The 54,385-nt window shown below is 37.1% G+C and carries 52 protein-coding genes and 3 rRNA genes; 53 read left to right on the top strand and 2 right to left on the bottom strand.

Annotation, left to right across the window (positions count from 1 at the left end; genetic code table 11):
• From BJ095_RS13820 to rsmI, 13 genes are all read left to right on the top strand, one after another.
• Positions 1 to 94, top strand: a 23S ribosomal RNA gene (locus BJ095_RS13820); the annotation flags it as partial.
• A gap of 128 nt (positions 95 to 222) precedes the next feature.
• A 5S ribosomal RNA gene (gene rrf / locus BJ095_RS13825) occupies positions 223 to 338 on the top strand.
• 1,073 nt (positions 339 to 1,411) lie between these two features.
• Positions 1,412 to 2,161, top strand: coding sequence for a phosphorylase family protein (locus BJ095_RS13830; RefSeq protein ID WP_107936262.1), 750 nt, complete (start codon positions 1,412 to 1,414; stop codon positions 2,159 to 2,161).
• A 130-nt stretch (positions 2,162 to 2,291) separates the two neighbouring features.
• Complete coding sequence (locus BJ095_RS13835) at positions 2,292 to 3,713, top strand: aminotransferase class I/II-fold pyridoxal phosphate-dependent enzyme (protein ID WP_107936264.1); 1,422 nt, start codon at positions 2,292 to 2,294, stop codon at positions 3,711 to 3,713.
• A 19-nt stretch (positions 3,714 to 3,732) separates the two neighbouring features.
• On the top strand, positions 3,733 to 4,368 hold the full coding sequence (gene tmk, locus BJ095_RS13840) for a dTMP kinase (protein WP_107936266.1): 636 nt from the start codon (positions 3,733 to 3,735) through the stop codon (positions 4,366 to 4,368).
• A 64-nt stretch (positions 4,369 to 4,432) separates the two neighbouring features.
• On the top strand, positions 4,433 to 4,762 hold the full coding sequence (locus tag BJ095_RS13845; RefSeq protein WP_107936268.1) for a cyclic-di-AMP receptor: 330 nt from the start codon (positions 4,433 to 4,435) through the stop codon (positions 4,760 to 4,762).
• 174 nt (positions 4,763 to 4,936) lie between these two features.
• On the top strand, positions 4,937 to 5,377 hold the full coding sequence (locus BJ095_RS13850) for a YaaR family protein (RefSeq protein WP_107936270.1): 441 nt from the start codon (positions 4,937 to 4,939) through the stop codon (positions 5,375 to 5,377).
• Between the two features lie 86 nt (positions 5,378 to 5,463).
• Entirely contained in the window at positions 5,464 to 6,498 is a 1,035-nt protein-coding gene (gene holB, locus BJ095_RS13855) for a DNA polymerase III subunit delta' (RefSeq protein WP_285842591.1), read from the top strand.
• Positions 6,491 to 7,306, top strand: a complete 816-nt coding sequence (locus BJ095_RS13860; protein ID WP_107936272.1) for a PSP1 domain-containing protein — start codon at positions 6,491 to 6,493, stop codon at positions 7,304 to 7,306. The genes holB and BJ095_RS13860 overlap by 8 nt, the downstream gene beginning before the upstream one ends.
• A 23-nt stretch (positions 7,307 to 7,329) precedes the next feature.
• The gene (yabA, locus tag BJ095_RS13865; protein ID WP_107936274.1) at positions 7,330 to 7,686 is read left to right on the top strand and encodes a DNA replication initiation control protein YabA; all 357 of its coding nucleotides are present in this window, start codon (positions 7,330 to 7,332) and stop codon (positions 7,684 to 7,686) included.
• A 93-nt stretch (positions 7,687 to 7,779) separates the two neighbouring features.
• The gene (locus tag BJ095_RS13870) at positions 7,780 to 8,529 is read left to right on the top strand and encodes a tRNA1(Val) (adenine(37)-N6)-methyltransferase (protein ID WP_107936276.1); all 750 of its coding nucleotides are present in this window, start codon (positions 7,780 to 7,782) and stop codon (positions 8,527 to 8,529) included.
• Entirely contained in the window at positions 8,513 to 8,776 is a 264-nt protein-coding gene (locus tag BJ095_RS13875; protein WP_107936278.1) for a GIY-YIG nuclease family protein, read from the top strand. Before BJ095_RS13870 ends, BJ095_RS13875 begins: the two co-directional genes overlap by 17 nt.
• A complete protein-coding gene (gene rsmI, locus BJ095_RS13880; RefSeq protein ID WP_107936280.1) occupies positions 8,773 to 9,645 on the top strand; it encodes a 16S rRNA (cytidine(1402)-2'-O)-methyltransferase in 873 nt (290 codons plus the stop codon). The genes BJ095_RS13875 and rsmI overlap by 4 nt, the downstream gene beginning before the upstream one ends.
• Positions 9,646 to 9,809: 164 nt before the next feature.
• Here the strand turns inward: rsmI and BJ095_RS13885 are convergent, their stop codons facing one another.
• A complete protein-coding gene (locus BJ095_RS13885) occupies positions 9,810 to 10,088 on the bottom strand; it encodes an AbrB/MazE/SpoVT family DNA-binding domain-containing protein (RefSeq protein WP_107936282.1) in 279 nt (92 codons plus the stop codon).
• A 369-nt stretch (positions 10,089 to 10,457) separates the two neighbouring features.
• Between BJ095_RS13885 and metG the strand changes: the two genes are divergently transcribed.
• The 38 genes from metG (at position 10,458) to dusB (ending at position 51,258) form a co-directional block, all read left to right on the top strand.
• Positions 10,458 to 12,422, top strand: coding sequence for a methionine--tRNA ligase (gene metG / locus BJ095_RS13890; protein ID WP_107936284.1), 1,965 nt, complete (start codon positions 10,458 to 10,460; stop codon positions 12,420 to 12,422).
• 252 nt (positions 12,423 to 12,674) lie between these two features.
• Positions 12,675 to 13,445, top strand: coding sequence for a TatD family hydrolase (locus BJ095_RS13895; RefSeq protein WP_107936286.1), 771 nt, complete (start codon positions 12,675 to 12,677; stop codon positions 13,443 to 13,445).
• Positions 13,446 to 13,578: 133 nt separating this feature from the next.
• Positions 13,579 to 14,784 (top strand): G5 and 3D domain-containing protein, encoded by a 1,206-nt coding sequence (locus tag BJ095_RS13900; RefSeq protein ID WP_107936288.1) that lies wholly within the window; start codon positions 13,579 to 13,581, stop codon positions 14,782 to 14,784.
• An 898-nt stretch (positions 14,785 to 15,682) separates the two neighbouring features.
• Positions 15,683 to 16,249 (top strand): ribonuclease M5, encoded by a 567-nt coding sequence (gene rnmV / locus BJ095_RS13905; RefSeq protein WP_107936290.1) that lies wholly within the window; start codon positions 15,683 to 15,685, stop codon positions 16,247 to 16,249.
• On the top strand, positions 16,242 to 17,129 hold the full coding sequence (gene rsmA, locus BJ095_RS13910; protein WP_107936292.1) for a 16S rRNA (adenine(1518)-N(6)/adenine(1519)-N(6))-dimethyltransferase RsmA: 888 nt from the start codon (positions 16,242 to 16,244) through the stop codon (positions 17,127 to 17,129). The genes rnmV and rsmA overlap by 8 nt, the downstream gene beginning before the upstream one ends.
• 148 nt (positions 17,130 to 17,277) lie before the next feature.
• Positions 17,278 to 17,538: a biofilm formation stimulator Veg gene (gene veg / locus BJ095_RS13915; protein ID WP_036197871.1), complete on the top strand. Its 261-nt coding sequence runs from the start codon at positions 17,278 to 17,280 to the stop codon at positions 17,536 to 17,538.
• Between the two features lie 104 nt (positions 17,539 to 17,642).
• Entirely contained in the window at positions 17,643 to 17,837 is a 195-nt protein-coding gene (locus tag BJ095_RS13920; protein ID WP_107936294.1) for a small, acid-soluble spore protein, alpha/beta type, read from the top strand.
• A gap of 189 nt (positions 17,838 to 18,026) precedes the next feature.
• Entirely contained in the window at positions 18,027 to 18,893 is an 867-nt protein-coding gene (gene ispE, locus BJ095_RS13925) for a 4-(cytidine 5'-diphospho)-2-C-methyl-D-erythritol kinase (protein ID WP_107936296.1), read from the top strand.
• Positions 18,894 to 19,032: 139 nt separating this feature from the next.
• Entirely contained in the window at positions 19,033 to 19,860 is an 828-nt protein-coding gene (purR, locus tag BJ095_RS13930) for a pur operon repressor (RefSeq protein WP_107936298.1), read from the top strand.
• A 1-nt stretch (position 19,861) separates the two neighbouring features.
• Positions 19,862 to 20,236, top strand: coding sequence for a RidA family protein (locus BJ095_RS13935; protein ID WP_107936300.1), 375 nt, complete (start codon positions 19,862 to 19,864; stop codon positions 20,234 to 20,236).
• A gap of 153 nt (positions 20,237 to 20,389) precedes the next feature.
• The gene (gene spoVG / locus BJ095_RS13940) at positions 20,390 to 20,680 is read left to right on the top strand and encodes a septation regulator SpoVG (protein WP_107936302.1); all 291 of its coding nucleotides are present in this window, start codon (positions 20,390 to 20,392) and stop codon (positions 20,678 to 20,680) included.
• 271 nt (positions 20,681 to 20,951) lie between these two features.
• The gene (gene glmU / locus BJ095_RS13945) at positions 20,952 to 22,316 is read left to right on the top strand and encodes a bifunctional UDP-N-acetylglucosamine diphosphorylase/glucosamine-1-phosphate N-acetyltransferase GlmU (RefSeq protein WP_107936304.1); all 1,365 of its coding nucleotides are present in this window, start codon (positions 20,952 to 20,954) and stop codon (positions 22,314 to 22,316) included.
• Between the two features lie 25 nt (positions 22,317 to 22,341).
• Positions 22,342 to 23,301, top strand: coding sequence for a ribose-phosphate diphosphokinase (locus BJ095_RS13950; protein ID WP_107936306.1), 960 nt, complete (start codon positions 22,342 to 22,344; stop codon positions 23,299 to 23,301).
• Between the two features lie 266 nt (positions 23,302 to 23,567).
• A complete protein-coding gene (locus tag BJ095_RS13955; protein ID WP_193768066.1) occupies positions 23,568 to 24,818 on the top strand; it encodes a sensor histidine kinase in 1,251 nt (416 codons plus the stop codon).
• A gap of 171 nt (positions 24,819 to 24,989) precedes the next feature.
• On the top strand, positions 24,990 to 25,619 hold the full coding sequence (locus BJ095_RS13960) for a 50S ribosomal protein L25/general stress protein Ctc (protein ID WP_107936310.1): 630 nt from the start codon (positions 24,990 to 24,992) through the stop codon (positions 25,617 to 25,619).
• A gap of 247 nt (positions 25,620 to 25,866) precedes the next feature.
• Entirely contained in the window at positions 25,867 to 26,430 is a 564-nt protein-coding gene (gene pth, locus BJ095_RS13965) for an aminoacyl-tRNA hydrolase (protein WP_107936312.1), read from the top strand.
• A 74-nt stretch (positions 26,431 to 26,504) separates the two neighbouring features.
• Positions 26,505 to 26,732 carry an anti-sigma-F factor Fin gene (locus BJ095_RS13970; RefSeq protein ID WP_107936314.1) on the top strand — a complete coding sequence of 76 codons (228 nt, stop codon included), beginning with the start codon at positions 26,505 to 26,507 and terminating at the stop codon, positions 26,730 to 26,732.
• A gap of 187 nt (positions 26,733 to 26,919) precedes the next feature.
• Complete coding sequence (mfd, locus tag BJ095_RS13975) at positions 26,920 to 30,432, top strand: transcription-repair coupling factor (protein WP_107936316.1); 3,513 nt, start codon at positions 26,920 to 26,922, stop codon at positions 30,430 to 30,432.
• Between the two features lie 157 nt (positions 30,433 to 30,589).
• Entirely contained in the window at positions 30,590 to 31,126 is a 537-nt protein-coding gene (gene spoVT / locus BJ095_RS13980) for a stage V sporulation protein T (RefSeq protein WP_107936318.1), read from the top strand.
• Between the two features lie 239 nt (positions 31,127 to 31,365).
• The gene (locus BJ095_RS13985) at positions 31,366 to 32,970 is read left to right on the top strand and encodes a putative polysaccharide biosynthesis protein (RefSeq protein WP_107936361.1); all 1,605 of its coding nucleotides are present in this window, start codon (positions 31,366 to 31,368) and stop codon (positions 32,968 to 32,970) included.
• An 8-nt stretch (positions 32,971 to 32,978) separates the two neighbouring features.
• Positions 32,979 to 34,451: a bifunctional methyltransferase/pyrophosphohydrolase YabN gene (gene yabN / locus BJ095_RS13990; RefSeq protein ID WP_107936320.1), complete on the top strand. Its 1,473-nt coding sequence runs from the start codon at positions 32,979 to 32,981 to the stop codon at positions 34,449 to 34,451.
• Positions 34,452 to 34,454: 3 nt separating this feature from the next.
• The gene (locus BJ095_RS13995; protein WP_107936322.1) at positions 34,455 to 34,745 is read left to right on the top strand and encodes an RNA-binding S4 domain-containing protein; all 291 of its coding nucleotides are present in this window, start codon (positions 34,455 to 34,457) and stop codon (positions 34,743 to 34,745) included.
• A gap of 144 nt (positions 34,746 to 34,889) precedes the next feature.
• Positions 34,890 to 35,189, top strand: a complete 300-nt coding sequence (yabP, locus tag BJ095_RS14000; protein WP_036197841.1) for a sporulation protein YabP — start codon at positions 34,890 to 34,892, stop codon at positions 35,187 to 35,189.
• Entirely contained in the window at positions 35,186 to 35,683 is a 498-nt protein-coding gene (gene yabQ, locus BJ095_RS14005; protein ID WP_107936325.1) for a spore cortex biosynthesis protein YabQ, read from the top strand. Before yabP ends, yabQ begins: the two co-directional genes overlap by 4 nt.
• 44 nt (positions 35,684 to 35,727) lie before the next feature.
• A complete protein-coding gene (locus BJ095_RS14010; protein WP_107936328.1) occupies positions 35,728 to 36,144 on the top strand; it encodes an FtsB family cell division protein in 417 nt (138 codons plus the stop codon).
• Between the two features lie 198 nt (positions 36,145 to 36,342).
• Entirely contained in the window at positions 36,343 to 36,774 is a 432-nt protein-coding gene (locus BJ095_RS14015) for a S1 domain-containing RNA-binding protein (protein ID WP_107936330.1), read from the top strand.
• A 665-nt stretch (positions 36,775 to 37,439) separates the two neighbouring features.
• On the top strand, positions 37,440 to 39,824 hold the full coding sequence (locus BJ095_RS14020) for a SpoIIE family protein phosphatase (RefSeq protein ID WP_107936332.1): 2,385 nt from the start codon (positions 37,440 to 37,442) through the stop codon (positions 39,822 to 39,824).
• 48 nt (positions 39,825 to 39,872) lie between these two features.
• A complete protein-coding gene (gene tilS / locus BJ095_RS14025; RefSeq protein WP_107936334.1) occupies positions 39,873 to 41,300 on the top strand; it encodes a tRNA lysidine(34) synthetase TilS in 1,428 nt (475 codons plus the stop codon).
• Between the two features lie 193 nt (positions 41,301 to 41,493).
• On the top strand, positions 41,494 to 42,036 hold the full coding sequence (gene hpt / locus BJ095_RS14030; RefSeq protein ID WP_107936336.1) for a hypoxanthine phosphoribosyltransferase: 543 nt from the start codon (positions 41,494 to 41,496) through the stop codon (positions 42,034 to 42,036).
• 135 nt (positions 42,037 to 42,171) lie between these two features.
• Complete coding sequence (ftsH, locus tag BJ095_RS14035) at positions 42,172 to 44,226, top strand: ATP-dependent zinc metalloprotease FtsH (RefSeq protein ID WP_107936339.1); 2,055 nt, start codon at positions 42,172 to 42,174, stop codon at positions 44,224 to 44,226.
• 221 nt (positions 44,227 to 44,447) lie between these two features.
• The gene (locus BJ095_RS14040) at positions 44,448 to 45,218 is read left to right on the top strand and encodes a type III pantothenate kinase (RefSeq protein WP_107936341.1); all 771 of its coding nucleotides are present in this window, start codon (positions 44,448 to 44,450) and stop codon (positions 45,216 to 45,218) included.
• A gap of 16 nt (positions 45,219 to 45,234) precedes the next feature.
• The gene (hslO, locus tag BJ095_RS14045) at positions 45,235 to 46,119 is read left to right on the top strand and encodes an Hsp33 family molecular chaperone HslO (RefSeq protein WP_107936343.1); all 885 of its coding nucleotides are present in this window, start codon (positions 45,235 to 45,237) and stop codon (positions 46,117 to 46,119) included.
• Positions 46,100 to 47,050, top strand: coding sequence for a peptidyl-prolyl cis-trans isomerase (locus tag BJ095_RS14050; RefSeq protein ID WP_107936345.1), 951 nt, complete (start codon positions 46,100 to 46,102; stop codon positions 47,048 to 47,050). The genes hslO and BJ095_RS14050 overlap by 20 nt, the downstream gene beginning before the upstream one ends.
• 127 nt (positions 47,051 to 47,177) lie before the next feature.
• On the top strand, positions 47,178 to 48,107 hold the full coding sequence (gene cysK, locus BJ095_RS14055; protein WP_107936347.1) for a cysteine synthase A: 930 nt from the start codon (positions 47,178 to 47,180) through the stop codon (positions 48,105 to 48,107).
• Between the two features lie 279 nt (positions 48,108 to 48,386).
• Positions 48,387 to 49,250 (top strand): dihydropteroate synthase, encoded by an 864-nt coding sequence (gene folP / locus BJ095_RS14060; protein WP_107936349.1) that lies wholly within the window; start codon positions 48,387 to 48,389, stop codon positions 49,248 to 49,250.
• 19 nt (positions 49,251 to 49,269) lie between these two features.
• Complete coding sequence (gene folB, locus BJ095_RS14065; RefSeq protein ID WP_107936351.1) at positions 49,270 to 49,641, top strand: dihydroneopterin aldolase; 372 nt, start codon at positions 49,270 to 49,272, stop codon at positions 49,639 to 49,641.
• Positions 49,634 to 50,143 (top strand): 2-amino-4-hydroxy-6-hydroxymethyldihydropteridine diphosphokinase, encoded by a 510-nt coding sequence (gene folK, locus BJ095_RS14070; RefSeq protein WP_107936353.1) that lies wholly within the window; start codon positions 49,634 to 49,636, stop codon positions 50,141 to 50,143. The genes folB and folK overlap by 8 nt, the downstream gene beginning before the upstream one ends.
• 95 nt (positions 50,144 to 50,238) lie before the next feature.
• Positions 50,239 to 51,258 carry a tRNA dihydrouridine synthase DusB gene (gene dusB, locus BJ095_RS14075; protein ID WP_268968901.1) on the top strand — a complete coding sequence of 340 codons (1,020 nt, stop codon included), beginning with the start codon at positions 50,239 to 50,241 and terminating at the stop codon, positions 51,256 to 51,258.
• Positions 51,259 to 51,313: 55 nt separating this feature from the next.
• Here the strand turns inward: dusB and BJ095_RS14080 are convergent, their stop codons facing one another.
• Entirely contained in the window at positions 51,314 to 51,793 is a 480-nt protein-coding gene (locus BJ095_RS14080) for a DinB family protein (protein ID WP_107936355.1), read from the bottom strand.
• A 338-nt stretch (positions 51,794 to 52,131) separates the two neighbouring features.
• On the opposite strand from BJ095_RS14080, the gene lysS reads away from it, so the two are divergent.
• Positions 52,132 to 53,631, top strand: coding sequence for a lysine--tRNA ligase (gene lysS, locus BJ095_RS14085; RefSeq protein ID WP_181418076.1), 1,500 nt, complete (start codon positions 52,132 to 52,134; stop codon positions 53,629 to 53,631).
• A 663-nt stretch (positions 53,632 to 54,294) separates the two neighbouring features.
• Positions 54,295 to 54,385: ribosomal RNA gene (locus tag BJ095_RS14090) — 16S ribosomal RNA — on the top strand; the annotation flags it as partial.

Raw genomic sequence — 54,385 nt, forward strand, 5'->3', positions numbered from 1 at the left:
AGATCCCTCAAAGACGATGAGGTAGATAGGTTCGAGGTGGAAGTGTGGTGACACATGGAGCTGACGAATACTAATCGATCGAGGACTTAACCAAATCTTGAAAGCAATCAATGTCTTTATCCAGTTTTGAGAGAACAAGCTTCTTTCAGAAACAAATAGGAACTTCGCCTAAGAGCGCAACGTCCATGTTGCAACGGCGAAGCCAGCACATTCATGTGCAAGTCTAGTGATGATGGCAAAGAGGTCACACCCGTTCCCATACCGAACACGGAAGTTAAGCTCTTTAGCGCCGATGGTAGTTGGGGGCTTCCCCCTGTGAGAGTAGGACGTCGCTAGGCAACTAAACCACTGAGTATTCAGAGGTTTTTTATATGCAGAAAAAGTCCAACTATTATTAAAACCGATGGTTGATCGGTACTTATAAGAAAAAGAAATATATCCAGAAGTACAAAGCACAGTATAATTTTTACATGAGCCTTGGCTCGAAGCTAGACTCCGAAATTAGCCGCCGTATCATCATACTTCGCAGATTAGCGTCATCCTCTGTGAAAGTAGGGCGTCGCTAGGTATTTGAAACCCGCTGAGTATTCAGCGGGTTTTTTATTATTGTTGTGTTGTCCTATTTATAAAAGCTTGAACATACACCACAAACAATAGAGTAGATATATTAGCATCGAATAGAGGCATCCTATTCAGAGTGACTAGTAACTACCCCATTAAAGTATTCAGTGAGGTTTTATTTAATTTAGGGAAGACTGCTAATAAATAATGAAAGAAAGTTGTGAAAGGTGATATTTTTTTACAGCATATCTTTTTAGAAAACTATATTTGCTAATTGAAGATATATAACGAAATGTTTTGAGCAATAATCAAACTAATGAAGGTTTTATAGACTCTGTGAAGAATTTAAAGAATATGAATGGTAACAGCTTCTTATTTTGTACCCAATGAATAAAATTTATAAAGAAGTGACATAAACCTTTTTTCGGGAAGTGAAGATGAGCTTACTGAAATGGAATATAATCAGAATGACAATCAGTTGGAGAGTTTTATAGACTTCTTTGAAAGAATGAAGAAACGTTAGTTATACATGAGTATAGGGATTTTACTGATTGGTTTATTCAATCTTGGTAAAGATAGGTGGAAATGCATTCTAATTGCAATCACATTTATCTTTTAACAACAATTACGAATTGAATGATTTAAAGATGAATCAATGAGTTGATGAAGGAGAAAAGTTGTCCTAAATAAAACGGAATGTAGGTTCATTTTACATAGTAGGCCTTTATATAAAGGATACAAAAAGCGACCTATCAAAGTCGCTAGGCAAACTGTATTAAGAATATAATTTACCCCTAACAGATACTTTCGAAAAAATATATTATCCTGTATTGGTGAAGGGAGAGGGAAGATGAAGCTTTATGGTGATTTTATCAAGGGAGATTGGTTAGAGGCTTTAGGTGTAGATGAAGAACAAATCCCATTATCTTTTATCATCCACGGGGAATGGAACCATGAGGATAATCTAGTTTTGTGGAAAAATATCCTCAAGGAGGAAATGTGGTTGCCCAAATGGAATGCTATTATTGGAAAGTATAAAGGATACAATATGGGATTCGCCAATGTATATGGTAGCCCTATGGCGACGATGATTACACATCAATTTGCATCAGCAGGAACCAATCAATTTATTCAGACTGGATATTTTGGAGGTTTAACTTTTGATATAAAGTATGGAGATATTCTGATTGTTTCAGAAGCTGAGATGCAAGATGGAGCATCTCATTGGTATCTTCCTAATACTAAAATAGTTAAATCTGATCAAAAGTTATTAAATGCAGCTATAGATTATTGTGAAAAAAGAGATTACTCCTATGTGGTTGGAAGTGTGCTCTCAACTAGTGCAATGTTTCTTGAAACCAAAGAAATGATTGATGAATGGGCTTCGAATGGTCATATGGGAGTTGATATGGAAACAGCAACAACTTTGGCAGTAGCGAAAAGGTTTGATAAAAAGGCTGTTGGATTGTTAAATTTATCTGATCAGCTTATTGTAGGAGATACGCTATACTCCTATACAAAGAAAAGAGAGTTAATTGAAGCAGAAACAGATGAAAAAATAAGGGATGTTGCACTTTATTTATCTTCAATCTCAGATTAGTGAAAGAAAAATTAAAAGGTACTGATTATGTGCTTCAATTCAAATAGTTCTATTTACGATATCTCCTATTCACTTTCGTTTAATGCCCTCTAAGACTATAATAGAAAGGGAAATAGAACGGAGTGAGAAAATGAAAAGGGAAAGACCGGTCGTTTCAGCTTTGCAAAAATTTGCGCAAAATGAGCCGTTGAGCTGGCATGTTCCGGGACATAAAAACGGCTTATTATCAAACCTACCACGTACTATCAAGGATGCACTTACATATGATTTAACAGAGTTAACGGGTTTAGATGATTTTCACCACCCTGAGGAAGCCATTGCACAGGCAGAAATGCTATTAGCTAATGCATATCAATCAAGCAATAGCTTTTTCTTGGTTAATGGTTCGACAGTTGGAAATCTTGCCATGATTTTTGCGACCTGTAAGCGAAATGAAAAAATTATTATACAAAGAAATGCACATAAATCAGTTTTCCACGCCTTAGAGCTAGTTGGAGCAAAAGCGATATTTGTAGCACCTAAATGGGATGAGGCTACAAAAACTGCCGGAGCTGTCCCGACTACTACATTAAAAGAAGCATTGCAGCTTCATCCTGACGCTAAAGCGGTTGTTTTAACCTATCCAACCTATTATGGCATAGCAGGTAAGGAGCTAGAGCAGCAAATAGAAATGTGCCATGAAATGAATATACCTGTTCTAGTAGACGAGGCACATGGTGCTCATTTTATCGCAAGTCAGTCGTTTCCATCCTCTGCAATTCAGTTAGGGGCAGATGTAGTTGTTCAATCTGCACATAAAACACTTCCTGCTATGACTATGGCCTCGTTTTTGCATGTAAATTCAAATCTGGTTAAAGTAGAAAAGGTCAATCATTATTTAAGGATGCTTCAATCGAGCAGTCCGTCGTATTTGCTTCTTGCTTCTTTAGATGATGCAAGAGATTATATAGATAGCTATTTAGAAAGTGATGCAAACTATTTAAAACAAAAAAGAAGTCAGTGGGTAGAGGCATTACGGTCAATAGAACCTTTACAGGTCATTGAAGTAGATGACCCTTTAAAGCTATTATTGCGCTTTTCAGGGTATACAGGGTTTCAGTTAAAGGAAGAACTGGAGCAGCAAGGAATTTATGTTGAGCTGAGTGATCCGTATCAGGTTTTATTCATATTGCCGCTACTAAAACATGGACAAGCTTATCCATTTGCCGAAACACGGAAGCGTATTAAAGAAGCAATTTTTAACTTAAGGAAAAAAGGGGTAAATAGTATTGAGGCGGTTTCACCATCAAACGAAATGACAACCGTTTCAACACCTGAATATTCCTATGATGAGTTGGAAGAGCTAGAAAAGGAATGGGTACCATATATGCGGGCAATTGGGCGTGTTGCTGCAAGTATGCTGATTCCTTATCCGCCCGGTATACCATTATTCTTGCCGGGAGAAAAAATTACAGTGGCCAAATTAAGTCAACTAGAAGAGTTACTTGCAGTAGGTGTAGCTTTTCAAGGACAGCATCGTTTGCACGAAAAGCTCATTTACGTCATAAAGTAACAATCGGAGGAATATAGAAATGAAAAGCAATTTATTTATAACATTTGAAGGCCCAGAAGGAGCGGGAAAAACGACAATTTTAACTCGGATCACCGAGCGTCTTCGTGAGAATAACATTGACGTGTTAGCAACTCGTGAGCCGGGTGGGATTGAGATTGCGGAGAAAATTCGTGAGGTCATCTTAAACCCTGAAAATACAGCGATGGATGAAAGAACTGAAGCTTTATTGTATGCTGCAGCTAGAAGCCAGCATTTTTTTGAAAAGGTTGAGCCTGCAATGAAGGCGGGTAAAATGATCTTATGTGATCGTTTTATTGATTCCTCATTAGCTTATCAGGGCTATGCTCGCGGAATTGGTATCGATGAAGTGTTATCGATAAATGAATTTGCCATTGGGAAGCGTATGCCGGATTTAACGATACTTTTTGACCTAAATCCTGCTGTTGGACTAGCCCGAATTCATGCACACAATGAGCGTGAGTTGAATAGACTTGATGTTGAGAGCTTATCATTTCACGAAAAAGTTAGGGAAGGTTATCATGAAGTAGTAAAGCGTTATCCTAATAGAATTAAAGTAGTGAATGCTGATCAGTCTGTGGAGAATGTAGTAGAAGATGTCTGGCGTCTGATCTGTGAATCGCTAGATGAAAAGTAAATGAAGTAGGCTATTATGTATGCTATAATATAAACACCAATTCAATATATGGGAGTGAGTGCGGATGAAGTTAGTTGTTGCAGTCGTTCAAGACCAGGATAGTAATCGTTTGTCTAGCGCGTTAACTAAAAATAATTTTCGCGCAACGAAATTAGCAAGTACTGGCGGGTTTTTACGTTCAGGAAACACAACCTTTCTCGTTGGAACGGAGGATTCATTAATTCCTCAATTGCTCGACATTATTCGAGATAATTGTCGTTCCCGCGAACAGATGGTATCACCTGTTTCGCCATTAGGTGGCAATGCAGACTCTTATATCCCATATCCCATTGAAGTTGAAGTTGGGGGAGCAACAGTTTTTGTGTTACCAATCGAACAGTTCCACCATTTCTAACCTTATTTAGTAGAAATTTCGTATAAATCATGCACTAAATTATTGTAGAATTTATATAGTAAGATTCTTCAACTCAAAATAAGGTTAAACCCATAGCAATTGTCTTAAATCACTTCGAAATAATTAAACACTTACGCTATTTTGGTTTTGTGATTAGGTGGAGGCGAAAGGTAATTGAAAATAAATCAAGATTTACGTGTAGGTCTAAAAACGAATCACCATGATATAAAGCAACCGAACCAATCAGGAAATCGCTTTGGTGAAGTACTTGTGAAACAGGGAACTAAACTACAATCTGAGCAGTTAACAAGATTGATGGGCGACATTTCTGCCGCAGGTGACCGTGTAGCAAGGTCTCGTAACCTGCGTGAATTGACTCGTTTTAAAATGTTAGTAAAGCGTTTCTTACAAGAAGCAGTTGAATATGGCCTTGATATGAAACAATCCCATACATGGAATCGTTTTGGAGAAGGGCGTCGTCTGAAAATTGTCGAAACGGTTGATGAGCGTTTAATAGAACTTGCACAGGAAATTTTAAGTGAAGAAAAGAGTTCAATTGATTTACTAGATAAAATCGGTGAAATCAAAGGATTACTAGTAAATTTATATATGTAAAACCCGTGTCTATTTACTTTCCTGAATGGGACACGGGGTTTTTTCTAAGAAAAGGTGAAAGGGAAGACAGAACTTCATTTTCATAAATGTTACGTTTAGAGAAAAAGGTGAACAAAGTGGTAGAATATGTGGATGAGCTAAAGGTGCTACAGCCTGTAGTAATGAAGCAGATACAAACGATTTTTGAAAAAAACAGAACCGGTCATGCGTACATATTTGATGGTGAAAAAGGGACGGGTAAAAAAGAAATCGCAATTTTCTTCATAAAGCTACTTTTATGTCTGAACCCGTCGAAAAATGTTCCATGTGAAACATGTCGAAATTGCAAACGCATTGAAACTGGTAATCATCCGAATGTGAAGCAGTTAGAACCAGATGGACAATTCATAAAAACCGACCAAATTCGAGACCTTATTTCTGGAATGACAAAAACAAGCATGGAGGAGGGACGTAAAATTTATGTTCTTCATCATGCAGATCGAATGAATACCTCTTCCGCTAATACATTACTTAAATTTTTAGAAGAGCCCGAGGGTAATGTGACTGCCATTCTACTAACAGAAAGCTATCAGTCCATATTACCGACGATACAGTCACGGTGCCAGCATATAAAATTTGCTACTGTTCCACGAGATATTTTATTAAAGCAGCTTCAAGAACAGGGTATCACCTTTTCAATGGCGTCCACTGTTAGTATGTTAACGAATAGCTTAGAAACAGCGATTTCACTAGCTCACGATGAGCAGTTTGCACATGCAAGAAAAACAGTGTTAAAATTAGTAGAGACAGTTAGAAAAAATGTCCATGAGGCATTATTAGTTGTGTATGAAGATTGGTTGGTTTCCTTTAAGGAAAAAGAGGAAATTGAACAAGCGTTAGATTTACTACTTTTCGCATATCGTGATATTGTAGCTATAAAAGCGAATCCACAAAGCTCATGTACATATCCAGACATGTTGCAAAGCTGGAAGGAAATCGCATTACACACAACTTATGATCGTCTGTCTGATCAATTGCAGGCAATTTTACAAGCAAGACAAAATTTGCAGCGCAATATGAATCGGTCGCTTTTGATGGAGCAGTTAATGCTTAATCTGCAGGAGGGGTATACATTTGTATAATGTAGTAGGAGTCCGTTTTAAAAAAGCGGGTAAAATATATTATTTTGACCCCGGTGATTTTCTACTGGAAAAAGGACAATATGTCATAGTAGAAACAGCAAGAGGGGTTGAATACGGAAAGATTGTCGTTCCAATGAAGCAAGTTGGGGAAAATGATGTTGTTTTACCATTAAAACAAGTATTACGTCCAGCAGATGAACGAGATCGTATCCAGGTTGATGAAAATAGGCAAGAATCACAACGAGCTTTTGAACTGGCCAGTACTAAAATTACTGAGCACAAGTTAGAAATGAAGCTAGTTGATGTTGAGTATACATTTGATCGAAATAAAATTATCTTTTACTTCACAGCTGAAGGTAGAGTAGATTTCAGGGAATTAGTAAAAGACTTAGCTTCCATATTCCGTACACGTATTGAGCTACGCCAAATTGGTGTGCGTGACGAAGCCAAGCTTCTTGGTGGTATCGGTCCTTGTGGTAGAATGCTTTGCTGTTCGACATTTTTAGGGGATTTTGACCCTGTGTCGATTAAAATGGCAAAGGACCAAAACTTATCATTAAATCCAACGAAAATTTCCGGACTTTGTGGTCGTCTTATGTGCTGTCTGAAGTATGAGAATGATGATTACGAAAACGCGAAGGAAGGAATGCCTGATATCGGTGATAAGACAATGACACCAGATGGTCCAGGTAAAGTAGTAGGAATTAATGTTTTAGAACGATTAATTCAGGTCTTCTTAGAAGAGCAGGTACGTACTGTTGAATATACATTAGAAGAAATTATTGAATGTGAGAAGAATTTGATTTAGATGAACAATGGGGTGGCTTTCTAGTGAAGGACCGTAATTTCTTAGATACTGTTATGGAATTCGAACAACAGCTCGAAACGCTACAGCAACAATACATTGATTTGAAAAAATATGTTGCACAAATGGTGGAAGATCATCAAGCAATTCAAACAGAAAACCTTCACCTGCGTAGACGTCTAGAAGAGCTTTTATCTACAGATCCTACAGATGAAAGTAGTAATGAGGAAAAAGTAAGCTTATTAGATATTGGAGAGGGATATGATAATTTAGCGCGTCTATACCAAGAAGGGTTCCATGTTTGCCACGTACATTTTGGCGGTTCCCGAAAAGGTGAAGATTGTTTATTTTGTCTATCGTTTTTAAATAAACAAAATGCATAAATTCCCTCAAAACCGTAAAAGGCTGATACCACTTAATGTGGTTTTCAGTCTTTTCTTTTGGGTATGGCGAAAAGATGCATAAGGAGGTTTTTTATGGAACAATGGTTAAAAGAGGATGAGCGGCTGGATTACTTATTGGCAGAGGATTTAAGAATTATTCAAAGTCCATCCGTATTTTCGTTTTCGTTAGATGCAGTATTATTATCGAGGTTTGTCAATGTTCCTATAAATAGAGGAAAAATTGTCGACCTTTGTTCAGGCAATGGGGTTATTCCATTATTCTTAAGTGCGCGCACAAAAGCTGAAATTATTGGTGTCGAATTACAAGAACGACTATTTGATATGGCAGAACGCAGTGTGAAGTACAATGGATTGGGAAATCAAATAGAGATGGTGTTAGGGGATGTTAAAATGATTCCCCCTCAGCTAGGAATTGAAAAATATGATGTTGTAACATGCAACCCACCTTATTTCTTAGCACATGAATTAAGTGATAAAAATTTAAGCGAGCATTACGCAATTGCCCGTCATGAATTACATCTCACATTAGAAGAAGCGATAGAATCAGCTAGCAAATTGTTAAAACAGGGTGGGAAGGCTGCCTTTGTCCATCGCCCAGGAAGGCTTCTCGATATTGTAACAGCAATGCGAGCCAATCGACTAGAACCAAAGCGTATTCGATTTGTCTATCCGAAATTTGGTAAAGAAGCAAACACTTTATTAATAGAAGGAATTAAGGATGGGAAGCCTGATTTAAAGGTATTACCTCCATTATACGTATATGATGAGAACAATGAGTATACGGATGAAGTGAGTGAGATACTTTATGGAGACAAAAAATAATCATTTCTTTTATGTATTAGAATGTGCAAATCACTCGCTCTATGCGGGTTATACGAATAATCTTGAGAAACGCGTGGCAACTCATAATGCCGGAAAGGGAGCAAAATATACGAAAGCACATTTACCAGTGAAATGCGTTTATTTTGAAACTTACGAAACAAAACAAGAGGCGATGCGGGCTGAGTATGCATTCAAACAACTAAAACGAAGTGAAAAACTGAAGTACATTGGAGGAGCACCAACATGAAATCACAAAAAAGCAGCCAGCACGAGCAAGGAAGCTGTTTATATTTGGTGGCAACACCAATCGGAAATTTAGAGGATATGACAGTCCGTGCACTGCGAATCCTGAAAGAAGTTGATGTGATTGCAGCTGAAGATACACGAAACACTAAAAAGCTTTGTAATTATTTCGAAATTCAAACACCTCTTGTAAGCTATCATGAGCATAATCTTGAGTACGGGGGAGAAAAGCTATTAGGCTATTTACGAGATGGGAAATCTGTTGCTTTAGTAAGTGACGCTGGGCTTCCTTGTATTTCAGATCCAGGTGCAGATATTGTTGTTAAAGCAATTGAAGAGGATTTTGCTGTTGTTCCAGTGCCTGGCGCCAATGCCGCTTTAACCGCTTTAATCGCATCTGGAATAGTACCTCAGCCCTTCTACTTCTTTGGGTTTTTAAATCGCCAAAAGAAAGAGCGTAGATTACAGCTTGAGAAATTAGCAAAGCGAGAAGAAACGATGATTTTTTATGAAGCTCCCCATCGTTTAAAAGAAACATTAAAGGATTTAGAACTCGTTTTAGGTGAGCGTAAAATAGTATTGGCTCGTGAACTGACAAAGAAATTTGAAGAGTTTTTGCGCGGTACCATTTCGGAGGCACTAAATTGGGTAAATGAAAATGAAATCCGTGGCGAATTTTGTGTAATTTTAGAAGGTAATGTTAATGGTGAGGTTGAAGAGGAAGAAGCTGCCTATTGGACAAACCTATCTATAGTTGAACACATAGACCATTTAGTAGAAGAAAAACAAATGAATTCAAAGGATGCCATTAAAGAAGTTGCAAAGATAAGGGGCTTACCTAAACGAGATGTTTACCAGCAATACCATGTATAACACTTACATTAATTGGAAATAATTTGTGTAGGTAATACACAAATGCAATAAAAAAGCATTGCTATTTAGATTTAAATAGCAATGCTTTTTGCCTGATTAGGGCTATTCTTAAAAAGAAAAACGATTCTCGCAAAGGATGGCGAAAATCGTGTATTTTCTTATGATTATTTTGAAAAGTGTTGTTGGATTTCTTTTACTAAAATATCTGCACCTTCTGGACTTAAGATTAACTTTCCTCCAGCTAGACGGAAGTTTTCATCTGAAACTTCTCCTGTAACAGCACAAGTCATGTTAGGCATATATTTTTTAAGAATGATTTTATCGTCATCAACGTAAATTTCCAATGCATCTTTTTCTGCGATTCCTAATGTACGGCGAAGTTCAATCGGAATAACTACACGTCCTAATTCATCTACTTTACGAACGATACCTGTTGATTTCATGACAATATTTCCTCCTATATGTTGTATATTATATTTTACATTCGTCAAAATTCGACATATTTCATCTGTCTGATTAGAATCATACCAAGTAATCCCATAAACGTCAATTATTTAGTATTAATGGTTGAAACTTGATGTGAATAAATTATAAACATTATTATAGATAAATGAGGTTTATTTAAGATAAAATGGTATTTATTAGAGATTATTATTATGGAACGATATAATTAGTGAGAAAAGTTCATTAAATTTACACATTTTTCTAATGTCATTTTTCGACAAAATCCTGTAATAATATTCTTTCATTGAAACAATTTTCTTACTTCGATAAAATAAACACTATACAGTTAACAATGGAGGCCATTTTAAGTGAGCGAAAAGAACACATTTTATATAACTACCCCAATTTATTATCCAAGTGGTAAATTTCATATTGGTACCGCTTATACTACAGTAGCATCAGACACAATCTCACGTTACAAACGTTTAAGAGGCTATGATGTTCGCTTTTTAACAGGAATGGACGAGCATGGACAGAAGATCCAAGAAAAGGCTGCAGAAGCTGGCAAAAACCCGCAGGACTATGTAAATGAAATAGCTGAGAGTGCTAAGAAGCTTTGGGCTTTAATGGATATTTCCTACGATGATTTTATTCAAACTACACAAGATCGCCATAAAAAAAGTGTAGAAAAGATTTTTCAAAAGTTTTTGGACAATGGTGATATCTATAAAGGGGAGTATGAAGGCTGGTACTGTACACCTTGTGAATCATTTTATACGGAAACACAATTGGAGAATGAAAATTGCCCTGATTGTGGACGACCTGTACACAAAGTAAAAGAAGAATCTTACTTCTTTAATATGAAGAAATATTCAGAACGTCTATTACAATATTATGAGGAAAACGTTGAATTCATCGAACCGGAATCACGTAAAAATGAGATGATTAACAACTTCATTAAACCAGGTTTAGAGGACTTGTCTGTTTCTCGTACTTCATTTGACTGGGGTATTAAGGTTCCTGGGGATCCAAGACATGTCATTTATGTTTGGGTAGATGCTTTAACAAACTATATTACAGCTTTAGGCTATGGCTCTGATAATGAAGAATTATTTAACAAATTTTGGCCAGCCGATGTACATGTTGTAGGGAAAGATATCGTGCGTTTCCATACTATTTACTGGCCAATCTTCTTAATGGCTTTAGATTTACCATTACCGAAGAAAGTATTTGCTCACGGCTTTATTATGATGAAAGACGGTAAAATGTCGAAGTCGAAAGGGAATGTTGTCTATCCAGAAATGTTAATTGAACGTTATGGATTAGATGCAACACGCTACTTCCTGCTTCGTGAACTACCATTTGGTTCAGATGGCGTATTCTCACCTGAATCCTTTGTTGAAAGAACGAACTTCGATTTAGCTAATGATTTAGGAAACTTATTAAATCGTACAGTATCAATGATGAACAAATACTTTGATGGTTTCATTCCAACAGAGAACCTTGTTGAAACAGAATTTGATGCTGCTTTAAAAGCACACGCGAGGGAAACTCGTTTAGTCTACGAGAAAAACATGGAAAAAATGCAATTTAGTGTTGTGCTGTCAGATGTGTGGTCACTTGTTTCTCGTACAAACAAGTATATCGATGAAACTCAGCCATGGGTTTTAGCCAAGGACGAGGAAAATCAAGGGAAATTGGCTTCAGTAATGTTGAACCTTGCTGAAAGCCTTCGTCAAATTGCCGTTATGTTACAGCCATTTATGACCTCAACTCCTAAGCAAATTGTCGAACAATTAGGATTAAACGCGACTCATCTGACTTGGGAAACAATTGAAACATTCGGCAATACTATTCCAGCAAACATTAAAGTGGTAGAAAAAGGAATTCCGATTTTCCCTCGATTAGATGTGGAAGTAGAGGTCGGTTATATTAGAGAACAAATGAGAGCTTCTGTAAAAACGCCTCAAGAAGAAGAGAAAAAAGCAGAGGTAGAAGCACCTGAAATACCTGAAATCTCTATCGATGATTTTATGAAGGTAGACTTACGAGTTGCTACTGTTACAGCTTGTGAACCAGTTCCTAAAGCTGATAAATTATTAAAGCTTCAGGTTGATTTAGGATACGAACAACGCCAAGTAGTATCGGGAATTGCGCAATATTACAAGCCCGAGGAATTAGTAGGGCAAAAAGTGATTGTTGTAGCAAACTTAAAACCAGTAAAGCTTCGTGGTGAACTATCACAAGGAATGATTTTGGCAGGATCGCATGATGGTGTTTTAACACTTGCAACAGTAGATCCAAAACTTCAAAATGGTGCAAAAGTAAAATAATCATTAATATTTGTTAAGCCTGTTGGACAAACTTCGTTCAACAGGCTTTTCACACGAAGTCTTTATACCTAAAGAAGTTATATTATAATAATGAATTCGAGGTTGTCATATGTCGAATTAGGGAAATTCTACTAAATGAAGCGGAAATCTGTATGATTTATGACATAAAATATTCCGCTTGTAATATTTCTGTAATTTAGTTGTCAACTAAGAAATGTTTTAATCAACTACAATAAGTGAGGAGAAATTAATATGTTTATAGATACACATGTCCATTTAAATGCAGATCAATATGACGAAGACTTACAACAAGTAATCGAGAGAGCATTAGAAGCGAAAGTTGAAAAAATGGTAGTAGTTGGTTTCGATCGGAAAACGATCGAACGAGCAATGAAGCTAGCAGCTGATTATGAATTTATCTATGCGGTAATTGGATGGCACCCTGTTGATGCAATTGATTGTACACCCGAAGATTTAGAGTGGATTGAACAGCTTGCCACTCATCCCAAAGTTGTCGGTATTGGCGAAACTGGTTTGGATTATTATTGGGATAAATCACCGAAAGAGGTACAACAAGAGCTATTCCGCAAACAAATTCATCTAGCACAAAAACTAAAGCTACCAATAATTATTCATAATCGCGAAGCAACTGGCGATGTGGTGAAAATATTACACGAAGAAAATGCAGCATCCGTTGGTGGAGTAATGCATTGTTTCAGTGGAAGTGTTGAAACGGCTCGTGAATGTATTGATATGAATTTCATGATTAGTTTAGGTGGTCCTGTCACATTTAAAAATGCTCGAATGCCAAAAGAGGTAGCGAAAGAGATTCCGCTAGAGTATTTAATGATTGAAACAGATGCCCCTTATCTAGCGCCACATCCTTATCGCGGCAAACGTAATGAGCCGTCTTATGTGCCTTTAGTTGCTGAGGAAATTGCTCGTCAAAAAGAATTATCAATTGATGAAGTTGCGCAAGCGACAACCTCAAATGCTATTAAATTTTTTAATCTCGATGAATAGATTTCCTAAATGCCTCCAATACTGCGTTTAGGAAGCTTCGTTTAAATGGACTATTTTTTCGGAAAAATTAATTTGGTTGACAGCTAGAAAAGTAGTCCGTATAATCCAACGAGTGCTAAGGAGGCGTTTTTTCATGTCAAAAATAAGTACCATGAAAAACTTGTTCCGAGGATCATTGAGGAGTAAGCAAACAGTGGTTGGTGTGGTTTCACTGATTCTGTTTGTTTCAGTAGTTTCGTTCATAGTATTTCAAGTCACCAAGGATTCGGTGGTCGTAAATGCGAACGGAAAAGAAGAAGAATTTTCAACTCACGCAAAAACAGTAGGCGACCTTCTTGAACAAGAAGGTATCGTAATCACTCAATATGATAAAGTATCACCCTCACTGAATACAGAAATCGTTAATGGTTTAACGATTGATTGGGAACAAGCAAGAGAAGTAACAATTTCAGTTGACGGAAGTCAGTCAAAAGTATGGACAACTGAAAGTAAAGTGAAGAACATTTTGGAAGAAGCAAATATCGAAGTAACAGAGCATGATGTATTATCACAAGCTTTGGACGCAGAAGTAGGCGAGACTAACCAAATTGATATTCAAAAGGCGTTTCAGTTAACGCTTGTCGATGGTTTAGAAGAAAGACAAGTTTGGTCCACTTCGACTACGGTCGCTAACTTTTTGAAACAACAGGGAATTCAGCTTAATGAGTTTGATCGTGTTGAAAATGATCTGGAGAAAGAAATTACACCAGAAGATAAAATCACAGTTGTTCGCGTAGAAAAAGTTACCGATGTAGTGGAAGAATCTATTGATTTCGCAGTAGAAACGAAATCAGACTCTTCATTGCTAAAAGGAAAAGAAAAAGTTGTAGCTAAGGGCGAGAAAGGGAAAGTGTCTCGTACCTACGAAGTTATTAAAGAAAATGGTAAAGTTATAGAGAAAGTTTTAAAATCAGAAGATGTAATTCAAAAACCAACTACAAAAGTAGTAGCAGTTGGGACAAAGGTTGTAACAGCAGCTGTTTCTCGTAGTAATAGTGCATCATCTTCAAGCAGCAGTAAAGAATTTTATGTCACTGCAACAGCATATACAGCAGGCTGTGCAGGCTGTTCAGGTGTAACAGCAACAGGCTTAACATTAAAAGATGGTATGAAAGTAATTGCTGTAGACCCAAGTGTTATTCCATTAGGAACTAAAGTATGGGTAGAAGGCTACGGGAATGCCATTGCTGCTGACAAAGGCAGTGCCATCAAGGGCAATAAAATCGACGTATTTGTAAGCTCAACGAACCAAGCAAACAGCTGGGGACGCAAAAAAGTACGCATCAAAATTTTAAACTAAAACTAGTAACTTAAAAAAAGTTTAGCATGATTCAACCAAAATGTATGAAGCCTCCCTGTAGACTGACAGGGAGGCTTTTTTTTGCGGGTAAATCGGTTCACATTAAGACGAAGCAAAGCGATACCGAGTGTGAAAGGTAGTAAAATCCTTCAGATTGCGACGAAGCGAAGCAATACCGAGTGTGAAAGGAAGTAATCGTGCTCGTATTGCGACGAAGCAAAGTGATAGCCAGTGTAAAAGGTAGTAATCGTGCACGTATTGAAACGAAGTGGAGGGATAGCAAGTATGAAAGGAAGTAATCGTGCACGTATTGGGACGAAGCGAAGCGATACCGAGTGTGAAAGGAAGTAATCGTGCTCGTATTGCGACGAAGCAAAGTGATAGCCAGTGTAAAAGGTAGTAATCGTGCACGTATTGAAACGAAGTGGAGGGATAGCAAGTATGAAAGGAAGTAATCGTGCACGTATTGCGACGAAGCGAAGCGATAGCTCAGATGGAAGGTAGCAAACCTGCCCGCATTACGACGATACGAAGCGTTTAACTAGATGAAAGGTAGCAATCACGCACGCCTTACGACGATGTAAAAAGGTTTCCCTAATGGAAGGTAGTAAACCCGTTCACTTTACACCAATCTGGAGCAATTTCCACTTAGAATCGTCTAATACTCTAATCTTATCTTGGAATCTCGACGGTCCAGACAAGTTGTAGGGACGCTAAATGTTACCCAATGCTACCGCCTCACCACTACAGCCGTAATGCTAATAAGCAAACCTACCATACTTAAGAACAAGCAGCGGTTAATCAATTGCCTCAAAATCACAGCAAACCAATCAAAACGACGTCTAGTCACTTTTCATGTTATTATAGTCAGAGATTGCTTTAGAAGAGGGGTATATTTTTGAATATACAAGAAATCATTGTTGTAGAAGGAAAAGATGATACAACGGCGATTAAAAGAGCGGTTAATGCAGATACAATAGAAACAAATGGCTCTGCGATTTCCGAGGAAACGATTCGTCGTATTCATCACGCTCAAACAAAACGTGGGGTAATTGTTTTCACAGACCCCGATTATCCAGGGCGTCGCATCCGTGCAATTATTGAAGAACGAGTTCCAGGAGTGAAGCATGCGTTTCTAGCAAAAGAGAAAACCATTGCGAAAAATGGTAAAGGACTTGGCATTGAGCATGCACGAGATGAAGATATTCGAGAAGCATTGAGCCAAGTGTATACGTCAAACCCAGATTTTAAAACTGAAAATATTATTACAATGGAAGATTTGCTAATAGCTCGATTGATAGGGCATCCACAATCAAAACAACGTCGCAATCGTTTGGGGGAAATCCTGAATATTGGGATGACGAATGGTAAACAATTGCATAAAAGACTAGCAATGTTCCAAATTACTGCTGAACAATTTGGTGAAGCAGTAGCTCAACTAGATCAGGAGGATCAAAATGAATAAAGATATCGCAACACCATTACGAACAAAAGAAATTTTAAATAAATACGGCTTTTCTTTCAAAAAAAGTTTAGGACAAAACTTTTTAATAGATCCCAATATTTTACGTAATATCGTAAGTCATGCCAATTTAACAGAAGAAAGTGGAGCGATTGAAGTTGGACCAGGGATCGGTGCATTAACAGAGCATCTTGCACGTTCAGCAAAAAAAGTTGTCTCTTTTGAAATTGACCAACGTCTTTTACCTGTACTTGAAGATACATTAAGTCCGTACGATAATGTGAAAATTATACATTCGGATATTTTAAAAGCGGATGTAGAAAAAGTAATAAAAGAGGAAATGTTAGGTATAGAAGACATCATGGTTGTGGCAAACTTACCTTATTACGTAACAACACCAATTTTATTGAAATTGCTAAATGATCGACTTCCGATTCGTGGATTTGTTGTTATGATGCAAAAAGAAGTAGCAGATCGCATTACGGCTAAGCCTGGGACTAAGGAATACGGCTCGCTATCTATTGCTATTCAATATTACGTGACTGCAGAGATTGCGATGGTTGTTCCAAAAACTGTGTTTATGCCACAGCCAAATGTGGATTCTGCCGTTATTCGTCTAATCAAGCATGATGAGCCACCTGTAAAAGTAATTAGTGAAGATTTCCTGTTTGAGGTAACACGAACTTCTTTTGCACAACGCAGAAAGACAATACTAAATAATCTTCAATCAGGGCTTCCATCGGGTAAAGAAAAGAAACAGCTTATTTTGGAGGCACTAGAATCAGCGAATGTAGACCCAACAAGAAGAGGGGAAACACTGTCTATTCAAGAGTTCGGAAAATTGGCAGATGCACTCTATCCCCACTTTGGCAATGTACAATAATTTGAACAAGAATCTATAATCTATAAGTTTTAAGGTTTTTTTATATAAAAAAAGTTGACAAGGATATTTGTCTGCTGATAAAATATTATAATTTGTTGACAGTTACCCAGAAATGGGCTATAATATTGTGTAGTGAGGTGTATGCGAAATGCCAAAAACGTTAGCTGACATTAAGAAGTCTCTAGATTGTAATTTGGGTAAACGTTTGCGATTAAAAGCAAATGGTGGTCGCAAGAAAACGGTTGAGTGTGATGGAGTACTTAGTGACACATATCACGCAGTCTTTGTCGTTGAGCTCGATCAAGAAGATAACGCTTGTAAACGCGTTTCTTATAGCTACACAGATATTTTAACAGAAGCAGTAGAAATCACGTTTTTAGATGATGTTCAGGTTGCAATTGCCAAATAGTTTTTATTTGTCTTATTAAAACACTCGATTTTTCGGGTGTTTTTTATTTTCTTTCGCACATACTAGTATTGTCAACCTACTTATTCCTAAGGAGGCAAAACTGCATGGCCAGAAGAAAAGGTATCATGTCGAGTCGTCTAAAAGAAGAGATAGCCAAGGAACTCGGATTTTACGATGTAGTCGAACGTGAAGGCTGGGGTGGAATTAAGTCACGTGATGCAGGTAACATGGTAAAGCGAGCAATTGAAATGGCCGAACAAGGTCTAGCACAGCAAAACCAAAAAAATATGAATAAGTAGTGTTGACACTTCGCCAATAGCTCCTATTAAGGAGACTATTGGCTTTTACTTTATCTAAAACAAATGAAGTGCTACAAGAAGAATGAGCTAGCGACACTTGTACGTACACTATGGTAAAATATATGGAAGTATAGAAGCTAAAATCAAAGATGAATAAAAGATTTGGATGGCAATCCGAGGAGGATATATATGCTTTATGTAAAAGCCCCAGCGAAAATAAATTTAACTTTAGATGTTTTATATAAACGCCCTGATAATTATCATGAAGTAGAAATGATTATGACAACTGTTGACTTAAGCGATCGAATTGGACTTGAGTCTCGAAATGATGGTTTAATCAAAATTATTTCAACAAATGGTTTTATTCCGGACGATAACCGAAACCTTGCTTACCAAGCTGCACAGCTAATCAAAGATACATATGGTATAGCTGATGGGGTTACAATTTCAATTGAAAAGGAAATCCCGGTAGCAGCAGGTCTTGCAGGAGGAAGTAGTGATGCGGCCGCTACATTAAAAGGGTTAAACGAATTATGGAATTTAAACTTATCCATCGATACATTAGCTGAGCTAGGAGCTAAAATTGGCTCTGATGTTTCGTTCTGCATTTATGGTGGGACAGCGCTTGCAACTGGGCGCGGTGAGAAAATTCAAAAGTTACCGGCTCCTCCAACTTGCTGGGTCGTTTTAGCCAAACCTAAAATCGGTGTTTCAACAGCACAGGTTTATGGTGGGTTAAATATAGAGGGAATCGAACACCCGAATACGAAACAAATGATTCAAGCGATAGAAACAAATGATTATGATTTAATGTGTGCTTCTATGGGAAATGTCCTAGAATCCGTTACATTTAACCTGCATCCAGAAGTTGTAATGATTAAGGAACAAATGAAGCGTTTTGGTGCAGATGCAGTGCTAATGAGCGGCAGTGGTCCAACTGTATTTGGTCTAGTAGATAATGAGTCTAGATTAGGAAGAATATATAACGGCTTAAGAGGTTTTTGTGATGAGGTTTTTGCAGTTCGATTGTTAGGTGAAAGGAATTCACTTGCTTAAATGCGTATATTTGTGGTACTTTTTCTATAAAATATTCGTGTTTATAAATCGATTTAAATGTAGGAAATGGAAAGAGGACTGTCTGCTATTAATTTAGTAGGCAGTTAATTTTACATTTTGTAGAAGTGGAGTGGATCTCGTGAAATGGAAGCGTAGCGAACGCCTTGTTGATATGACATATTATTTACTTGAGCATCCACATCAGCTAATACCTTTAACTTTTTTTTCTGAAACATATCAATCTGCCAAATCCTCAATTAGTGAAGATTTATCGATTGTTAAAGAAACGTTTGAAGAAAAAGGAATTGGATTGTTGATGACCGTACCGGGAGCAGCAGGCGGGGTAAAATATATTCCTAAGATGTCTGATAGTGAAGTGCGGGAGATTATTCAAATATTGATTACTCAGTTAAGTCAGTCTGATCGTCTATTACCAGGTGGTTATTTATTTATGACTGATTTACTAGGTAATCCTGAACTGATGAATAGAGTCGGAAAAGTATTTGCAAGCATTTATGCTGACCAAAAAATTGATGTCATTATGACGGTGGCAACGAAAGGGATTTCGATTGCGCATTCAATTGCAAGACATTTAAATGTTCCTGTTGTTGTCGTACGTAGAGATAGCAAGGTAACGGAAGGTTCTACCGTAAGTATTAATTATGTATCTGGATCTTCCCGACGTATTCAAACAATGGTACTTTCTAAACGCAGTATGAAGGGCGGCCAGCGCGTACTCATAACGGATGACTTTATGAAGGTTGGCGGTACGATGAATGGTATGAAAAATCTGCTAGAGGAATTTGACTGTGAGTTAGCGGGAATGGCTGTATTAGTAGAAGCAGAACATGCTGATGAAACACTGGTAGATGATTACTATTCTTTAGTAAAGCTTCATGCGGTAAACGAAAAGGATCGTACAATTGCTTTAAGTGAAGGTAACTATTTTTTAAAGGAGAGAAAATAAAATGAAAACAGTATCTACAACAAATGCACCAGCTGCAATTGGACCCTATGCACAAGGTATCGTAGTAAATGGAATCTTTTATAGTTCTGGACAAATTCCTTTAACAGCTTCGGGCGAATTAGTAGAAGGCGATATCGTCGTACAAACAAATCAAGTATTCGAAAATTTAAACGCAGTTTTAGAAGCAGCAGGTAGTTCACTAGATAAAGTTGTGAAAACAACTGTATTTATGGGGGATATGAACGACTTCGCGGCTATGAATGAAACATATGCAAAGCATTTTGGTGATCATAAACCTGCTCGTTCTGCAGTAGAGGTTGCTAGACTACCAAAAGATGTAAAAGTAGAAATCGAAGTAATTGCAGTAGTAGAATAAAATAGTTAAATGATGGAGGCAAAATAGCTTCCATCATTTTTTTTACAAAAAATATTTATAATTTTTCAAATTTTTGTATAATGGAAGAAGGGAATTTGAAATTTTTGTAGAATCATATCTTTTAAAGGCATCATAGAAGAGAGGAGTGAAATAATGGAGGTAACTGACGTAAGGTTAAGACGTGTCCAAACTGATGGGCGTATGAGAGCTATTGCTTCAATCACATTAGATGAAGAGTTTGTTGTACATGATATTCGTGTAATCGATGGCAATAATGGATTATTTGTAGCAATGCCAAGTAAGCGAACACCAGACGGAGAATTCCGCGATATCGCACACCCTATTAACTCTGATACACGAAATAAACTTCAAGAAGTTGTATTAGCTGCTTATCACGCATCTAGTGAAGAAGAAGTGCTAGAACTTGAAGAGGCAAATGTATAATCTTTAAACAATAGGAGTCTACTCATATTATTTGAGTAGACTCCTTTTTATCGTTAGATAAGAGAGTACATAACTTTCATATTTTCATAAATGTATCTAATGCAAATCGTTAAGGCTTGGTGATACGGCGACTTTTCTAATTAACCTAAAAATTATTATAAAATTCCATAGAAGATGTCATTGATTTGTCAAGTCTGGAAACCTTGAAAAGCAGGTGAATTTACTATATAGTCATAAGAGAATATAAGCGAAATTGGGGGACTCAAAGATCATGACGAACATTTTTGCGGTCATTTTGGCTGCTGGTCAAGGAACTCGCATGAAGTCCAAATTATATAAGGTGCTCCATCCTGTATGTGGGAAGCCAATGGTAGAACATGTTGTCGAGAACATTCAAACACTGGATGTAAGCCGAATTGTAACTGTTGTTGGACATGGAGCTGAAAAAGTAAAAGATCAGCTTGGTGAAAAAAGCGAGTATGTAATTCAACAAGAACAACTTGGAACTGCACATGCAGTAATTCAAGCAGAAAGCATTTTAAGTTCTCTTGAGGGAACAACACTAGTAGTATGTGGTGATACACCATTGATTCAACCGGAAACAATGAAAGCGTTATATGAACACCACAATAATCAAAAAGCAAAAGCAACCATTCTAACAGCTGTAGCCGGCAATCCAACAGGATATGGTCGAGTGCTTCGTGACGAAAATGGTCAAGTATCACAAATCGTGGAGCAAAAAGATGCTACACCAGAACAGCAGTTAGTTACAGAAATTAACACGGGCACATATTGCTTTGATAACAAAGCATTATTTGAGGCGTTAAAACTAGTTAACAATGAAAACGCACAGGGTGAATACTATTTACCAGATGTGATTGAAATTTTACAAAAACAAGGTGAAATTGTTTCAGCTTATACATGTGCGAATTTCGATGAAACACTAGGAGTAAATGATCGTGTTGCCTTAGCGCAAGCTGAAGAATTAATGCGTGCTCGTATTAATGAAAAGCATATGAGAAATGGTGTAACAATTATTAACCCAATGTCTACTCACATTAGTGCCGATGCACAAATTGGTCGTGATACGGTTATTAAACCAGGAACGATTATTGAAGGCCATACGGTAATTGGTGAAGACTGTATTATAGGACCAAATTCTAACATTGTAAATAGTAGAGTCGGCGATCGTACTACGGTATCAAATTCTGTTGTAACTGATAGTTCTATAGGAGAAGATACAGCTGTTGGTCCATTCGCTCATTTACGTCCTGAGTCACAATTAGGAAATCATGTGAAAATCGGTAATTTCGTTGAAGTGAAGAAGAGTACTCTAGGTGATGATACAAAAGTTTCACACTTGAGCTATATTGGCGATGCCGAGGTAGGAAGTAATGTAAATGTTGGCTGTGGATCTATTACAGTGAATTATGATGGCAAAAATAAATTTAAAACAATTATTGAAGATGATGTTTTTGTAGGATGTAACTCAAATCTAGTAGCACCAGTTAAGTTAGGTGCCGGATCATTTATAGCAGCTGGTTCAACGATTACAAAAGAAGTTCCAGCAGATGCATTAGGAATTGCACGTTCAAGACAAGAGAATAAACTGGATTACGCGAAGAAGTTAAAATAATTTGTAAAACTATTAGGAGGCCATCATGCCGTATCAATATGCTGACACAAAATTAAAAATCTTTTCTTTAAATTCTAACTACCCATTAGCACAGGAAATTGCAGAACAAATGGGAGTAGAACTTGGTAAATCATCTGTAAAACATTTCAGTGATGGAGAAGTTCAAATTAGCATCGAAGAAAGTATCCGTGGTTGTGACGTATTTATCGTTCAATCTACCTCTGCTCCTGTTAATGAACATTTAATGGAATTATTAATCATGATTGATGCTGTTAAACGTGCTTCTGCTCGTACAATTAATGTTGTAATGCCGTACTACGGTTATGCACGTCAAGATCGTAAAGCAAAAGCTCGTGAGCCAATCACAGCGAAATTAGTTGCAAACTTATTAGAAACTGCTGGGGCAGACCGAGTAATTGTATTAGACTTACATGCTCCACAAATCCAAGGTTTCTTTGATATCTTAATCGACCATCTAGTAGCGGTTCCAATCTTATCTGACTACTTTAAAACGAAAAACTTCAATCCAGAAGATGTAGTAATTGTATCTCCTGACCATGGTGGGGTTACACGTGCTCGTAAAATGGCAGAACGCTTAAAAGCACCGATTGCCATTATCGATAAACGTCGTCCAAAACCAAATGTGGCTGAAGTTATGAATATCGTAGGGAATATCGAAGGTAAAATTTGTATCTTAATCGATGATATCATTGATACTGCAGGAACAATTACAATTGGTGCAAATGCATTGATTGAATCCGGTGCGAAGGAAGTTTATGCTTGCTGTTCACACCCAGTACTTTCAGGTCCAGCAATTGAGCGTATTGAAAACTCGGCTATTAAAGAACTAGTAGTAACAAACACAATCCAGCTTTCTGAAGAAAAAATATCACCTAAGGTTAAACAACTTTCAGTAGCAAACTTAATGGCAGAAGCAATTTCTCGTGTATACGAAAACAAATCAGTAAGTACATTATTCGATTAATTCGAGTATTGAAGACAGGGCGAACCTTGCTCTGTCTTTTTTTTGTTACATTTTATGGTGGGATTATAAAATAGTTTTTAAAAAGCTGAAGTGAATTTCGGATAGAAAGCTACACTGTTGAAAGGGAATATAGTAGATTAGATATATTAAAGTATAATATCCAATCAAAAAGTCCGTAAGAAATAGAAATAAGCATAGTGAAAATGCTTATACTACATTCGTCTTAAATGGTAGTGAATTTTATAGGAGTAAGAAAGGTAACAAAAATGAATATTATAAAGGATTTTTTGCTACAGCTAATGCTTATGATTGTACCCATATTTATTTACTTTACCTTTATCAGTGAAAAGGTTAAGGGATATAAAAAACAAAATATTATAATGACGGTTTTATGGGGAATATCGATCTTATTTTGCATGTCTTTCCCGGTGAGCTTAGGTGAAAATGCACGGTTGGATTTAAGAATTATTCCACTATTATTGATGAGCTTATATGGAGGAATCTGGTCTTCCTTATTCCTTTCAGCACTTATAATAGTTTATCGATTATATTTTGGAATTAGTATAGGGTTTTATAATACCGTTCTAGTTTTGTTATTATCCCTGCCGGTAATCTGGTTTTTTCAAAAATACTTTATAAGGTCTGAAAAACAAAAAAGGGTGAGAATTGCAGTTGGTCTTTCCCTTTTCTACTGTATTGTTGGGTTTATCGTTTTCAATATTCTAAGAGGTTTTACTCTAGAGAATGGTATAGTACAGATTATTCAACTTATAATGGGCGGGTTAGTTACTTGGTTCTTTATTGTGTTATATGAAACTATTTTTGAGATTAACCAGATTCGAAAAGAATTGCAAAACGCTGAGAAAGTAAGGGTTATAAGCGAGTTAACAAGTGTTTTTGCACATGAAATTAGAAATCCGATGCAGGTTACTCGAGGGTTTCTGGAGCTTCTTAACGAACCTGATTTGCCTAAGGAAAAAAAGGAATATATACAAATATCCATAGAAGAATTAGACCGAGCAAATGAAATTATTAGTGACTTTTTAGCATTTGGAAAACCAACCACCGATATAAATGAGAGAATCGAAGTAGGTAATCAGTTACAGCGTGTTGTGAAAATCATCCAAAGCTATGGTATGAATCATAACGTTGAGATTAAAACCGAAATCCCGGGAGAGAGTTGGATTTATGCTAATTCGCAAAGATTACACCAGTCTTTGATTAATATCTTAAAAAATGCAATAGAGTCTATGCCAAATGGTGGAATTGTGTTGATTACATATACTTCTACTAACAACGGATATATAAGGATTAGCATTAAAGATGAAGGTGTTGGTATGACAAAAGAACAAATAGATAGGCTAGGATATCCGTATTATTCGTTAAAGGAAACTGGGACAGGCTTAGGAATGATGGTAAGTTTCCAAATCATCCAATCTTTTAAGGGGAAGATAGAAGTGATTAGTGAAAAGGATAAGGGAACAGAATTTATCATACTATTACCCCAAATATACTAAAGTAGCTAATCCACAGGTTGTAGGAAGTAAAATAACTTGATTGTTTTTAAAATGCTTCAAGAAATCCATAGAATATGTTATCTCTAAGTCAAATTTATGTGCTAGAAAAGTTTAGGATTCCATAAATAAAGGAATACTGAAATTGGACATAACTTTGAGAGGAGTTTGTATATGGATATTATTTTAGAAGCGAAACCAAGAGAAACGGGAGCACATTCTACTTTAACAAAACTTCGTCATGAAGGACAGCTACCTGGAGTTATTTATGGCTATAAAGTGGCTAACAAACCAGTAACACTTGATTATAAAGAAATGGCGAAAGCTGTTCAAAAGTTTGGAAGCGCGGGTGTATTTAAAATTGATTTGGAAGGCAATCAAATCAATGCGGTTTTAACAGATATACAAAGATGTGCACTAAAAGGTACCGTTAAACATGTGGATTTACTATCTATTAATATGGCTGAGGAATTAGAGGTAGATGTACCAGTTATGGTAATTGGTGAGGCATCTGGGGTAAAAGAAGGCGGCGTACTAATGCAGCCTATTCGAGAACTGAAAATCAAGGTTAAACCGTCAAATATTCCAGAGTCAATTGAAGTGGATGCTTCCAATGTTGGAATGAATGAATCTATTTCAGTAGCTGAAATAAGAAGTACGGTTCCATTTGAAATCCTAAATGCAGATGAGGATACGCTTGTTTCTGTCACGCCACCAGTTGTCGTGAACGATGATACTGCTGGACAAGGTGATACGGAAAACCAAGATATCAAAGCAACAGAAGCTCCAGAATCAGAAAGCTAATTTTGCAAAATGTATGAGTCAACTGCTCATACATTTTTATTTTTTATAAGGGAATAGTAAATTAACAGCTCCCCCATAAAGGTGTAAGTAAAATCTTACGCCTTGCTGTTTTTTATTTTTATTTAACTAATATAGAGGGTTTTCCATTTTTATGAAGTAATAAGTACATAAGTAGTCTTGTTTTTTCTCTTTCAATAAAGCCTATGTTAAAATATTTACGATTAGTGGAAAAAAAGGATGAGTATTCATGAAATTAATAATTGGATTAGGAAATCCAGGGAAACAATATGAACATACACGCCACAATATAGGCTTTGAATGTATAGATGCATTAGCTAAAAAATGGGACGCCCCATTAAACCAAATGAAATTTAACGGAATGTATGCAACTGTTCACCGACCAGAAGGAAAAGTAATTTTGTTAAAACCTTTAACATATATGAATTTATCAGGTGAATCTGTTCGCCCGTTAATGGATTACTTTGATATCGATATTGAGGATATTATTGTGATCTATGACGATTTAGATTTAGATACAGGGAAACTACGTCTGCGTCAAAAGGGAAGTGCTGGTGGTCATAACGGAATCAAATCATTGATCCAGCATTTAGGCACTCAGGAGTTTAACCGAATTCGAGTAGGGATTAGCCGCCCTCCTGCGGGTATGAAGGTGGCAGATTACGTACTTGCAAAATTTACAAAAGAAGATGATTCAGCAATTGACCAAGCGATTGATAAAACAGTTTCAGCAGTGGAAGTATCTTTATCAAAAAAATTCTTAGACGTAATGTCCGAATTTAATGGTGCATAAATAGGCAAAATTAGGTCAATACTTTGAGTATTACAAAGCTATTGCTTTACATACTCGAGGGGGAGGCGATTATAATGCCTGTTAAGTATCGTTGCCGACATTGTGAGACGGAAATTGGGACATTACCATTTGATGCGGATGACACAATTCGAAAATTGCATTTGTTTGAGGTTGGAGAGGTTGACGATTATATTGAAAAGAATGATCGTGGTGATACAACCGTGCATTGTATCTGTGAGCATTGCGAAGATTCATTAAGACAATTTCCTGATTATTATGCACTCAAAAAGTGGCTTCAATAATATAATCATTGTATAGCCAACAATTACAATGCAATCTACGCACGTAAGTCATGGTGCGAGAGAGTGGGCGACTTACAAAAAAAGTCACCCACTTTTTCCAATTGCTTCTATTAAAAAATAAAAGATAAAAAATTCATATAAATCAAGACTATTTACATAAATAGAGATTATGGAAGGGGGTTTATGAATGAATGTTATTCATCAACTATTCTCTCAAGATAAACATATAAACACGTTCATCCAACAAATTGGTGAGAAGAATTATAATTCACAGCTTATTACAGGTTTAACAGGAAGTGCACGACCAGCATTTATTCAAACAATATTTGAGGATATTAAAAAGCCTCTTTATATTTTGTCACCGAATCTTCTACAGGCCCAAAAATTAGTAGATGATTTGTCCTCTCTAGTAGGAGAAGATGCAGTTCATTATTATCCTGCCGATGAATTTATAGCAGCTGATATGACAATTGCCTCACCTGAGCTAAAAGCGGCACGTATTGCTACATTAGATCATTTAGCAAAAAAAGAGCGGGCTATCTATGTGATTCCGATTGCTGGAATGCGCAAAATGATGACAGCACCGGAGCAATGGAAAGGTTATTTCCTGAAAGCGTCGGTAGGAAAAGATATTGATATTGAAGATTGGTTGCTTCACTTAGTGACAATGGGCTATACACGGAGTCAAATGGTGACAACACCTGGTGAGTTTGCGTTACGTGGGGGAATTCTCGATATTTACCCACCCTATGCAGAGTCACCTATTCGAATTGAGCTATTTGATACTGAAATCGATTCCATTCGTACATTTTCAGCTGATGACCAACGCTCCATCGAAAAATTAGATGCGATCGAAATATTACCGGCTGCAGAAATACTGTTAACAAAGGACCAACGCTTACAATTAGCAGAAAGACTTGAAGCGTCCCTTAGCAAAAGCCTAAAGAAATTAAAGAAGCAGGAAACCCAGGAAATTCTATATCAAAATATTAAGCATGATATAGAGCTATTAAGACAAGGAAGTATTCCAGACCATGTTACTAAATATGGTTCTCTTTTATATGAAGAATTGTCTTACCTAGGTGACTATTTTGATAAGGACGGTATCGTCTTATTCGATGAACTTGGTCGAATTCAAGAGGTAATGGATGCATGGGAGCGAGAAGAAGAGGACTGGTTTGTTTCGTTGATAGAAGAAGGGAAAATCGTCCATGATGTGAAATCCTCTTTCACATTTAAGGAAATCAATTCTATGATAGAGCAGCGAAAAATTTATTTTGCTCTATTTGCACGAACTTTTTCAGGCATTCAATTTAAAAAGACAACGAATATTTCTTGTAAACCAATGCAGCAATTCCATGGTCAAATATCTCTATTACAAAACGAAATTGAGCGATGGATGCAAGAGAATTTTACGGTTCTCTTTATTGCTGATGGTAAAGAAAGAGTTAAAAAACTCCAAAGTATGCTAGAGGAGTATGGAATCCATAGTTTAATAGGAACGCCAAATGATGCTGGTATCTATATTGTGGATGGGCAACTAGCTTCAGGCTTTGAACTACCCTTACAGCGAATAGCAGTTGTGACAGATGACGAATTATTTAAGCAACAGCCAAAAAGGAAAAATCGACGACCACAAAAAATGTCCAATGCTGAACGCATTAAAAGTTATACAGAGATTAACCCTGGGGATTATGTTGTACATATCCATCATGGGATAGGAAAATATATCGGTATTGAAACACTAGAGGTGAATGGTAATCATAAAGACTACCTGCATATTAAATACCGAGCGGATGATAAATTATTTGTTCCAGTTGAGCAAATTGATTTGATTCAAAAATATGTTGCCTCAGAAGGAAAAGAACCAAAGCTACATAAGCTTGGCGGGGCAGAATGGAAAAAGGCTAAGGCTAAGGTATCGTCAGCTATCAATGATATAGCAGATGATTTGATTAAGCTCTATGCAAAACGTGAGGCAGAGAAAGGATATGCCTTCTCTCCTGATACAGATGAACAACGTACCTTTGAGGATGCCTTCCCATATGAAGCAACAGAGGATCAGCTACGTTCTATAATAGAAGTAAAACATGATATGGAACGGGAACGTCCAATGGATCGCCTTGTATGTGGAGATGTTGGTTATGGGAAAACAGAAGTCGCTATCCGCGCTGCCTTTAAGGCAATTATGGATGGAAAGCAAGTTGCCTTTCTTGTGCCAACAACGATCTTAGCTCAACAGCATTTCGAAACAATTCAAGAGCGTTTTGAAGGCTTCCCCATAAATGTTGGCTTATTAAGTCGTTTCCGTACAAAGAAACAACAAGCAGAGACCATTAAAGGGTTAAAAGAAGGAACAGTTGATATTGTCATTGGGACACATCGAATTTTGTCCAAGGACCTGATTTTCCGTGATTTAGGCTTACTGATTGTTGATGAAGAGCAACGATTTGGCGTAACACATAAAGAAAAAATTAAACAATTGAAAACAAACGTAGATGTCTTAACTTTAACTGCTACACCAATTCCTCGTACGTTACATATGTCGATGGTTGGAGTAAGGGATTTATCAGTTATTGAAACACCGCCACAAAACCGTTTCCCGGTACAAACCTATGTAATGGAATACAACGGAGCGTTGGTGCGTGAAGCAATTGAAAGAGAAATGGCTCGTGGTGGACAAACTTTTTATCTCTATAATCGCGTAGAGGATATGACAAGAAAAGTGGAAGAAATTCAAATGCTTGTCCCTGATGCACGTGTCGGATATGCGCATGGGAAGATGACTGAATCTCAATTAGAATCAATTATTTTGAACTTTTTAGATGGGGAATATGATGTCCTTGTTACGACAACCATTATAGAAACCGGTGTTGATATTCCAAATGTAAACACATTGATTGTTCACGATGCTGATCGAATGGGCTTATCCCAGCTTTACCAGCTAAGAGGTCGTGTAGGTCGTTCAAACCGTATTGCATATGCGTATTTCATGTATCAAAGAGATAAAGTATTAACAGATGTGGCAGAGCAAAGACTGCAAACCATCAAAGAATTTACAGAGCTTGGTTCAGGATTTAAAATCGCTATGCGAGATTTATCGATTCGTGGTGCAGGTAATCTATTAGGAGCACAGCAGCATGGCTTTATTGACTCTGTTGGGTTTGACCTCTACTCACAAATGCTTGAGGAAGCCATTGAAGAGCGTCGTACAGGCGTCGTAAAAGAGGAAAAGCCAGACGTCGAAATTATTCTTCAGGCAGATGCCTATATTCCGGATGCTTATATACCAGATGGCTATCAAAAAATTCAAATGTATAAACGGATTAAATCCATGGAGCGTGTGGAGGACTTTGATGAAATTTGGGACGAATTAGTGGACCGATTTGGTGATGTACCAGTTGAAACAGAAAAACTACTACGGATTGCACGAATTAAAGTGTGGGCACTAGAAGCTGGTATCACGGCCATAAAAGAAAAGCAAAAGGTTATTTCCCTTTATTTATCAGAAGAAGGTACTGCTAAAGTGGATGGTAGTGTTGTTGTGACGGAGTCCATGAAATTTGAGAGAGCAGTTGGGTTCGTGATGGACGGAGCGAAGTTAACACTAACAATCGACGAAAAAAAATGTGGCAAGATCCCTCCTTTTGAGGTGTTAGAACAATTGGCTGAAATTGTAGCAAAAGCTAAAAAACAGTAGGTATTTTTCAATATATGATATTCCTATAATGTTAAAAATTTTTGTTGCCCGACTTTAGAATTTAAACCTCTTCATACACTTTCTGCATACATTGTCCAATTCTTAACCATACTATCTATGTAGATGAAAAATTGATTCTGAAAGAGAGGCAGCAAAGATGAAAGCAACAGGAATTGTCCGTCGTATCGACGATTTAGGTCGCGTTGTTATTCCAAAGGAAATTCGTAGAACGATGCGTATTCGTGAAGGAGATCCATTGGAGATTTACACAGACCGTGAAGGTGAAGTTATTCTAAAAAAATACTCACCAATAAATGACTTAGGTGAATTTGCAAAAGAGTATGTTGAATCTTTATATGAAACTGTCGGTACACCTGCTTTAATCAGTGACCGAGATGAAATGATTGCTATTGCCGGTTTGTCGAAGAAAGAATATACAAACCGACGATTATCAGTATTTGCCGAAGATTTCATGAAACAACGCTCTGTCATTTTGGAAAAAAACGAAACGACAATCGAGCTTGTACCAGGACAGTTTGAACAAGTGAAATCTTACTGTGTAGCTCCAATTGTTACAAATGGTGATGCAATTGGTGCAGTATATCTAGTTTCGAAGGTTCATGTCATTAGTGAAGTTGAATCAAAAGCAGCCGAAACAGCAGCAAACTTCCTAGCAAAACAAATGGAAAACTAAATCTAGACAAAAGCGTCTCTATTTTTATATGGGGACGTTTTTTAGTGGGTAGAAAAGTATAAGTTCTAAAGGAAATCCGCATAAGAAAAGACAGCAACTCGATCTATTCTGGTCGAGTTATGTTTTATAACTGTGCGTAAATCCGAGTACATATTCGGGTACAATAACCTTATCTGGCAGTCGAGCGCCTCTTTATTTCGTGATATACTATTGGCATTGTTATGGAGGATAGGATGAAAATGGCAGATAATTTTGGGATGAAAGAGTATATGAAAGGTGCACTCCTTTTAACGATGGCTGCTTTAGTTGTGAAAGTATTAAGCGCAGTATATCGAGTACCCTTTCAAAATTTAGTAGGAGACCAAGGCTTTTATATATACCAGCAAGTGTATCCGTTTATTTCATTGTTTGTCGTTTGGACGTCAGGTGGCTTTGCTGTCGCAATTTCTAAAATGTTGGCAGATGCCAAGATGACCACGAATCCAGAGGGAAGAGAAAATTTAATAACCCGTACAATTTTTCACTATTTAACGATCTTATCTGTTCTTTTCTTTTGCATATTATTTTTTGGAGCAGATTTTCTATCACATATAATGGGGGATGCTCAGCTTGCGCCCCTTTTGCAGACAGGCTCTTTTGTGACGTTGTTTATGCCACTATTAGCATTAATGAAGGGCAGCTTTCAGGCAAAGGGTGAAATGACGCCAGTCGCATATGCCCAAGTGATTGAACAGATTGTTCGAGTCGGGATTATTCTAATAGGTGCAATCTTTATTATGACAACCTCGAAGTCATTATATGCAGCGGGAAATGCGGCAGTTTTTGGAACAGTTATTGGAGAAATTGCGGGTATTATTTTACTTCTTTACTTCTCAAGAAAAATAAGATTAATACCTGGGAAACTCAAAACTAAGGAACGAAAATGGCCAATTATAAAAGAAGTTACGATTTTGAGCCTAAGTGTTAGTATGAGTAGCTTATTACTTCTCTGCTTTCAGCTAATTGATTCCTTTACAGTATTTTCGATTTTACGGGACAATGGAATTGCAGAAATAGATGCTATGAATATGAAAGGAATCTATGATAGAGGTCAACCTCTCGTACAATTAGGCGTTATTATAGCTTCTTCGCTTTCCCTTGCCATTGTTCCTTTAGTAGCCTATCAGTCAAAGAAAAAAGAGGGTCGTGGTGCAACTCCATTTATTCAATTGACCTATCGCGTTTCGTTGCTTTTAGGTGTTGCGGCATCGATTGGATTAGTCATCGTAATGCCCTATGTAAATGAAATGCTGTTTGAAACGAATAGTTTGTCATCAGTGTTAATGGTTTATGTGCTTCAAATTATTCCGTTATCTATCATATTAACTTTTACAGCCATACTTCAAGGGATGAATAAACTAAAATTACCAGCAATAATTCTATTTGGTGCTATCATTTTAAAATTGATTGGGAATCATTTATTTATTCCTAATTTAGATGTATTAGGGGCTGCGATTGCTAGTAATATTGGTCTGTATATCTGTGCGGGATTACTAATGATTTATTTAAAACGGGTGTTAAAGGTTAAATTAGCAAAAAGAGAGTTCTACATAAAACTAGGAATTGCCAGTGGAAGTATGATTTTTTCGGTATTTGTCATAGACACGATTCTACATATTGCACTCGGTTCATTTTCTGGACGAATTGCGGCCGTTATCATGGGCGGCTGTTTAATAGGAATAGGTGCTTTTGTATATTTAACAATCGTTGCAAAATCAAGACTATTAGCAGAGAAAGAATGGTTTTTAGTTCCTTTTGGACGTAAAATGGCTGCTTTTCAGCTATTACTAAATAAAAAGAAGTAGGTGGGCATATGCACAAATTAACAGTTATTGGCCTTGGAGCGGCGGAGTTAAGTCAGCTACAAATGGGCGTATATAAAAAATTGAAATCTGCGCAGAAAATTTATGTTCGGACAATGGATCACCCTGTTATTAATGAGCTGCAGGAGGAGGGGATTGTCTTTGAAAGCTTTGATGCTGTTTATGAAAAACATGGTACATTCCAGCCGGTTTACGAAGAAATTACAGCAAGGTTAGTAGAAGTTGCACAGATAGAGCCTGTAATGTATGCAGTTCCAGGACATCCATTAGTTGCAGAGCAAACGGTTCAGCTTTTAATAGAAGCAGAAAAAGAAGGCAAAATCGATTTGAAAATTGAGGGGGGGCAAAGCTTCTTAGATCCAATTTTTGGTGCCCTTAAAATAGATCCGATTGATGGCTTCCAATTGGTAGATGGTACGAGTTTTTCTATCCATGATATTAATATGCGTGGACATTTACTTATCGCTCAAGTATATGATGCTTTTAGTGCCTCTGAGGTAAAGCTTTCCTTAATGGAAAAGTATCGTGATGATTACCCAGTAACTATTGTAACTGCAGCAGGCTCCTCTTTAGAAAGCTTAACGACAGTTCCTTTATATGAGTTGGACCAATCAATGGCAATAAATAATTTAACAACAATCTATGTACCGCCAGTGGAAAATGACTTGGATGCATTACGTGACTGGACTACGTTTAGACGTATTATAGCAACTTTACGCGGTCCAAATGGTTGCCCATGGGATCAAAAGCAGACTCATGAAAGCTTAAAAAAATACTTGCTGGAAGAGGCGCATGAATTTTTGGCAGCCATTGATGCAGAAGATGATTTTGGTATGGTAGAGGAACTGGGGGATGTACTACTGCAAGTCTTCTTACATGCACAAATCGGTGAAGACAATGGTTACTTCAATCTAGAAGAAGTGTTAGCATCTGTTAGTGAGAAAATGATTCGTAGACATCCGCATGTCTTCGGTGATGTAGCAGTTGAAGACGCCGATGAAGTTATAGCAAATTGGGATGCAATTAAAAAGCAAGAAAAAGGGGAAACAGAAAATGCAGGCTCCCTTCTAAAAGGAGAATATCGTGCCACTTCTTCTCTTCAAACCTCCTTTAATTACCAAAAGAAGGCGGCTTCTGTAGGCTTTGACTGGCCGAACGAGGATGGAGCCTGGGAGAAGTTCCTAGAGGAATGGAATGAGTTTAAGGAAGAAGTAACAAAAGGGGACTCTTCTACTCGCCTGGATGAGTTTGGGGATGTGCTTTTCACTCTTGTTAATATTGCTCGTTTCTATAAAATCTCTCCCGATGAAGCGATGATTCATGCCAACGAAAAGTTTGCTCGCAGATTTAGCTTCGTAGAGCAGAAGGTGAAGGAAAGTGGCCAAAGCTTTAGTAGCTTTACATTGAACCAATTAGATGCATTTTGGAATGAAGCAAAAGTTTTAGAAAAAAAGGAGAACTAACTAATGCGAATCGATAAATTTCTAAAAGTCTCAAGATTGATCAAAAGACGTACATTAGCAAAGGAAGTAGCAGATCAAGGAAGGATTACGATTAATGGAAAAGTAGCGAAGGCTGGGTCTGCTGTAAAAGTAGGTGACGAGCTAGCTATTCGTTTTGGACAGAAGGTTGTAACAGCTCGCGTAGAAGATCTTCGAGAAAATGTACGTAAAGAAGACGCAATGAAAATGTTCACGATACTAAAAGAGGAAAAGCTTGATAAAATAGAACCTCAGTTTATTGATGATGAGGAATAGAGATTAGAACTTATAATTGAAAAGAATTTATGAGAATAAAAAATATTAAATTTCTAGAGCATGATAACGAAAAAGTTGTCATGCTTCTTTTAGTTTCTGCATAAAGTGAACAGAACAAACACAAACAAGTGAAGGAGGAACGATATGACGCTACATCAAGAAAGTAATCGTTACACTATGACATCTGGTGACCATCTTGTGACTGTGCGCAATCGAAAAAGAATGGACATGACTTCTGTAAAGGAAATTGAGCGTTTTGACCAAGAAGAATTTTATATTAGAACTGCTCAAGGCCATTTACTAATCCGTGGTGAGGAATTACGTATTGTTCATTTAGACGTCGATAAAGGGCTATTAACATTAGAAGGAAATGTGAAACTAGTACAATACGATGATGAAGATAGTGGGTTATCAAAAGGCTTCCTCCATAAATTATTTGGATGACCATAAATGAACAGGTTGTAAGTATATTGATCATGGCGCTTAGCGGTTTAATTATTGGGGCAATTATAGATTGTACAAGGTTTTCCCTGAGCGCTTTAAGTCAAAAATCAATCTTAAAAAGAATGGGATATGGAGTAGAGCTTATTGTTTGGGCACTTTTAGGTGCCCTAACATTTTATATTTTATTTACTATAAAAGGTGGAGAATGGCGTTTAGTTGACCCGTTAGCGCAAATTTTAGGGATATTCTTATATGAATCTGTGTTTCAGCGGTACTTCCGTTTTATTGGACGAGTCTTTGTTCTCCTTATAATTAAGCCTATTATCGCTATTATAAAATTAATTAAAAATATTATTTTCCATACTATTAGACTGGTTATACGTATTATTTTGATAATACTACTACCGTTCCGCAAAATATATAATAAATTCCTAAAAAAGCATATACAAAAATTTTATGCTAAAATTAGAAGGACTTTCTTTAAAAAACGTTGAAATAGAAGTATAATAGAATATACAGACTTTTGGAGGTGGCGGATATGTCAAAGCGTCAAAAACGACAATCTAATAACGTTCGAACGCTTGAAAATGACTACGTCCGATCAACTGATAACAAGACACAGTATTCCAAGAAACAAAAAGTGCGTATTCGAAGAAGATTGCTAGCTTTCGGTTTGCTAGCTTCGGTAATCCTAGTGTTGTTAATAAGTACGACTTTTTCACAAAATAAGCGACTTGCTGAAAAACAACAGCAAAAAGAAGTAGTTATGACAAAGCTAGATGAAGCAAAAGAACAACAAGATATGTTGAGCTTACAAATAGCAAAACTTGAAGACGATGATTATATTGCAAAATTAGCACGTAAAGAATATTTTTTATCAGACGATGGGGAAATAATTTTTACAATTCCAGGTGAAGAGGAAAAGACCGAAAAGTCTGATAAAAATTCCAATTAATACCATATAAAAGCGACGAATAATCGCTTCTTTTCAATACAAAAAGTGGTTTTCAGGTGATAGAAAAAGAGTTGTCTTGTTGACACTCTTTTTTTGTTGGCTATAATAAAGAATAAACGTGAATCAATTTTCATGTTACACTAAATTTGACTACTGGCTTATATAGCCGCTTAAATTTTAAGGAGGAGCATTTTTTTTATGTCAATTGAAGTAGGCAGCAAAGTACAAGGTAAAGTAACAGGAATCACAAATTTCGGAGCATTCGTTGAGCTGCCAGATGGCAAAACGGGCCTAGTTCACATTAGTGAAGTTGCAGACAACTATGTCAAAGACATCAACGAGCATCTTAAAGTTGGAGATGTTGTTGAAGTTAAAGTGATGAATGTTGAAGCGGACGGTAAAATCGGTTTATCAATCCGTAAAGCAAAGCCTCAACCAGAAAGACCTGAACGTCCACAGCGTCCTCGTCGCGATAACAATCGATCTAATGATAGAAACAATGATCGTCAACCAAAAGAAAACTTTGAGCAAAAAATGGCACGATTCCTAAAAGATAGTGACGAACGTCTTTCAACGTTAAAACGTGCAACTGAGTCAAAACGCGGTGGCCGTGGAGCAAGAAGAGGGTAGTTTGCTGTCTGTTTTAAGCGTAGAAAAAGTGTTATATAGATAAAAGACTGTGTTGTGAATCCAATTCACAAAACAGTCTTTTTTGTTGGGGGAAGAAACCATATGTTAGAACGGTGCTTTTTCGAGTGAAATTTAGAATTGAAATGTATGTATGCTCAATCTTGGCTTCAAATGCATTTCAACAAGAAAATGAACCACCATTAACTCATTTACCCCACTAACCATCTCTAAATGATTTGCCATCTATCTCCCTTTTTCGCTCAAAAGAATTCTGGCAACTCTAAAAATACCTATTCCACAAAGGGTTAGACAACAATCAGCATCACTAGCTGCCAAATTGTAGGGATTTTTAAAATGATACCTAAAACGACTAAAATCGAGCCAGTTGAACATAAAACTGCAAGAAAGCTAAAGCTATTTAACATTGAAAATTGCCTCCGAAATTTAAACTATTTAATATATAACTCCAGTTTATGCTTCAAAACCCTTGATATAAAGTACTCTCTCTAAAATTTCTTCAGATTTCCGACACGTATCTCTAATTGTTGTCTTATCAAACATTAAGTCGAACGATTTTAATCCTATCATTTCACTACTAGACAAATTTTACGCAATCTCTTTTATATAATAATCGCTAACACTATCTATCAAGGGAGATGTAAAAAATGGCAAATATTGAAATGATCAATGAAAAGACGTCGGGGCTATCTTTCTTTAAAAGCTTCTCTCTTAAGAAAAGTAGTTTCCTCATCCACATTTTCTTTTTATTGTTGGCGTTGTTTCTCTCAAGAGCAGTAATGTTTGAAGCGGCCGTTCCGTTTCTGTTACCTCTTTGGGCAATTGTCAAACAAAGATATGAAAATGAGAAGTGGGCTGTAGTAGTGGGGGGGCTAATAGGGGCTCTGACTTTAAGCCTAGGACAAGCATTTATATTAGGTCTACAGCTTGTATTATATGAACTCATTACCCGATTTAGGTTTTGGAAGCTACCAATGGGAATTTCGGTGAGTTTATCAATCTTTTTTGGGCAATTTATCTGGCAGGGGATTCAATACCTAGATATACCGCCATTAATCGTCCAGCTATATATATACTATGAAGTGATTCTTGCATTTTTAATGACGATTTTTGTGAATCTTTTTTTAGTTCAACCTCACCGATTTTGGGCTGCTGGTTGGAGCTATGAGCGGGTCGGAGCTGGACTTGTTATTTTAGCAATGGTATTAACGGGTGTACAATCTGTAGTAGTTTCGTATTTCGGGTTATACCCGTTTTTGCTGCATTTAGCAATTTGTATTGCAGCCATAACAGGAGGCGTACCAATCGCTGCAATGGTAGCTACTATTGTCGGTGCTTTAGTAGGAATAGCGAAATTATCTTTTACGGGAATGATCTCGGTATATGCAATGACAGGGGTTGTTGCAGGATTGTTTAGTAAGGTTGGACGTTTTGGGGTTGTAATCGGAAGTGTAGTTCCAAGTGCCTTCTTCTTCTTTTATGATGCAACCCTTCCGTTAGATACTGTGTATTTTGTGTCAATTGCTATTGCTGGAATCGTTTTCTTTGCATTACCAAAAAGTATGCTTAGCTTCCTTTACGATGCAATTCATCCAAAACGAGATGAAATCCTAATTCAGCGGCAACAATGGTTGACAGAACATACAACAGAGAAGCTTGAGTCCTTCCAAAATTTCGTATTATTTATGAAAGAGCTAGTTTTCGATCGCTTTACATCCTCAGAAAACGTAAACGAAGCAAGGACAGTGGAACCATGTGCGACCTGTCTAAGTTGTTTTCGATATGATAGCTGTTGGGGTGCAAAAAATACGATGGAGCCCATCATCGAGGATTGGTTTGTTGCAAGGGCAGGTGTCAAGGAATCTGAGCAAATCAGAGCCGAAAAACGCATTAAAGCCCATTGCGTAAAGTCAACAAGACTACTAGAAGAGTTAGATCACCAGCTCTATACTGACAAAATGAACGGGCAATTCTATCACGGAAAAAAAATGATAGCTCTTCAGCTGCGGGATTTAAGTAACCATTTAAATAAATTAATGGAGGATATGAGAGATGAAACTCTTTCTTTTAAAACAATAGAGGAAGAATTAGAACAGCAATTCAAAAGAGCACAAGTACAATGCTTTCAAATTGATGTTTTAAATAACACAATAGGTGAAAGAGTTGTGATTTGCTCCTTTGCACAAAAAAATCGGACTCATGAGGACCAATATGCGCTTTGTGAACGAATCGTTCTTCCGATTTTATATGATGTATTTGCTGAACCGTTTCAGGTGGAGAAGATTTCAGACCAAAAAAATCCATTTGCTCATGTGCAAATACGCTTTAGATCGGCAGTTCGTTATGAAATAGAGTATGATATATATAGTAGAGCCAAAAATTCAGCCTGGGTTTCAGGAGACACACATGCTATTTACCATATCCATCCCGGTCTTGTTGCGGTTATGCTATCCGATGGAATGGGGCAAAGTAGAGAGGCCCAGCGTGAAAGTCGCCGTTTAGTACGTTTAATGAGAGAATGCTTAAGCTACAATATGAATCCAGAAACAGCTATGCATACTTTACACTATGTTATGTCTCTAAACCGAGAAGTAGACATGTATGCAACTATAGATTTTGCTTTAGTTGATCTGCAAAAGGGTACTCTTTGGTCGTGGAAGGCTGGAAGTATGTCCACATATATATTACGTGGGGAGAAGCTATTGAAGGTAGATGGGGCTGCTGCTCCTGTAGGGTTTATGCCGGTGTTTTCTATTGAAACAGAAAAAGTAAATTTACTTGCAGATGATTTTGTTGTCATGGTGTCAGATGGCGTCTTTTCAAGTGAATTTGATTGGGAAGAACAAGAGAGCCACTTAGTAAAACTCTTAAAGGCACGTATTCAAAATGATTTGCCTATTGAAGTTATCTTATATGATGTAATGGAGCAATTTGGAGAGATTTACCCAGTAGATGATGATTGTACAGTTATTATGTTCACAGTTAATCACGTTGTACCTAAATGGGCTGTATTTAGTCCTGTGAGTAAATAAAAATTTATTAATGATTAGTAATTATTGATTTATCTGAGGTGAGAAGATGTGTCATTTGAATTGAAAGTGCAAAAGTATATTTCTGAACAACAACTAGTAGAAAAAGGCGACCGTCTTCTCATTGCTTGTTCTGGTGGAATAGATTCGATGGGTCTAATCCACTTTTTTAAGAAGTTCCAACATAATTTTGAAATTAGATTATTTGTTGCCCATGTGGACCATATGTTAAGAGGAACGACATCTCTAGAAGATCGAGAATTTGTCGAACAGTTTTGTCACCAACATAATATCCCTGTTTTTAGTACCTCTATTCCCATCCCTCAATTGCTTCGTGAAGAAGGAGGAAACTCGCAAGCCCTTTGTCGAAGAGAGCGCTACGCTTATTTTGAAGAATTGATGGAAAAAAACCACATTGACAAGCTGGTAACTGCACACCACGCAGATGATCAACTGGAATCTATTCTAATGGCTTTAACTAAGGCTGGGACCATTAGTGGCATGAAAGGCATATATGCAAAGAGAAAATTTTCTAATGGTTCAATTATTCGCCCCTTTTTAACGGTTACAAAAGATGAAATAAGGGAATATCTAGAAGGTGGAGGAGGTCAATACCGAGAAGATGCTAGTAATGAGAAGGATGATTACACACGGAATCGTTTTCGTCACCATATTGTCCCCTTACTAAAAAGCGAAAATAATAATATTTCCTCCCACGCAGTAAATTTTGCAGAAAATTTACAGCAGGATGATGACTTATTAAAAGCATTCGCTTTAGAACGTTTTCCTAACATTGTCATAAAAAATGGAAAACGGTCATATACACTTAAAATTCCCTTGTTTCAAAAAGAACCAGTTGCTTTACAAAGGAGAATCATTTTAATACTATTAAACTATCTTTACAATTGTTTCAATATTAACCAAAGTCATACACTTATTTCCTCGATTTTAAGTTTATGTGGAACTGTACATGGGAGTGCGAGTCTTCATTTACCAGAAAATTTCATTGCAAAACGAAATTATGAAGAAGTGAAGTTTGAATGTTTATCTGATTCAAAATCTAAGAACCTACCTACTCAACATATGTTGTTGGATGAGTGGATGCAACTGCATAATGGCATTCGATTATACATAGGAGAAGCCTCAAGTGTTGTACACGCATTGGGACAGGAAATAAGTAGATATTACTTCGATTCAGCATTGTTTACTGCTCCATTTACTATTCGGACTAGAATTAGTGGAGACCGTATTTCATTAAAAGGAATGGATGACCCTAAAAGGCTGTCCAGATTGTTTATTGATGAAAAAATTCCGGTAGAAGAACGAGATTTTTGGCCCATCCTTGTTGATGCCAAAAATCAAGTGATGGCTGCAATAGGCCTTCGGGTAAACAAAGCACTTTCCACGAATAAAAGGGATAGTGATGACAGGGTTCTAATAATTGCAAGGGAAAATAGTAACGATTCATTATTAAAATAAGTTATTATAAATGGTAATGATATGTTTTGTAGAGTTGGCGCATATTCTTTCTGCGTAGAGCTTTGAGATTTTATTTTTTCTACAAAGTATAGAAAAAACGATTATTTTTTTTTACAATTGAACACATTTTAAAAGGGTTTTAAATTAATTTAATGAGTATTTTAGGTGTTTGAAAATTCAAGGAGGAACCACCATGATTCAAAATGACATTGAAAAAATTCTATTAACAGAAGAACAAATTCAAGAAAGAATAGCTGGACTAGGAGCTCAACTAACAGAAGAGTACAAAGATCAGTTCCCACTAGCAATTGGAGTTTTAAAAGGTGCTGTCCCTTTTATGACAGATTTAATGAAGCGTTTTGAATCATACATTGAAATCGACTTTATGGATGTATCTAGCTATGGAAATGCGACAGTATCATCTGGGGAAGTAAAAATTTTAAAAGACTTAAATACAAGTGTTGAAGGTCGCGATGTCATCATTATCGAAGACATTATCGACAGTGGCTTAACATTAAGCTATTTAGTAGATTTGTTTAAGTATCGTAAAGCCAAAACCATTAAAATTGTCACACTTTTAGATAAGCCATCTGGCCGTAAAGTGGATCTAAAAGCAGATATCGTTGGTTTTGAAGTACCAGATGGATTTGTAGTTGGATATGGATTAGATTACGCAGAAAAATATCGTAACTTACCGTACATCGGCATCTTGAAGAAAGAGGTATATTCATTTTAAAATTTGAATTTTTGTACACTTTTCAACAAAAATTGTAAATTGTGAATTTTACCGGTGCTTTTCGTTGTATGAAAAAATAATGGTATGTTAAGATTTTACTTATAGTTTTTCTGTTATGTTGTGAGGAGGCTGGGGATGAATCGAATATTTCGATACACCATATTTTACTTATTAATTTTTCTCGTGATTATCGGTATTTTTGGAACTTTCAATGGAGGAAATACACCTTCAGATGAGTTAACGTATCATGAGTTTTTAGAGGCATTAGAAACAGGTACAATTGAGAAGGCGAATATTCAACCTGATGCAGGTGTACTTGTAGTAGAAGGGGAGCTAAAAGGTTATAAAGAAGGTCAAACCTTCATAGTCAATCTCCCACAGGATAACCAAGCTTTAATGACTAAGATTAATGAGTCAGCGGCAAATAATCCTAATATTAATTGGCTAAAAGCCCCAGAAACTAGCGGCTGGGTTCAATTCTTTACTGGTATTATCCCGTTCATCATTATTATCATTTTATTCTTCTTCCTATTGAGTCAATCTCAAGGTGGCGGGAATAAGGTGATGAACTTTGGTAAAAGTAAAGCGAAGTTATACGACACTCAAAAGAAAAAAGTACGATTTAATGATGTTGCTGGTGCAGATGAAGAAAAGGCTGAACTAGTAGAAGTAGTAGACTTCTTAAAAGATCATCGTAAATTTACTGAAATGGGTGCACGTATTCCTAAAGGTATTTTATTAGTAGGTCCTCCAGGGACAGGTAAGACATTACTTGCTCGTGCCGTTGCTGGTGAGGCTGGCGTACCATTCTTCTCGATTTCAGGTTCTGACTTCGTAGAAATGTTCGTTGGTGTCGGTGCAAGCCGTGTACGTGACTTATTCGAAAATGCTAAGAAAAATGCACCATGTATTATCTTTATCGATGAAATTGATGCAGTTGGTCGTCAACGTGGAGCAGGACTTGGTGGAGGTCACGATGAACGTGAGCAAACGCTAAACCAATTGCTTGTTGAAATGGATGGTTTCGGTGTTAATGAAGGAATTATCATTATCGCTGCAACAAACCGACCAGACATTTTAGACCCAGCATTACTTCGTCCAGGACGTTTTGACCGTCAAATTACTGTAGGTCGTCCAGATGTTAAAGGTCGTGAGCAAATCTTAAAAGTACATGCACGTAACAAACCATTACGTGATGATGTAGATCTTAAAGCAATCGCTCATCGTACACCGGGCTTCTCGGGTGCGGATTTAGAAAACTTATTAAACGAAGCAGCTCTTGTTGCAACTCGTCGTAATAAGAAAAAAATCGATATGATGGATATTGATGAGGCAACAGACCGTGTTATTGCAGGTCCAGCGAAATCAAGTCGTGTTATATCAGAAAAAGAACGTAATATAGTTGCATTCCATGAAGCTGGTCACGTAGTTGTAGGTTTAACTTTAGACCAAGCAGAAAAAGTGCATAAAGTTACAATTGTTCCTCGTGGTCAAGCGGGGGGTTATGCTGTAATGCTTCCTAAAGAAGATCGTTACTTCATGACAAAACCTGAGTTATTAGACAAAATCGCAGGACTTCTTGGAGGTCGTGTTGCCGAGGATCTTACATTTGGTGAAGTATCAACAGGTGCACATAATGACTTCCAGCGTGCTACTGGTATTGCTCGTTCGATGGTTACAGAATATGGAATGAGTGATAAGCTAGGGCCAATGCAGTTCGGTTCTACGCAAGGTGGTAACGTATTCTTAGGTCGTGACTTTAACTCAGAACAAAATTATTCTGATTCAATTGCCTATGAAATCGATAAAGAAATGCAATCGATTATCGTGGATCAATATGAACGTACAAAACAAATCCTAACGGAAAAACGTGATTTATTAGCATTAATCGCGAAGACATTACTAGAAGTGGAAACTTTAGATGCTGCACAAATTGAGCATTTAAGAGATCATGGGACACTTCCAGAGCGCACTGATTATTCAAAGGTTGACGATGAGGAAACTGTTGAATTAACAAAAACAAGCTCTGAAAACCCTGAAGCTAAAGACGTAGTAGTCGAAACACCTGGTAATACATCGTTAGAAAAAGAAATCGTTGGTCAAACACAAGACCCAACAGTAACGGATTTACCAAAAGAAAAGGATTCAACTCAATCGACTGAAGGTATCCAAGAAGATAGAGAAAAATGATCCTACTTAATTTGGTACAATCTTAAACAAATAAATTAAATGATTTAAGACTGAATGAGTATGCTAAGGTATGCTCATTCAGTTTTTTTGTATTCTTTTTTCTTTTCTAATGCAAATAAAGGAAGTAATTCCTCTCAATTGATATAATTGTTATGACTGTGTATATACACCAATAATATGATATTATTTTTAAAAATTGGACTAAAATTGGGCGTGATTAAATGATTCTTGTACTGAATGCAGGTAATTCCAATATTGCCTTGGGAATATACGAGCAGGATCGATTAAAGCATCATTGGCGAATGGAAACCAATCGGCATAAAACAGAAGACGAGTATGCCATGCAAGTGAGGGCATTTTTTGCACATGTACAACTATCCTTTGAAGATATTAAAGGCATCATTATTTCCTCTGTTGTGCCGCCAATCATGTATGTATTAGAAGAAATGTGCCGAAAATATTTTCATATTAAGCCGTTAGTAGTTGGTCCTGGTGTTAAAAATGGACTGAATATAAAATATGAAAATCCGCGAGAAGTAGGTGCCGATCGAATCGTCAATGCGGTTGCAGCTCTGGAAGAGTATGGTGGCAAAGGTCCGCTTATTGTAATCGATTTTGGAACGGCTATAACATATTGTTTAATTAACGAAAAAGGTGACTATCTCGGTGGTGCAATTGCTCCGGGAATTTCTATCTCTACAGAGGCACTTTATACGAGAGCTTCAAAACTCCCACGTATCGAAATTGCTCGCCCTTCAAATGTAATTGGTAAAAACACAATTTCAGCAATGCAGGCTGGAGTAATATTCGGTTTTGTAGGTCAGGTTGAAGGAATTGTGAGTCGAATGAAAGAACATAGCAAAGCTGAGCCCCTTGTCGTTGCAACAGGAAGTTTAGCAAAGCTAATAGCTAATGAAACAACGATGATTGATATAGTGGATGATTTGTTAACATTAAAAGGTCTTCATGTAATTTATAAAAGAAACCAATAAGAAATGAGGAAACTTCATGAGTGATTACCTAATAAGAGCTATAGGATTTAATGGAAATGTACGAGCTTTTGCAGCTAGAACAACAGAGACAGTTGGAGAAGCTCAGCGCAGACATAATACATGGCCAACCGCAACTGCAGCAATCGGTCGTTCTATGACGGCAACTGTCATGATGGGCGCCATGCTAAAAGGTGAAGATAAACTAACAGTCAAGATTGAAGGGAACGGTCCAATTGGGCCAATGGTTATCGATGCCAATGCAGTAGGGGAAGTGCGTGGTTTTGTTACAAATCCACAGGTCCATTTTGACTTAAATGATGCTGGGAAATTAGATGTTCGTCGTGCAGTAGGAACTGAAGGTGCGCTTACAGTTGTAAAAGACTTAGGGTTACGTGATATGTTCTCCGGGCAGACGCCAATCGTTTCAGGAGAGATTGGTGAAGACTTCACTTACTATTTTGCAGTGTCTGAACAAGTTCCTTCATCTGTTGGATTAGGTGTACTTGTTAATCCTGATAATAGTGTGCTAGCAGCGGGAGGCTTTATTATTCAATTGCTGCCTGGCTGTGATGAGGATACCGTTTCTGCAATCGAAAAACATTTGCAAAACATTGAGCCAGTCTCAAAAATGATTGAAAGAGGTTTAACGCCAGAGCAAATTTTAGAGGTTGTCCTAGGTGAAAATAATGTACAAGTACTTAGTAAGTCTCCGGTACAGTTTAAATGTCAATGTTCAAAAGAGCGTTTTGGTGCGGCAATTATAAGTTTAGGTGCTCAAGAAATTCAAGAAATGATCGACGAAGATGGTAAAGCGGAAGCGGAATGTCATTTCTGTTTAGAAAAGTATCAGTACGACCAACAAGAGCTTGAAGGGTTTATCGATGAAATCAAAGCACAATAATTATTCAAATCAAACAAATCAAAAACCGCTTTCACAACGGAGACTTAAAACAAAACCAACTTTGACATTATTAGCAATTTTATTGATCGGAAATATTCTTTGGTTTATCTCTTGGATTTTACCGGATGAAAAACAACAGGATGGTGGCGATGAAGTAGTCGCTACCATTGATAAGAAAAAGATAACACGCCAGGACTGGATGGCGGCAATGGAAACTAGATACGGGAAAGAGACACTACAAATCTTAGTGAATGAGGCTGTTATGGAAAAAGCAGCCCAAGAGTATGATATTAAGGTTTCAGATGAAGAGATTGATTTAGAAATCGCCCTAATACGTTCTGCTCAAGACAAAACGGATTCAACAATTCAAGAGTTAACGGATGAGGAGCTACAGCAGAAAGTACGTGCTCAGCTTATTCTCGAAAAGGTATTAACGAAAGATGTTGTTACTGATGCAGAGCAAGTAGCTGATTATTACGAAGACAATCAATCCCTTTATAATATTCCAACTACATATCGTACAAGCATCATAATAGTAGAGTCAGAGAAGGATGCGAAAAGTGTTAAAAAAGAACTAGAAGAAGGCTCGGATTTTTCAGTTCTTGCGCGTGAACGTTCTCTAGATACGACATCGGCTAGTTTAGGAGGAGATATCGGCTTTATAACGAAGTCTCAAAAGAATATAGACACAAGCATACCGCAAGCGGTGCAAAATTTAAATGCCGATGACATAAGCGAGCCTTTTGTAATGAAGGATGGACGATACGGCATTGTTTATGTGAAAGAGGTTAATGATGGTAAGTCGTTTACATACGAAGAGGTAAAAGAGCATATCGAACGCGTATTATCTTTAGAACAGCTGCCGACATCAGTGAGACCAGAAGCATTTTGGAAGGAATTTAACGCTTCTTGGTTTTATGGAGAGTCATAGAATGAATTTAGTAAAATATTCTCAATATTTAATTCATTTTTATTGACATAAAGTATCCTAAATTGGTAATATACTAAATAGATAAAACCTATAAATATAGTAGGTATTAAGGAGAGGGATGACCATAATGAGTAAATTAGCAAATTCAGTTGCTGAGTTAGTGGGGCAAACACCAATCGTAAAATTAAACCATGCAACAGGGGAAAACGAAGGAAACGTATACGTAAAATTAGAATTCTTTAACCCAGGTAGTTCTGTAAAAGACCGTATTGCTCTAGCGATGATCGAAGCAGCAGAAAAAGACGGTACATTACAACCAGGTGGTACAATTATAGAGCCTACTTCAGGAAACACAGGTATCGGCCTAGCAATGGTCGCTGCTGCAAAAGGTTACCGTGCAATCCTTGTTATGCCAGAAACAATGAGTATCGAGCGTCGTAAATTATTACGTGCATATGGTGCTGAATTAGTATTAACTCCTGGTCCAGAAGGAATGAAGGGTGCAATCGCTAAAGCAGAAAGTTTAGCAAAAGAAAATGGCTACTTCCTACCACAGCAATTTGAAAACCAAGCAAATGCTGAGGTTCACCGTTTAACTACTGGTCCAGAAATCGTAGAAGCTTTTGACGGTTTAAAATTAGATGCATTCGTTGCTGGTATCGGGACTGGTGGAACAATCACTGGTGCTGGTGAGGTCTTAAAAGCAAAATACCCTGAAATTGAAATTATTGCTGTTGAACCAAAAGATTCTCCAGTACTTTCAGGTGGTAACCCAGGCTCACACAAAATCCAAGGTATTGGTGCTGGATTCGTACCAAAAGTATTAAACACTGAAGTTTATACTTCAATCTTCCCAGTAGATAACGAAACTGCTTTTGAAGTAGCTCGTAAAACTGGTCGCGAAGAAGGGGTTCTAGTAGGTATCTCTTCAGGAGCAGCAATCTATGCTGCAATCGAAACTGCAAAACGCCTAGGTAAAGGGTCAAACGTTCTAGCAATCGTCCCATCTAACGGAGAGCGTTATTTATCTACAGCCCTTTACAACTTTGAAGACTAATTCAACCAAACTATTACAGGGCATTACCTTTAGGGGTAATGCTTTTTTGTATGATTTAAAGTATGGGAAAGGGTAAACTAATTTTAGTTGGGAATGCTAGGATGCCCCAGAGCGGAACTCATCCCAAAAAGATAAGCATTTTAAAATAATATTTAACTAGATAATGGTAAAATAAATCCGAGCTTTAGCTTATATTAATTGCTTGGGAAATATTTTATCGGAAAAGTATTTCCTGAAATTTACATAGAAAACAATCTTCATGAAAAGAGAGGGTAAGCGATGCTATCGAAATATCCAAAGCCTTTAGTCCTTAATGATATTGAACTTGATTATAAGAAAGAAACCTTTGTTATGGGTATTTTAAATGTAACTCCGGATTCATTTTCAGATGGAGGGAAGTTTAATTCCGTTGAGCGAGCAGTACAGCATGCCAAAGAAATGGTTGAAAATGGTGCTAAAATAATAGATATCGGTGGAGAGTCAACACGACCTGGATATACAAGAATTTCAGACGAAGAAGAAATTGCAAGAGTAGTACCTGTTATAAAAGCATTACTAAAGGAAGTGCCAGCTATTCTTTCAATTGATACATATAAATCGGCGGTAGCTAGAGCTGCTATAGAAGCTGGTGCGCATATGATTAATGATATATGGGGGGCAAAAGCTGATCCTGAAATCGCCAAAGTAGCTGCCGAATACAATGTACCCATTATTTTAATGCATAATCGAAAAGGCAAGTCTTATAACAATTACTACGAAGATTACTTAGACGATCTCCAACAGAGCATTAATATTGTTAAAGAGGCTGGGGTACCAGAATCGCATATAATAGTAGATCCTGGCATCGGTTTTGTGAAAAATCTACAACAAAGTGTGGAAACGATGCAACGGTTAGAGGAGCTTGTGGCTATTGGATATCCAGTATTACTTGCAACGTCACGTAAACGGATGATTGGTACCATTCTAAATTTACCTCTAGAGGAACGCGTAGAAGGAACGGCTGCTACTTGTGCTTACGGAGTCATGAAGGGCTGTCATATTGTGCGTGTTCATGATGTGAAAGAAGTATCACGTACCGTCAAAATGATTGATGCACTAATGGGCAAATTTGAAGTAAATGAAGAATTGCCAGCTAGACACTAATACTTAAGGAGAACGATTAATGGATTATATACATTTAAGAGATATGCAATTTTTTGGCTATCACGGTGTTTTACCAGAGGAAAATGTTCTTGGACAGCGATTCAGAGCAACTGTTACCTTGGCGGTCAATATTCAAAAAGCAGGGCAAACCGATGAACTAGAGGACACGGTAAGCTATGTCGGAGTCTATGATATTTGTAAAGAAGTGATAGAAGGAAAGCCTTATAAATTAATTGAGGCTGTTGCTGAAAATATTGCAGCACGAATACTCTCCGATTACGAAGGACAAGTATACGGTTGTAAGGTAGAGGTTATTAAACCGGATCCTCCTATTCCAGGACACTATAAAGAGGTAGCTGTTGAAATTGTAAGAGGGCGCTTTTATGAATAATGTCTATTTATCCTTAGGAACAAATATTGGGGACAGAGAACAAAATCTAAAGCTGGCCGTTCAGTTGCTAAAGAATAAGTCGGGTATAACCTTAACATCAGTTTCATCAATTTACGAAACAGCACCTGTTGGTTATATAGAACAGCCTGCATTTTTAAATATTGCTTTAGCTATACAAACAACACATTCGGCTTTAGAGACGCTACAAATATGCCAATCAGTCGAGAATGAGTTAGGCCGCGTTCGTGAAATTAGGTGGGGTCCTCGAATTATAGACCTTGACATTTTGCTCTATAATAACGACAATATTGAAGTTGAAAACTTAATCGTTCCACATCCTAGAATGTTCGAAAGGGCCTTTGTTTTAGTTCCATTATTAGAAATTGCTAAAAGCGTTAAGAATCCTAAGCTTGAAAAGGCTAAAGCTAGTCTAGATAGTATGGATCTTGCGGCTGAAGGGATTACTAAATGGAAAACGATAAACGATGTAGAGACGTTTTAATAATTGATTCAGATTTAAAAGAAATAGTCGTCATTAATATATAGAAGTAAGTTTAGTAGGGATTTTTGAATTTCCCTTAAAAGGAGGAGAGTTTTTTGACTACACAAAATAAGCCGTTTCAAATCGGTGATATTGTTATGGATAACCGAGTTGTACTAGCCCCGATGGCAGGAGTCTGTAACTCAGCTTTTCGTCTCACTGTAAAAGAATTCGGTGCTGGCTTAGTATATGCTGAAATGATCAGTGATAAAGGGTTAGTTCAGCGCAATAAAAAGACATTAGATATGTTATATATCGATGAGCGTGAAAATCCACTTTCTTTACAAATCTTCGGTGGAGACAAGGAAACGTTGGTAGAGGCTGCAAAATATGTTGATAAAAATACAAATGCAGATATTATCGATATCAACATGGGCTGTCCGGTCAATAAAATTATCAAATGTGAAGCGGGCGCAAAATGGCTTCTTGATCCAAATAAGATTTATGAAATGGTTTCTGCTGTAGTCGATGCTGTGGACAAGCCTGTTAGTGTGAAAATGCGTATTGGTTGGGATGACGAGCATATTTTTGCCGTAGAAAATGCACAAGCCGCAGAACGTGCTGGAGCAGCGGCTATCGCTATGCATGGACGAACACGTGTTCAAATGTATGAAGGAAAAGCGAATTGGGAAATTATTAAGGAAGTAAAGAAGAATATCAGTATTCCATTTATCGGTAACGGAGATGTTGAAACACCTCAGGATGCTAAGCGTATGCTAGATGAGACGGGTGTGGATGCAGTAATGATTGGTCGTGCCGCATTAGGAAACCCATGGATGATCTATCAAACTGTTGAGTATCTTGAAACTGGTGTATTAAAACCAGAACCATCAGTTGCAGAAAAAATGGACGTATGCTTACTTCACTTCGAACGTTTAATGCAGCTTAAAGGTGAGGGTGTGGCTGTTCGAGAGATGCGAAAACACGCATCCTGGTACTTAAAAGGTATTCGTGGAAACGGAAAAATCCGTAATGCCATCAACCAAATGGAAACAGCAGCAGAATTACGTGCACTCCTACAAAATGTCGTAGTCGAATTAGCTGAAGGCGAAGAGCAAAAAGCTGAGGCTATCTAATAAGAAGGCATCCTTTCTATCGAATATTGATAGGAGGATGCCTTTTTCTAATGATTTATTTTGCTAAATCTTCTTTTGTTGGTCCCATTACACCAGGAACAGGTAAGCCTGCTTGGCGAAGTAGAACTTGCATTTGAGCGCGGTGATGTGTTTGGTGATCGACCATCATTCGAAGCAATGCGCCAATTGGAGTTTGATGGCCGTGACTATTCACTTCCGTAAGAAGCTTTTCATCTGATAGATTTTCTTTAGCTAGTTTTACAATGTTTTCACTCACTGCACTATAAGTACTAATAATCTCACTGATGGTAGCAGGAGTATTTTGTGGGTTAAGCTCCACATTAAGAGAGAAACCAACTTGCCCCATGAAGTATGCTGGAGAAGTTGTTAAATGCCAGGCTAAAGATTCTAAAGAACTGTGACCTTCCACAATAGCCACCTGCTTTTTATCATCCATGATAGCTTTATAAATTGCTAAAGTTCCCCCGCAGTTTCTTTCCCATTCTTGAATAAAATCGTTTAAATTACGATACATCATTAAATCCCCCTTTTTTGTTATTGTGGAAATTTTAGCATATTTCTACTTAAAAATAGGAATAAATAAACTTGGAGAAAAATAATGAGCCATCAACATAAAAAATTCAGAAAAATAAAACATTTTAGAATCCAAACAAAATAAACCGAAAGAGGTGAATAGAATGCTGAAATTGTGTACAATAGGTACATTATGGATTAAATGAACGCTATTGGTGGAAGGCAAGTAATTATATGTAGGTAATTGGCTGTGGTGGGATTCGACCGTTGCTATGGATACTAGCATCTCACTAACCGACTTATTAAGCGGTTTCTACTAACAAAGCACAAATATAAGGAGTGAAACACGTGTCAAACATTGAAGAATTAAACGACCAACTTTTGGTGAGACGCCAAAAGATGACAAATATTCGTGAGAACGGTATGGACCCATTTGGTAGCCGTTTCGAGCGTACACACTTATCAACTGAAGTGGTTGAACAGTTCGACCAATTCTCGAAAGAAGAGTTAGAAGAGAGTTTACGTGAAGTTGTGATTGCTGGACGTATTATGACAAAGCGCGGTAAAGGTAAAGCAGGCTTTGCTCATATACAAGACTTAGCAGGACAAATTCAAATTTATGTGCGTAAAGACCATGTTGGAGACGAACAATATGATTTATTCAACCAAGCCGACTTAGGAGATATCGTAGGGATTCGCGGAAATGTATTCCGTACTCAAGTAGGTGAGTTATCTGTAAAAGCAGAAGAATTCACTTTCTTATCAAAATCATTACGTCCAATGCCTGAAAAGTTCCACGGCTTACAAGACGTTGAGCAACGCTACCGTCAACGTTATTTAGATTTAATGACGAATGCAGAAAGTAAAGCTACTTTCATCACTCGTTCAAAAATCATTCGTGCAATGCGAACGTATTTAGATGGACAAGGCTTCCTTGAGGTAGAAACACCATTATTACACACAATCGCAGGTGGAGCTGCTGCTCGCCCATTCATTACACATCACAATGCGTTAGATATGGATCTATATCTTCGTATTGCGATTGAATTACATTTAAAACGTCTAATTGTAGGTGGACTTGAAAAGGTTTATGAAATTGGTCGCGTATTCCGTAACGAGGGTGTATCAACACGTCATAACCCAGAGTTCACTTTATTAGAGTTATATGAAGCGTATGCAGATTATAAAGATATTATGGAACTAACAGAGAACCTGATCGCTCATATTGCACAAGAAGTATTAGGTACTACTGATGTTCAATATGGTGATGATATTATTCACCTTGCTCCAGGCTGGAAACGTCTACACATGGTAGATGCAGTTAAAGAGGCAACTGGTGTGGACTTCTGGAATCCTATGACTAAGGAAGAAGCACAAGCTGCTGCTAAAGAGCACGGTGTAGAAATCAAAGCCGTTCATGAAGTAGGACATATTATTAATGAATTCTTCGAGCAAAAAGTAGAAGAATCATTAGTTCAACCAACATTCATCTACGGACATCCAGTAGAAATTTCGCCATTAGCGAAGAAAAATCCAGAGGACGAACGCTTCACTGACCGTTTTGAGTTATTTATCGTACGTCGTGAACATGCGAATGCCTTTACTGAATTAAATGACCCAATCGATCAAAGAGAGCGCTTTGAAGCACAGCTTGCAGAAAAAGAAGCAGGTAATGATGAAGCGCATGATATGGACAATGATTTCATTGAAGCGTTAGAATATGGTATGCCTCCAACAGGTGGACTTGGGATTGGTATTGACCGTCTAATCATGTTATTAACAAATGCTCAATCAATCCGTGACGTATTACTGTTCCCAACAATGCGCCATCGTGACTAATTGATATCTTTTATAAATAGCAGGAGTTGAAGTGTGTTTAAACACTCAACTCCTTTTTTGATTTTGAAGGGGAGCTAGGGAGTGTGTTTCGAGTTCGGAAGTTTAACATCTTTATGCTTAAATTAGCTAGTAAGATATAATAAATTGATTTAGTTGAAGCTATACAGGTTTTATTAATATAGAGATAGAATTCTGTGCAATCACTTTTAAAACATCATTCCAATGGCTATACTGATGCTTAACTTGCATGGTATTTATAAAAAGTTATATTTTTTTAGAAAAACACTTGCATGTTATTTTGAAAGATGTTAAATTATTAAAGTCGCTAAAACGCGACGGTAAATTAAATAAACTTCTGAAAAAAACTTATTGACAGTGCATTTCGGAAGTGATAAACTTTAAAAGTTGCTGTTTGATAGCGATGAAATAAAAGTTTTAAAAAGTGTTGACAACCGAGTTGTTAACAAGTATAATATAAGAGTTGCTGTTCGAAAGATGGCGACGAAATGAACCTTGAAAACTGAACAACAAAACGTTAATGAACATAGTTTCTTCTATTAATTTAGAGAAACAAAATTTTGGACATCAAAATTGATGCCAGCAGATGTTTGTCGGACATTTATAATGTCCGGTACAAAATTTGAGCTTTATCAAATTTTCTCTTTTATGGAGAGTTTGATCCTGGCTCAGGACGAACGCTGGCGGCGTGCCTAATACATGCAAGTCGAGCGGACTTTAGAAAAGCTTGCTTTTC

Source organism: Ureibacillus chungkukjangi, from assembly GCF_003217295.1.
GTDB classification, from domain to species: Bacteria; Bacillota; Bacilli; order Bacillales_A; family Planococcaceae; genus Ureibacillus; species Ureibacillus chungkukjangi.

What these genes read in the sequence shown, in the direction of transcription:
- BJ095_RS13950 (WP_107936306.1), top strand. Translation starts at nt 22,342, where the DNA reads ATGCCGTATCAATATGCTGACACAAAATTAAAAATCTTTTCTTTAAAT.
- pth (WP_107936312.1), top strand. Translation starts at nt 25,867, where the DNA reads ATGAAATTAATAATTGGATTAGGAAATCCAGGGAAACAATATGAACAT.
- cysK (WP_107936347.1), top strand. Translation starts at nt 47,178, where the DNA reads ATGAGTAAATTAGCAAATTCAGTTGCTGAGTTAGTGGGGCAAACACCA.
- BJ095_RS13935 (WP_107936300.1), top strand. Translation starts at nt 19,862, where the DNA reads ATGAAAACAGTATCTACAACAAATGCACCAGCTGCAATTGGACCCTAT.
- folB (WP_107936351.1), top strand. Translation starts at nt 49,270, where the DNA reads ATGGATTATATACATTTAAGAGATATGCAATTTTTTGGCTATCACGGT.
- ispE (WP_107936296.1), top strand. Translation starts at nt 18,027, where the DNA reads ATGCTTTATGTAAAAGCCCCAGCGAAAATAAATTTAACTTTAGATGTT.
- tmk (WP_107936266.1), top strand. Translation starts at nt 3,733, where the DNA reads ATGAAAAGCAATTTATTTATAACATTTGAAGGCCCAGAAGGAGCGGGA.
- rsmA (WP_107936292.1), top strand. Translation starts at nt 16,242, where the DNA reads ATGAATAAAGATATCGCAACACCATTACGAACAAAAGAAATTTTAAAT.
- yabN (WP_107936320.1), top strand. Translation starts at nt 32,979, where the DNA reads ATGCACAAATTAACAGTTATTGGCCTTGGAGCGGCGGAGTTAAGTCAG.
- BJ095_RS14080 (WP_107936355.1), bottom strand. Translation starts at nt 51,793, where the DNA reads ATGTATCGTAATTTAAACGATTTTATTCAAGAATGGGAAAGAAACTGC.
- glmU (WP_107936304.1), top strand. Translation starts at nt 20,952, where the DNA reads ATGACGAACATTTTTGCGGTCATTTTGGCTGCTGGTCAAGGAACTCGC.
- holB (WP_285842591.1), top strand. Translation starts at nt 5,464, where the DNA reads ATGTTACGTTTAGAGAAAAAGGTGAACAAAGTGGTAGAATATGTGGAT.
- hpt (WP_107936336.1), top strand. Translation starts at nt 41,494, where the DNA reads ATGATTCAAAATGACATTGAAAAAATTCTATTAACAGAAGAACAAATT.
- BJ095_RS13900 (WP_107936288.1), top strand. Translation starts at nt 13,579, where the DNA reads ATGTCAAAAATAAGTACCATGAAAAACTTGTTCCGAGGATCATTGAGG.
- veg (WP_036197871.1), top strand. Translation starts at nt 17,278, where the DNA reads ATGCCAAAAACGTTAGCTGACATTAAGAAGTCTCTAGATTGTAATTTG.
- BJ095_RS13970 (WP_107936314.1), top strand. Translation starts at nt 26,505, where the DNA reads ATGCCTGTTAAGTATCGTTGCCGACATTGTGAGACGGAAATTGGGACA.
- BJ095_RS13830 (WP_107936262.1), top strand. Translation starts at nt 1,412, where the DNA reads ATGAAGCTTTATGGTGATTTTATCAAGGGAGATTGGTTAGAGGCTTTA.
- folK (WP_107936353.1), top strand. Translation starts at nt 49,634, where the DNA reads ATGAATAATGTCTATTTATCCTTAGGAACAAATATTGGGGACAGAGAA.
- mfd (WP_107936316.1), top strand. Translation starts at nt 26,920, where the DNA reads ATGAATGTTATTCATCAACTATTCTCTCAAGATAAACATATAAACACG.
- ftsH (WP_107936339.1), top strand. Translation starts at nt 42,172, where the DNA reads ATGAATCGAATATTTCGATACACCATATTTTACTTATTAATTTTTCTC.
- BJ095_RS13995 (WP_107936322.1), top strand. Translation starts at nt 34,455, where the DNA reads ATGCGAATCGATAAATTTCTAAAAGTCTCAAGATTGATCAAAAGACGT.
- rsmI (WP_107936280.1), top strand. Translation starts at nt 8,773, where the DNA reads ATGAAATCACAAAAAAGCAGCCAGCACGAGCAAGGAAGCTGTTTATAT.
- BJ095_RS14010 (WP_107936328.1), top strand. Translation starts at nt 35,728, where the DNA reads ATGTCAAAGCGTCAAAAACGACAATCTAATAACGTTCGAACGCTTGAA.
- BJ095_RS14040 (WP_107936341.1), top strand. Translation starts at nt 44,448, where the DNA reads ATGATTCTTGTACTGAATGCAGGTAATTCCAATATTGCCTTGGGAATA.
- hslO (WP_107936343.1), top strand. Translation starts at nt 45,235, where the DNA reads ATGAGTGATTACCTAATAAGAGCTATAGGATTTAATGGAAATGTACGA.
- BJ095_RS13875 (WP_107936278.1), top strand. Translation starts at nt 8,513, where the DNA reads ATGGAGACAAAAAATAATCATTTCTTTTATGTATTAGAATGTGCAAAT.
- BJ095_RS14050 (WP_107936345.1), top strand. Translation starts at nt 46,100, where the DNA reads ATGAAATCAAAGCACAATAATTATTCAAATCAAACAAATCAAAAACCG.
- BJ095_RS14015 (WP_107936330.1), top strand. Translation starts at nt 36,343, where the DNA reads ATGTCAATTGAAGTAGGCAGCAAAGTACAAGGTAAAGTAACAGGAATC.
- yabP (WP_036197841.1), top strand. Translation starts at nt 34,890, where the DNA reads ATGACGCTACATCAAGAAAGTAATCGTTACACTATGACATCTGGTGAC.
- BJ095_RS13895 (WP_107936286.1), top strand. Translation starts at nt 12,675, where the DNA reads ATGTTTATAGATACACATGTCCATTTAAATGCAGATCAATATGACGAA.
- BJ095_RS13960 (WP_107936310.1), top strand. Translation starts at nt 24,990, where the DNA reads ATGGATATTATTTTAGAAGCGAAACCAAGAGAAACGGGAGCACATTCT.
- BJ095_RS14020 (WP_107936332.1), top strand. Translation starts at nt 37,440, where the DNA reads ATGGCAAATATTGAAATGATCAATGAAAAGACGTCGGGGCTATCTTTC.
- yabQ (WP_107936325.1), top strand. Translation starts at nt 35,186, where the DNA reads ATGACCATAAATGAACAGGTTGTAAGTATATTGATCATGGCGCTTAGC.
- BJ095_RS13845 (WP_107936268.1), top strand. Translation starts at nt 4,433, where the DNA reads ATGAAGTTAGTTGTTGCAGTCGTTCAAGACCAGGATAGTAATCGTTTG.
- folP (WP_107936349.1), top strand. Translation starts at nt 48,387, where the DNA reads ATGCTATCGAAATATCCAAAGCCTTTAGTCCTTAATGATATTGAACTT.
- BJ095_RS13870 (WP_107936276.1), top strand. Translation starts at nt 7,780, where the DNA reads ATGGAACAATGGTTAAAAGAGGATGAGCGGCTGGATTACTTATTGGCA.
- BJ095_RS13985 (WP_107936361.1), top strand. Translation starts at nt 31,366, where the DNA reads ATGGCAGATAATTTTGGGATGAAAGAGTATATGAAAGGTGCACTCCTT.
- BJ095_RS13885 (WP_107936282.1), bottom strand. Translation starts at nt 10,088, where the DNA reads ATGAAATCAACAGGTATCGTTCGTAAAGTAGATGAATTAGGACGTGTA.
- spoVT (WP_107936318.1), top strand. Translation starts at nt 30,590, where the DNA reads ATGAAAGCAACAGGAATTGTCCGTCGTATCGACGATTTAGGTCGCGTT.
- BJ095_RS13955 (WP_193768066.1), top strand. Translation starts at nt 23,568, where the DNA reads ATGAATATTATAAAGGATTTTTTGCTACAGCTAATGCTTATGATTGTA.
- BJ095_RS13920 (WP_107936294.1), top strand. Translation starts at nt 17,643, where the DNA reads ATGGCCAGAAGAAAAGGTATCATGTCGAGTCGTCTAAAAGAAGAGATA.
- BJ095_RS13835 (WP_107936264.1), top strand. Translation starts at nt 2,292, where the DNA reads ATGAAAAGGGAAAGACCGGTCGTTTCAGCTTTGCAAAAATTTGCGCAA.
- spoVG (WP_107936302.1), top strand. Translation starts at nt 20,390, where the DNA reads ATGGAGGTAACTGACGTAAGGTTAAGACGTGTCCAAACTGATGGGCGT.